Below are 57671 nucleotides of genomic sequence, written 5' to 3'. Positions count from 1 at the left end.
TGATGACCACCGAGGTGCTGCGCAATATGATTTACGCGAACTCGCCGACGCTGAAGAAGCTCACGCATGTGGTGATGGATGAGATTCACTACCTCGCTGACCGCGAGCGCGGCGCTGTGTGGGAAGAGGTTATTTTGAACCTCGACCAATCCGTGGCCGTCATCGGTTTGTCGGCGACGGTGTCCAACTCCGAGGAGTTCGGTCGCTGGCTTTCCACGGTGCGCGGGCACACGGACGTTATTGTCACGGATCTGCGCCCGGTTCCGCTGCATCAGCACATGCTGGTGGGAAACCGGCTCTATCCACTCTTCGAGGCGAAGTCGGTCAAGGTCAATCAGGACCTGTTGGAGGCGTGCCGTCGTGCCGAGTTCGGCTACGGCGACGCTGGGGCCAGGGAGCGCTACCAGTACAAAAAGCACAAGGGCGGTGGGCGCTCGTATAGCTGGGGCGATAAGGGGCAGCGCAAGTTCCGTCCGCCGAAGCGCGGCGATGTTATCCGCATGCTCGGCTCCATGAACATGCTGCCCGCGATCGTTTTCATCTTCTCCCGCGCGGGCTGCGAAGGCGCGCTGGCGCAGGTCGGTGCTACGCGCGCAGAGCTCACTGACCGGGATGAGCAGGAGCGCATCGCCAAGATTATCGATGACGGTGTTGCACACATTCCGAAGGAAGATCTGCAGGTTCTCGGTTTCCTGCGCTGGCGCCGCATTCTCATCCGTGGTTTTGCGGCGCACCATGCGGGCATGCTGCCTGCGTTCCGGCACATTGTGGAAGAGCTCTTTAACGAAGGCCTGGTCAAGGTTGTCTTCGCCACCGAGACGCTTGCGCTGGGCATCAACATGCCTGCCCGCACGGTCGTGCTGGAGAAGCTGGTCAAGTTCAACGGCGAAGCACATGTGGATCTCACGCCGGGTCAGTACACGCAGATGACCGGTCGCGCTGGCCGCCGCGGTATCGACACTGTCGGCAATGCAGTGGTGCAGTGGGCCCCGGCAATGGATCCGAAGGCTGTCGCAGGGCTGGCATCTACGCGCACATACCCGCTGATTTCCACCTTCGCGCCGAGCTACAACATGAGCGTCAACCTCCTGCAGACGCTCGGTTACGAAGGCTCGAAGCGCGTCATGGAGCGCTCATTCGCCCAGTTCCAGGCGGATGGCGACATTGTCGGAGTCGCCGCCGAACTGTCCAAGGCCAAGCAGGAAGCCGCGGCCCTGCGTGCGGAATTGCTCGGCAGGGGAGCCGATGCGCACGCTGAAGGGGCGGAGGCTGAGGGGTCGTCGTCAAGCGAGGAAGGCAGTTCGCGTGACGACGAGCGCCTAACCCAGATGCTTGAATACCTGGATCTGCGCGCGAAGCTGACCCAGGAGGAGAAGAACGCCAAGCGCCGCAATATTGAAGACCGCCATACGGAAACAGTGACCGCGCTGCGCAGACTCCGTCGAGGCGAGGTTATTCCGCTGCCGAAGGGTAAGAAGGTGCAGTTGGCGGTGGTGTACCGAGAGGACCATTCGAAGTCGAATCCATGTCCCGGTGTCATCAGTGTCGGCGGGTTCGTGGGGCGTGTGGAGCCGCATATCTTCCCAGCGGCGCCGCAGACGGTCGGCGCGATTAAGCTGCCTCGGGATGCGGACCGGCATCCGCGACGTGCGCTCGGAATTGTGCGCGCAGAGATTGGCCGCAAGGGGCTAAAGGGACCAAAGAGGCTGAAGCGTCGCACTGGTGGCAACTCGCCGGCGGTGAGGAAGTTCCGCCAGGAGCTGCGCGAGCATCCGCTACATGGCGATCCTGCGGTGGAGACGATGGCTCGTCACGCCGATACGCTGCGGCAGGCCGAGGCGCATGTGGCCAAGCTGCAAAAGCGCGTCGATTCCGCCTCGGATACATTGGCGCGCACATTCGACCGCATGCTGCAGTTGCTAACACAAATGGACTACGTGGAATGGCGGGAGGGCGCGGAGCCGACAATTACCGAGGAAGGCCTGCGGCTGGCACAGATTCACAACGGCTCGGATTTGCTGGTGGCCACGTGTCTGCGCCGCGGTATTTGGGATGACCTGGACCCCGCGGAACTGGCCGGTGCGGTGTCGAGCTTGGTCTTTGAAAACCGCAAGGCCAGTCAAGGCAGTGACGAGGTGCCTACCGAGCCGCTGGCCAAGGCGCTGGGGAACACCTACCGCATCTGGGAGGAACTGTCGGAGGATGAGCGCCGTTACCGGCTGCCGGTAACGGACTTGCCGGACATGGCCTTTGCCACTGCAATTCATCAGTGGACTGCGGGCGCACCGCTGGGGTACTGCCTGCAGGCAGCGGCCGAAAGTGGCGCGGAGCTGACTCCGGGTGACTTTGTCCGCTGGTGCCGTCAGGTCATTGATCTATTGCAGCAGATTAAGAAGACCGGCTACTCCACAGACATTCGCGATAAGTCTGCCGAGGCTATTCAGGCGATTCGCAGAGGAGTAGTGGCGCTGAATAATTAGTTATCTCGGACACATCTCTTCTCCTGAACACCTGGTTCCTGAGGTGAAGATGATAAATTACTAAAAGTAGAATAGTTATGGCACTATTCTTATCTCGCAGTGACTAACGAAACTGCAGATTATATTTTTCATATCTGACTTCATTTCTCAGGAAGGCCCCGAATGCGCAAGCTTCATAAGACTCTGTCCGCTGTAGGAATCGCAGCACTGAGCTTCGGCATTGCCCCAATCGCAAACGCTGCACCCGCTGGAAACGTTGTTACCTTCGGCGATTCGTATTTCGCCAATCCGACCGTTGAGGACTACTGGATTGCCAAGGCTCCAGAGCAGATTCCTGGGCTCCCAGAGGTTCAGCAGAAGAATGGTTGCGCGCATGACCCTGATGGAATTCCGGCCAAGATCGGTAAAAAGACTGGCCGCCAGCTGGATGACTACTCCTGCGCAGGAGCCGTCCTCTACACGCCGAACGCAAACAACCTCGATCGACAAATCGAGGGCGCTATTCGCGATGGAGCACTGACCCCGCAGACTGCGTTCATTGCAATTCAGATTGGTTTCAACGACACCTACAACAACGCAGTCAATCTTCCTTCCGTGCGTGAGGGCTGGTGGAAGGATGCTTCCGATGCCGCAGTAAACAAAATTCGCGCACATGCGCCGAATGCCCGCATTGCATTTGTCAATTACCCAACCATTTCGCATCCCGGTGATTCCAAGCAGTGCCTCATCCATGTGAACGTTGCTGGACAAAACATCGACGCAGGGGTTCCCGCATTCTGGATTGAGCAGGGTGAGATTGAAACCTCTAAGTACGCACAGCAGGCCGCTGACCGCCATAACGCCGAGTTTATTGATGTCCGCTCGATGACCACGGATCGCCATGAGTGCGCACCGGATGATAAGCGAATCATCGCAGGCGCAGTCGACAACCGCACTCAGGACTACAACCTTCCGGTCCACCTCAATGGTGAAGGCAAAGAGATTATCGCCGACGCAATCGTCGCTCGCATCTAGTCCTTGCCTCCAAGCCCTGCGCCTTATGGCCCAGGGCTTTTATCTTCAACTCACTACTTTTAGGGAAAAATGACACCTCGCACTCAACGCGCAACTCATGTGTCGCCTTGGACCCAGGTTAAGCAGTTTGCTACTGCTCTCGGCCCTCTCAAGCGTGCCGGCATCCTCAGAAATGATGGTCCTAAAGCACTGAAGAATATGTCCCAATGGGGCATTTCCATGGCAGCTCTCGTCGAAAACGACTGCCTTAATTGGCCTGACCGACTTGCCATTGTGGATGATTTCGGCGAACTTACATATAGCGAGCTTCGGACCCAGGCTAGAACACTCACGGCACACCTAATGGAAATGGGGATTACCGAAGGATCCACCATCGCAATACTTGCGCGAAACTCTCGTGCCATCGTGCTGCCATTGTTGGCCTGCAGCTACCTCGGGGCCCGCCCGATGATTATGAATCCTGCCTCATCGTCAAAGCAGGTTAGCGCGATTATGTCTGACTATGGCGCGGATATTTTGGTCGTAGACGCCGAGTACAACCAAGACGCAGAATTTCCAATCAAATCACTCACTGTTGGTGGTGACCATGATGAGTTTCTTTCCCTCGTTTCCGGCCAAACCGATAGCTCCAAGCTTCCTCGAAAGCCGCGGCAGCAAGAAACGATCATCATGTCGTCTGGAACTTACGGAATCCCCAAAGGCGTTCGCCTCCCAGTTCCACGCACGCCAAAGGTGCTCGGCGGTATTGTAAAGGCAATCCCGTGGAAGAAGAACATGGTAGTTCAACTGACCGCTTCGGTCTTCCATGCGTGGGGTTGGCTCAACCTTCAGATTGGCTTGGCCACTGGCTCAACACTCATTTTGCGTCGAAATTTTGATGCAGATCAGGCTGCTGCGGACTGCCTTCAGTATGGAGTAACCGGAATTGTCTCCGCTGCAGTCTTCCTGAAGGATCTAGTCACTGCCGCGGACCGAGCAGAAACAAAGATTGGCCCATTTGGGTTCATCGTTTCTTCGGGTAACGCCATGCCGCCATATTTGGTTCGTGAGCTCAATAAGCGATTTGGGCCTGTTGTGTGCAATTTCTATGGCTCCACTGAGCATGGCCAAATCGCCATTGCAACTGGCCCTGAATTCGCCGCTGACCCGCACACCACTGGGCATATTCCATCTGGCGTCGAGCTCCGCATTTTCCGTGAAGATGGCACTGAGGCCAATCCAGGAGAGCTAGGTAACGTCTACGCAGCAAACTCTATGACGATGGTCGGGTTACTGGCTGCACGTGACAAATATGATGTCATGAATGGGCTGCTCGGAACAGGGGATAAGGGCCTCATTGATCAAAACGGTATGCTTCAGCTAGCCGGTCGCGCAGACGACATGCTGATCAAGGGAGGCGAAAATGTCTACCCTCGTGAAGTTGAGGAATTCCTCGGAACCGTCGATGGAATCGACGATGTGTTTGTCCACGGTAGTCAGGATGACATCGTCGCGACTCTTCGAGCCTACGTTGTACGTGAAGACAGCGTTGCTGGTGCTAACCTTTCCGACGACATGATTCGCGAACACGTTCGCCAGAATCTCGCGGAGCACAATGTGCCTGACGAGATTGTGTGGATGAAATCGTTGCCTCGTAATGACGGTGGCAAGGTCGTCCCACGCCGTCTACCCGACACCAGCATCTAGTTCCGCGCCTCTGTCTTATTCAAGGCCGACGGGTACAGTTGGCAACTATGAGCAACGGTATCTTTAGCTTTGACATCTATCAGCAGCGTCTGGATCGCACTGCGGAGCTACTCCGCAGCCGCGATGCGGACGCTGCAGTCTTTGGAACCGGCGCTGACCTGCAGTATCTCATTGGTTCTGCGGTCACTTCGCATGAACGCCTGACCGCGCTGGTGGTCACTGCATCCGGCACCACCACGTTGGTACTGCCCGCCGTGGAGCGCGGGGATCTGCCGCTGTGCGCTATCGGTGATCTCAACGCCGATGTGGTGTTGTGGGAAGACGGAGAGAATCCGCACCGCATTGTCGCCGACTTGGTGGGCCACGTGGGCACCCTCGCAGTGGGAGCCTCTTTGACCGCTGACCACTTGATTCCCATTCAGGATCTCACCAGAGCTAAAACTGTGTTGGCCGGAGACCTTCTGAAGGAACTGTTCATGCGCAAGGACGCCGCTGAGATTGAACAGCTGCGCGAGGCCGGCGCCGCTATTGACCGCGTTCACGCTCGTGTGCCGGGCATGCTGCGCGCAGGTCGCACTGAGCGCGAGGTCGCCGACGAGATCTCGGCTGCCATCCTGGAGGAGGGGCACGTCGCCATTGACTTCGTCATTGTCGGCTCCGCTGAAAATGGCGCGAATCCGCACCACGATTTCTCCGACCGCGTCATCGAGGAAGGCGACGTGGTGGTCGTCGATATCGGAGGCACCTTGCCGCTTGGCTACCACTCCGATTGCACGCGCACCTATGTCGTCGGCAAGCCGGGGGAGAAGGAAGCTGCAGCGTGGGCGGCTCTGCGCAAGGCGCAGGAAGCTGCCGTGGCGGCGGTGCGCCCCGGTGTGACGGCTGCAGAGATCGATGCGATTGCGCGTAATAGCCTCACCGCTGCGGGCTACGGCGAGTACTTCATTCACCGCACTGGTCATGGCATTGGCCTGTCCACGCATGAGGAGCCGTTCATTATGGCTGGCAATGAGCTCAAGCTCGAGCCTGGCATGGCGTTTTCGGTGGAGCCGGGTGTGTACCTGCCGGGTGAGTTCGGTATGCGGCTGGAAGACATCATCGTTGTCACCGAAGACGGCGGAGAATCGGTCAATAATGGTCCGCACGATTTAATTACCGTCTAATCGAGGTTTAGAGGAAAGGTATTTTCTAGCGCATGGGACACGTACTCGTTCTTGGTGCCACCAGCGAGATCGGCGGGGAAGTTGCCGCGCGACTGGCCAACCACAACACCTTCACGCTCGCTGCGCGCCGCACTGGGGCACTCGACGGCATTGCCGGTCGGCTCATCGACTCCGGTGCCGTCGCGGTGCACCGCATCCACTTTGATGCCGATGACATCGCGGCACACCGCCAGTTCGTCGAGCACGCCTGGCAGCACGGTCCCATTGACACGGTGATTGTCGCGTTCGGTATCCTCGGTGATCAGCGGAAGTGCGAGGAGTCCGGCGAGGCTGCTGCGGCAGTCATACATACCGACTTCACGGCACAGGCGTCGATTCTCACCGAGATTGTCGCGCGCATGGAGTCCGACATCGCCGCCGGCACTCTGCCTGTGCGCGATAAGGTCGCGGGCCGCATCATGGCCTTTTCCTCTATCGCAGGTGCCCGCGTGCGCCGCGCCAACTACGTCTACGGTTCGGCGAAGGCCGGCCTCGACGGTTTCCTCCAGGGCATGCAGGACCGCCTGCACGGCAGCCATATTCAGCTGACGATTGTCCGGCCGGGCTTCGTCATCGGCCGCATGACCGAAGGCATGAAGCCAGCGCCGATGTCCTCGCGCCCCGCCGAGGTCGCGGAGGCCGCCGTCACTGCTTTCGACGGTCGGAAGCCCCACGTCTGGGTGCCGCGTAAATTGGCATTGCTCGCACGCGCCACACATCTGACTCCGCGCTGGATTTGGCGCAAGATGCCCCGATGAGCCCAAAGCTTCGCGTCGTCGGCATCGGCTGCGACGGGTACCCTGGCCTATCCGCCCGCGCTGTCGAGGCGTTGTCGTCCGCTCGCCGCATCATTGGCTCTCCCCGTCAGCTCCGTTTGCTTGCCGACGTTAACCTGGACGCCGAACTCTCTCCTTGGCCCAGTGGCTTCTGGAAGGACTGGCAGGCCACCCTGGCCGATATTGACCCCGCAGTCGATGTCATCCTGGCCAGTGGTGATCCCATGTTCCACGGTGTCGGCGCGTCCCTGGTCCGCGAGCTCGGCCGCGGTGGCGTGGAAGTTATTCCAGCACCGTCGTCGGCCTCATTGGCCTGTGCCTACCTCGGCTGGCCTTTGCATGACACTCCGGTGATCTCTCTAGTAACAGGGGAGCCGGGGATACCTGGTGCTGCACGTGTTGTGCCGGTAGCAGATGCACTGCGCCCCTTCCTCGTGCTGTGTCGAAACGCGGACTCAGTGAAGGAGGTCGCTACGGTTTTAGCCGACCGCCCAGACACCAAGCTCACCGCGCTGACCAATCTCGGTGGCTCGGAGGCGACGGGGCTGCCGGAGTCTGTGGCCGAAGGAACGGTGGCGAGCCCGCCGGTTCCAGCTGGCAACCTCACGGTGCTGGCGGTGGAGCCGTCGGGAAGCGCGCGCGGCTGGCTGCGCGACGGTGACTTTGACTCGGATGGCCAGCTGACGAAGGCACCGATTCGCCAAATGACGGTAGCGGCGTTGGATCCGCGGCCGGGAGCACTGCTGTGGGATGTCGGCGGTGGCACGGGGTCGATTGGCATTGAGTGGGCTCGGCACGGCGGGCGCGCGGAAATTTTTGAGCGCGATGCTGTTCGTGCAGAGCGAATTGCTGAGAATGTGGCGAACCTGTCGGGCAATGTGACTGTCCACCACGGCGCAGCGCCGGGAGCTTTGGCTGACTCGAATCTTCGCCCCGATGCCATTTTCATCGGCGGAGGTCTCACTGCTGACGGCATGCTTGAGGCCTGTTGGCAACGCCTTGCCCCGGGTGGCACCATCGTCGCGAACACCGTCACGCTGGAGTCGGAGGCTCTGCTATGGCAGGCACGTCGCGACTATGGCGGGGATGTCACCCGGCTTTCCGTGGAGCGCGCAGGTGCAGTCGGCACTTTCACTGCGTGGCGGCCGGCGTTGCCGGTGGTGCAGTGGGTGGCGGTGAAGCCAGTAGAGCCTGCGCTACCATAGACGTAATTTCTCTGTCTAAAAATATTGAGGACTCTGTAACCCACAATGACTGTGTATTTCATCGGTGCAGGCCCGGGCGCAGCAGATTTGCTGACGCTGCGCGCGGACCGGCTTATTCGCTCCTGTCCAGTGTGCCTTTACGCGGGATCAATTGTCCCGCCTGAGGTGCTGGAGAGCTGCCCCGAGGGCGCAGAGATTATCAATACCGCGCGTATGCCGCTGGATACCATCATCGAGACCATTCAAGCGGCACATAAGGCGGGCAAGGATGTCGCACGCCTGCAGTCCGGCGACCCGTCGGTGTGGTCGGCGCTGGCAGAGCAGGTCCGTCGTCTCAGCGAGCTAGGTATTGACTACGAAATCGTTCCGGGTGTGCCAGCTTTTTCCGCGGCTGCGGCAGCTCTCGGCCACGAGCTCACGGTGCCAACTGTCGGCCAGTCAGTGGTGCTGACTCGTATCTCCGGGCGCGCTTCCAAGATGCCAGAGGGCGAAACCCTGGAAAACTTCGGCCGCACGGGTGCGACTCTGTGCATTCACCTGGCCGCCCATGACATCGACCGCGTGGTAAAGGAACTCACCCCGCACTATGGGAAGCACGGTCCGGTGGCAGTCGTGGCTTTCGCATCCCGCCCGGAACAGGTTATTCTCCGTGGCACGCTGGCTGATATTGCGCAGCAGGTCAAGGATGCAGGTGTGACTCGCACGGCTGTCATCATTGTTGGCAAGGTGCTTACTGCCGAGGCGTTCCCGGATAGCTATCTCTACAGCGATGATCGCCCACGCGATGAACACGGACGGACCATTCCATGCGTGCACTAATTCTGGGTGGAACTGCTGAGGCTCGTGCCCTGGCCAAGCGGCTAGTGGGCGAGGGCTGGTTTGTCACCTCTTCACTGGCCGGTCGCGTATCCAACCCCAAGCTGCCCGCCGGCAATGTCCGCATCGGCGGTTTCGGCGGCCCTGCGGGGCTCACGCGATGGCTGATCGCCGATGCCACCGAAGTCATCATCGACGCCACGCATCCTTATGCGGAGCGAATCAGCGAATCTGCCGCTGAAGCTGCCCGCGCCACCGGTCTTCCGCTCGTGGCGCTGCATCGCCCTGCGTGGGAGAAGCAGCCCGGCGACAACTGGATTGAGGTGTCCTCTATGCAGGAGGCCGCGGACATTGTTGCCGACCACTTCTACAGCCCGTTTCTCACTATTGGCCGTCAGCAGCTAGCTCCATTTGCCGGCGACTCCAACGGCCGTTACCTCATTCGCTGCGTGGAACAGCCCGCGCCGCCGCTGCCCAAGAATCGGAAGATTATTCTCAGCCGTGGGCCTTACGATGTCGCAGCGGAGCGCAAGCTCATGCGGGATTACGCCGTGGACTGCGTGGTGACCAAGAACTCCGGTGGTGCTGCTACCTACGCCAAAATTGAAGCAGCCCGCGACCTTAAGAAGCCGGTCGTCATCGTGCAGCGCCCGCGCCTGCCGGGCGCGGATATCGCCATTGTTGCCACAACGGTGGATGAGGCGTACAACGCCGTCATCCGCCGGGCGTAGCAGCTAACGCAGCAACTCACCAGTTCCACTCGTGCCACCCTCACCGTAGTGACGTGCGGTGTAGACCCGAGTGGTCTTGCCAGCCCGATACGCTTTTGTCGACGACGAACCGATAATCACCATGGTTCGCATATCGACGACATCCGGGTCGAATTCCGCCAACGTGGTCACGGTGACGTTTTCCTGCTCCGAGCCGACTGCCCGCGCCACAATCACAGGCGTTGTTGGTTCGCGGTACTCCATGGCCAATGCACGCAGCTCTCGGATCTGCCATCTCCGCGACTTGGATGCTGGGTTGTAGACGGCAAACGCCATGTCTGCTCCGGCTACGGCACGCACTCGCTTAACGACGACCTCCCAGGGCTTCAACCTGTCGGAGAGACTGAGCATCGCAAAGTCATGGCCAAGGGGAGCACCGACTCGACTTGCGACGGCCTGAGCCGCAGTCATGCCCGGCACGACTCGCACGGGGATGCCTCGCCACATATCGTCGTCAGCGACTTCCAACACTGCGGCCGCCATCGCGAAGACTCCAGGGTCACCGGAGCTGACCACCGCAACTCGACCGCCGCGCTTGGCAATATCCAGCGCCATAGTGGCTCGCTCTGCCTCAACGCGGTTATCTGAGAGATGACGGCGTTGCCCGGCGCGCTCAGGAACTCGGTTGATGTAGGTGGAGTAGCCCACCAGATCCGTGGCCCGGGCCAATTCCTCGGTGACTTCTGGGGTAGTCCAGCGTTCAGCACCCGGGCCAAGGCCGACAACTACGACTTCACCGACCGCTGGGGGAGCCGACTCAGTTGCTGTATCGGTGGCTGCACCGGTCGCTGCATCATCGGCTGGCGAAGGCACCCCAGAAACACTCCGTTTAGTGCCGTAGACAGCGGAAGGCACGACGGCCACTGCGAAGTAGGGAACCTTCTCCGGGTCGGCATCGGCCAGCGGGTAGCTGGTGTGCTCATTCATGGTTGCTCGCTCGACAACATAGGCGCGCTCGAGCATGCCCGCGGCCTGCAACGCTGTACGAACCTTCTCAACGTTATTCCCCAGCTTCATAATGACTACACAGTCTGAAGCGTCAAGAACCGCAGCGATGCGCTCGGAATCTGCGGTGGCTGGGACAACGCTGACGATTTCGGTAGCCTCGCCGAGTGGCTGGCCAATCTCTGCTGCCGCCGCAGTAATGCTGGCCACGCCAGGGACAATCTCAGTGGGGAAGTCCTCGCTGAGGGCGTGATGCAGATGCTGGTACGAGCTATAGAGCATCGGGTCACCGAGCGACAGCACTGCAACACTTCGCCCCTGGGCCAAGTGCTTGTGCAGGCGAGCAGTGGCCTCTGCATAGAAACCGGCGAGCTGCTCGCGGTAGTCGGCCGGGCGCCCGGTGGTCACCGGGTATTGCAATTGCTCTTCCACGGCAGCGTCGTCACGCGCGTCAATCAGTTCGGCGGCGATTGAGCGCGCCGTGGAACGTCCGTGAGTTCCTGCATGGTAGGCGATGACATCGGCTGTGCGGATGATGTCGGCACCGCGGAGTGTAATGAGACCTGCGTCGCCGGGACCGAGTCCGACGCCGTAGAGATGACCAGGCTGAGCACTGTAGGAGCCGGACATGGTTTAGATGATCTCCTTTGCGGTCGCAATGGCATTGAGGGCAGCACAGGTGATAGCCGAGCCACCGCGACGGCCGGTGACGGTGATGTACTTCAGCTCTGGGTTTTCGGCACCGGAGTCGATAGTGGCCTGCTTTGATTCCGCGGCACCGACGAAGCCCACTGGCATGGCCAAAATGGCAGCGGGCATGGGGAAGGAGCCCTCATTAATGCGGTTGAGCAGGTGGAAGAGGGCGGTGGGAGCGTTGCCGATGGCGACAACCGCGCCCTCTAGGCGTGGCTTCCACAGCTCCACGGCGGCAGCAGTGCGCGTGGTGCCGAGTTCTTGAGCCAGCTTGGGGACGCGCTCATCACGCAGCAGGCAGATGACCTCGTTGTCAGCAGGTAAGCGCTTGCGGGTAATACCCGAGGCGATCATGTTGACATCGGTGAAGATAGGAGCGCCTTCCTCGAGAGCCTGGCGAGCTGCGCGCACAGCTCCCGTGGAAAAGACGATGTCCTTGGCCAGGTCGGTCTGACCTGCTGCGTGAATCATTCTGACAGCGACGGTTTCCTCATCGGCATCGAAGCGGGAAAGATCGCTTTCTTCGCGAATGATGGCAAACGAGTTACGGTAAATATCCGCACCGTCGGTGTTGTACTCAAAGCGCTTCATAGGCTTAAAGCCTAGTCCACAGCAGTGACTTCGTATTCTCCGTCCCCGGTGGCGAGATAGTCGAAGTAACCGCCCTTGGGCTTGCCGCAGCGACGCTCACAACCGGAGAAGTGCACGCGCCCCTCGGGCAGTCGGCCATCGGCAATTGCGTGAGAAGCATCGCCGCGGGTGTCAGCCAGAGACTTTTTGCAGCCGGGGCGTCCGGTGCAGGCGCTGACGCGCAGCCAGGTGGACTTCCGATCGAAGATCAGACCATTGGGCGCCAATACCTTGACGACCTGTTCGGCAACTTCCTCTTCCAAATCATGCAGGATCAGCGAGTACCACGGAGTGATATGCACCGGCACCTGAGTGTGCGAGATCGCTCGGGCCAGACGCGCCGGGAGGACACCAAAGCGCAGGCCAGCGGCCAGGCTAACCAGGCCATCCGGCTGGTCAATCCAACCGATCTGGCGGGACAGCCCGGCGGTGGCATCGAAGCTCTCAGCCGGAGTCGGCTCCTGGCGACGAACTCGCGCGCCCAATTCCTCGACTACGGCATCAGCAACGCGCTCGGCCGCATTGGCTTCGGCGATGCGCCAGGCTGAACCACGGCTGTCATTCCACACCTTCGCTGTGGTGATGAGAGCCTCCACGACGTCGTCACGCGAGACGACAAGCCCCGAGGTCGCGCCACCAATGATGAGTTCGAACGTGTTCTCATCGTGGGCGACAACACCGAAGTCGGGGCGCTCACCGAGCACGTCACCGCGGCCATCGTCGAAAGCCATGAGTGTGCGACCTGGCAGTGTTGCCAGCGACGGCTCCGCGATGAGGGCCTTGTCGAACTCTTGAACCAGGTCGCGCACATCAGCTTTACCGCCGACGCGACCGGACAGCGGCGACTGAAGAACGTTGCGTACGCGGTCGTGGCTGGTGGAGGGAACCAGCTTCTCTTCTTCCGCGGCATCGGCGAATGCGCCGGTGTTGGTGATGCCACGGATCTGAACATTGCCGCGGGAGGTGAAGTGAATATCACCGTCGCCGAAATTCTCGGCCAAATCGGCGAGTACGGCGAAGCCCGGCGCGGGGAGAAAGCCTCCGGGGAAGCGCAGACGACCAATTGCGCCATCAGCTGCGATATGAACCTTGCGGCTGCCGGGGCAACCGTCCTGACGAGTGCGGGTTCCTTGATCAGATGCAGTCATACTCTCAAGAATACGCAAACACACACAGAGCTGAGCCCCCGAAAACAGGGGCACATTATCCAGCCCCTTTCCAGCCCAACGAAACCATCCTGAAGTGGAGTTTTCATACCCCTCCGCAAAAACATACAAATTCTTCACTGAAAATCCACCGATCTACCTTTTTAAAACCTTATTGTTTTCATAACCTAACTTCCTCTGAATTAAGGGAAGTTTTCATTGGGTTTTCAATCTGGGGTTATTCAGGAGATTTCATGCCACATCACGACGCTGAAGCACTCACGCACGAGGCACACGACACCGTCGGCACCGGCCGTGCCTCGACACAGACACGCTCTGCTTCACGACGAAACCGTCGCACAATCCGAACGGGAATCGGGGTAGCGCTAGCAGGTCTTATGACCATCGGCCTGGCTACACCTGCAAACGCACAGCCACTAAACATCCCGGGCCTATCGGATAGTGGGCTGGCGGATAAGGTGTCGTCGTCAAGCGCAAACCGCGAACTGCCTGGTTTCGGCCATGTACCGAACCCGAATATGGAGAGGCTACTCGGCATCGAGAAAGACGATGAGGAGTCTGGTAGCGAGGGCGCAGGCAGGCAGCTGACCCCGGAACAGGCTCGCGTGGCCGCAGCCTCTCCGCTGAATTCTCTGCCGCTGACCCCGTCGCGCGCGGCGAATGCCGGCACGCTAGTCAACAGCGAGGATGCCGAGATGATGGTGAACGACAAGCTGTGGAATGTGGATGCCAAGCGTATTCACTACAACTCCACGGATTCCCTCGGCAATCCCAGTGTGGACACTGCCATTGTGGTAACTCCGAAAACGGAGTGGAAGGGCAGCGGTCCGCGTCCGGTCGTGGCGATCGCGCCGGGCACGCAAGGTGGCGCGGAAAAGTGCGACCCGTCGATCTCCTCGCAGACCGGGTTGAAGATTGAGTTCGGTCCGATGGACATTATTGCTCCATACGAGACGATTCCGATGGTTGCGAACTTGAAGCGAGGTGCGACTGTGGTGATGATTGACCACCACCGCAATGACCAGGGCAACCAGGACTACGTCGACAATATCGCCTCGGCACAGTCACTGTTTGATGCCGTGTCTGCCTCCCACGAGCTAGGCGTGGATCAAAAGGCGCCCGTGGGAATCTATGGCTACTCCCAGGGTGGCTCCGCAGCCGCTGCAGCTGCTGAGCGTGCAGGTGTCTACGCCCCGGAGCTCAACGTCGCCGCTTCTGCCGCCGGCGGCCCGCCGTCCGACCTCGCAAACGTTCTCGACCAGATTGATGGTACGACCCTGACCGCTGCGATTGCATTGGCAATCAACTCTGTCCTGGATAAAGATCCGGAGCTGCGCCGTGTCCTCAAAGAAGAAATCAGCCCTGAAGGCAAAGAACTGCTGGACAACGTTGGCAACTACTGCGCGGGCGGCTTGGGTTTCCATCACTCGTTTGAGACCACTGACCAGTACACCACCAGCGGTGAGTCGCTCAGTGAGATGATTAAGCGCTACGAGCCGGTGCAGAAGGAACTCGCACGCCAGCGCGTCGGCAATTTCGTACCGAATGCCCCGGTGTACCTCTACTCAGGTGAGCACGATGACATCATCCCCATCAACCAGGTCCGCAAGCTACGTGATGCTTGGCTGAATCTCGGGTTCACCGACCTGGAGTACGTCGAAAACACGACTTCGCCTCTGCTGCCGAAGACAGGCCTAAACCATATCGTTCCCATGCTCGCGGAACTGACTAATGCCACCGACTTCCTCTGGTCCCACTTCCCAGATCAGCCTGCGGAGCAGTCGCTGGAACTCTAGCAATAGACGCTGCAGTAGAGTGATGGAGAAATCCACTGCCATGCCACTGACGAGAAGCTCGGTGAAAATCCGCACGGTCGCGCCACTGTCACAGTCAGACCTCGTCATCGGTTAGAAGGCAGACTCCCGCCGACCGGGGACGCGTTGCTCCCCAGGAAGTGAATGACTACACCGTGATTCTGCTGCTGTCGACCTCGGATACCGACCTTCTGTCCGCCCGCGCGGCCACTCAGGCCAACCCGGAGGTGTCCTACCGTTGGGCAAACCCGGCGCGTCTGCTCGACGATGATTTGCCCACGCTTGCCGACGGCGCCGATGTCGTCATCATCCGACTTCTCGGTGGCCGCCGCGCCTGGGAATCCGGCATCGACTACTTTGTGAACTCCGGTATTCCCACCGTCCTCGTCTCGGGTGAGCAGGCGCCCGATGCCGAACTCACCGAGTACTCGACGGTTCCCGCAAACGTCACCACGCAAACGCACATCTACCTGGCGGAAGGCGGCGCGAAAAACCTCGCACAGCTGCACAATTTCCTGTCGGACACGCTGCTTCTGACCGGTCTTGGCTTTGAAGAGCCCACTCGCATGCCGGCCTGGGGTTTCCTGGAGCGCGACTCCAAGGTGGCCACGGAAGATTCGCGTGGCACCGTCGGCATTATCTATTACCGCGCCCAACACCTGGCTGGAAATACGCACTACATTGAGGCGCTCGCTGACGCAGTCGAGGCTCGCGGCTACGTCGCCAAGCCCATCTTCGCCGCGTCCCTGCGCACCGCCAGCGATGAACTGTTAGCAGAGATGGCATCCTGCGACGCGCTTATCACCACGGTGCTCGCCGCTGGTGGCAACCGCCCGGCACTCGCACAGGCCGGTCAGGACGACGACGGCTGGGATGTCGCCGCACTCGCAGACCTCAACATCCCCATCATCCAGGGGTTGGCTCTGACATCCTCCAAGGCGGCATGGGAAGACAACGACGAGGGTCTGTCACCGCTGGACGTCGCAACACAGGTCGCCGTCCCCGAATTCGACGGCCGCATCATCTCGGTCGCGTTCTCGTTTAAGGAAATCGACTCCGACGAGCTCATTTCCTACGTCCCCGACCTTGAGCGCTGCGACCGCCTCGCCGGCATCGCTACCCGCTACGCCGCACTTCGCCACATCGGCAACGCTGACAAGCGCATCGCCGTCATGCTCTCTGCGTACCCGACCAAGCACGCCCGCATCGGCAACGCCGTCGGCCTGGACACACCAGCATCCACGTTAGAGGTGCTGCACGCGCTTGCCGACGCCGGATACAATCTCGGCGACACCACCAAAATCCCCGGATACGCCACCGCCGAGGATGGCGCCGATGAACCAGATGCGTTCATGCACGCCATCATCGATGCCGGCGGCCAGGACCCGGATTGGCTGACCGAGGAAGTTATGGAGGCAGCCGAGCTCCGCCTGCCCGCTGCCACCTACGAGAAGTTCTTCGCTACCTTGCCGGAGGAACTCCGCTCCGACATGCAGGACAAGTGGGGTGCCGCGCCGGGCACCCTGTACGTTCACCCGGATACCCAGGACATCTACATTGCGGGCCTGGCCTTCGGCAATGTCGTGGTCATGGTGCAGCCACCGCGCGGTTTCGGTGACAACCCGGTGGGTATCTACCACGACCCGGACCTGCCGCCGACACATCACTACCTGGCTTGCTACCGCTTCCTGTCGCTGCCGCAGTCGGAGGGCGGTTTCGGCGCCGATGCCGTGGTTCACATGGGCAAGCACGGCAACCTGGAGTGGCTGCCGGGCAAGACCGTCGGTCTTTCCGCCTCCTGTGGCCCGGATGCTGCCATCGGCGAGCTGCCGATGATTTACCCCTTCCTGGTCAACGACCCGGGTGAGGGCACACAGGCCAAGCGTCGTGCTCACGCCACGCTTGTCGACCACCTCATTCCGCCGATGGCCCGCGCCGAATCTTACGGTGACATCACCCGTCTGGAGCAGCTTCTCGACGAGCACCAGAACATCTCCGCCATGGACCCAGCCAAGCTGCCGGCTATCCGTCAGGAGATTTGGACGCTGCTGACCGCCGCGAAGATGGACCGCGACCTCGGATGGGACGAGCGTCCGGACGAGGAGGTCTTCGATGACATGCTTATGCATGTCGACGGCTGGCTCTGCGAGATTAAGGACGTCGCCATCCGAGGTGGCCTCCACGTACTCAGCCAGGCACCGGAAGACGAATCCCTGATCGGCACTGTGACCACCATGCTGCGCGCCCGCCAGCTGTGGGGAGGCAAGCAGACGCTGCCGGGCCTGCGCGAAGCTCTCGGCCTGGCCGAGGACGGCACCGACGAGCGCCACACTGTGGACTCCATCGATGCACTGGCTACGGCGTTGGTAACCGCCGTGGTGAAGAATCCTGACCAACCAGTGGCACAGATCGCGGCTGATGTTCTCGGCTCCGAGGAATTTGCCGATATCGCGGCACCGAACGGCCTCGATCAGGTTGTCGAGCTGCTGCAGTTCACCCGCGACGAAATTCTCCCGCGCCTGGCCGCTACCAGCGAGGAGATTCCGCGCATTCTTGCGGCCTTGGACGGCGAGTTCGTTCCGGCTGGCCCCTCCGGCTCGCCGTTGCGCGGTCTGGTCAACGTACTGCCGACTGCCCGCAACTTCTACTCGGTCGACCCCAAGGCGGTGCCGTCGCGCCTGGCTTGGGAAACCGGTGTCAACCTCGCCGATGGCCTGATCGAGCGCTACCGCGCCGACCACGGCGAGTATCCCAAGTCGGTTGGCCTGTCGGTGTGGGGCACTTCCGCCATGCGTACTTCTGGCGATGACATCGCCGAGGTGCTCGCGCTGATTGGTGTGCATCCGGTGTGGGATGACGCATCTCGCCGTATCGTCGGCCTTGAGCCAATTCCGCTGGAGGAACTGGGGCGTCCGCGCATTGACGTGACCGTCCGCATTTCCGGTTTCTTCCGTGATGCGTTTCCGCATGTTATTGACCTTTTGGATGATGCGTTTCAGCTCGTCGTCAAGCTTGATGAATCCGATGAGGACAACTACGTGCGCGCACATGCGAAGGCCGACCAGCAGGAGCGTCCGCGCCGTATCTTCGGTTCCAAGCCGGGCACCTATGGAGCTGGTTTGCTGCAGCTAATCGATTCCGGTTCCTGGCGCGATGACGCGGATCTGGCGAAGGTTTACACGACCTGGGGCGGCTACGCCTATGGTCGCGGCGTCGATGGGGAAGAGGCTGCTGACGATATGAAGACGGCCTACCGCCGTATTCAGGTTGCCGCGAAGAATGCCGATACCCGTGAGCACGACATCGCCGACTCCGATGACTACTTCCAGTTCCACGGTGGCATGATCGCCACGGTCCGTGCGCTGACGGGTTCCGCTCCAGAGGCGTATGTGGGCGATTCCACGCGCCCGGACGCCGTGCGCACCCGCACCCTGCACGAGGAAACGCGACGTGTCTTCCGAGCCCGCGTAGTCAACCCACGCTGGATGCAAGCCATGCGTAACCACGGCTACAAGGGTGCCTTCGAAATGGCTGCAACGGTCGATTACCTCTTCGGTTACGACGCGACGGCACAGGTCATGGATGACTGGATGTACGAAACGCTTACCGACGAGTACGTTGCGAACCCGGAAAACCGCGAGTTCTTTGAACAGTCGAATCCGTGGGCTCTGCACGATATTTCCGAGCGCCTGATGGAGGCCGCCGAGCGCGGTATGTGGGAAAACCCTGACCAGGAACGCATGGATCTGTTGCGCCAGACCTACCTGGATACAGAGGGCGACTTGGAGGAGCGAGCTGACCGGTAGGCGAGCGCTAGGCGTCATCTAACTTGCCGCTACAGCCGGCTAGATGACGACAAGAGAACCGGCCGATAGCCCTAACCACTTGCTCATCTAGTGGCGGTTACACTGGGGAACTATGAGCAAGTGGTTCACAATTATTTACCTCATTGTCGAGATTGCGGCCTTTATCGCACTCGGTGAATGGATTGGCTACGGCTGGACCGTCCTATTGGTTTTGGGCCTGTTCATTGTGGGGTTGGTCTTCGCCGCTATCGAGTTCAAGCGCATCTACCAGAAGTTGCTGCTGGATACTTCTCGTACTCTTACCGAGTACGGACAGAAGCATCCGGAGGAGGCAATCAAGCGCTCGGCAAAGGGCGCGGGACACTTTGTGGCTGACTCGGCAATTCTATTGGTTGGCTCGTGGCTGATTGCCCTGCCGGGCGTCGTCACCACCGTTGTTGGTTTCCTCATGGTGCTACCGCCGACTCGCTGGCTGATTCGTAAGAGCGGATCGGTGGCGCTGCTCAACGGACTCCGCAACTTCAGTGACCGCAGCATGATGGTGGTCTCTCAGTACGGCATGAACCCAGGTACTCCAGGAGCTGGCGCTGGTGCTGGCGGCTTTTCGGGGTTCCCTGGATTCTCTGGTGGTTTCCCGGGCGCGGATGGCAAGAGCTTCCCACAGGATAAAATCGTGCCACCGGCGCCGGACAACGCCTGGGATCATGACCAGGACGACAGCGACAAGCGCTAACTCGAATACTCGCGGACGTAGAGAGTTCTTTTATACAAGTGCACACTAACCGTCAAGCGCGCTCCAGCGAGCACGGGGACTTTGCTCCGAAAGACGCTTCGAAAGACACTCCGGAGAATCCGAGTCGCTGGCAGGCGCGCTTTCGCGCGCTTACCCCACTAAAGCAGCGCCTCCTTCTCGCCTTCATTGCAATCCTCGCTGGTGGATTGCAATTCTTAAGCTACGCACCCCTGAGCTGGTGGTGGACCGCCTGGGTCGGCCTCGCCCTGCTCATTTTTGCCTTCTTCTGCGCAGCCGATTGGAAATCCAGCGTAGTGGGGGGCTTCAGCTGGGCAACAGCGACGGCGCTTTTCTCACTGCCGTGGATCGGCTCCTTCGTCGGTATTGGCCCCTACGTGGCGCTCTCAATTGTGCTGGGTCTCCTCACAATTCCGGCGGCGCTTGCGATGTGGCTGATTGCCCAATCCAGTTTCCCCCTCGCGCTGAAGCTCCCTGGCATGGCCGCTGCGCTCGTAGCCGGGGAGGCGCTGCTGGCCCGCTGGCCTTTCGGAGGCTTCCCCTGGCTCCGCGTTGCCTGGGGGCAAGTCGACGGCCCGCTGGCCCCAGCAGTGGCAATCGGCAGTACCGCATTGGTCACTTTCCTCGCTGCTTGCGTTGGTGCGGGACTGGTCGCGCTCACGCTACGTTCCTACGCAACCTCCGCCGCGCTTTTGGTGGGAGCGTTATTCGTCGGCTGGGCTCTTCCTGCGTGGACCCAACCACTGCCTGAACCTACGGCCGCTGACAACGCCCGTGTCGCGGTTATCCAGGGCAATGTTCCTCGCCTCGGTTTAGAGTTCAATGCCCAGCGCCGCGCAGTACTGCAAAACCACGCCGATGCCACCAATGAACTGGCACGACGTGTCCACCAAGGTAAGGAACAGCAGCCGGACATCGTCATCTGGCCTGAAAACTCCTCCGATGTCAGCCCGTTTACGGATGGGGAAGCGGCACGCATTATCGAAAATGCCGCGATGAATATTGGCGCCCCCATCGTGGTCGGCACCTTTACCTACACCAATGGGGTGCAAAACACCATGGTGGTCTGGGATCCACAGACCGGCCCCGGCGACCAGCACGAGAAAATCTATCTCCAGCCCTTCGGCGAGACCATGCCATTCCGCGAACTACTCCGTCACTTTTCCGACATGGTCGCTCACGCCGGAGACATGACCCCGGGCAACGGCGATGCTGTGGTCACAACACCTGGCACCGATGGTTTAAAAAAGGTCCACCTGGGCCTGGCGACCTGCTACGAAGTGGTCTTCGACGGGGCCTTCCGCAACGCGGTCAACCACGGCGCAACTATGCTTGCCACACCCACGAATAACGCCACCTTCGGTTTCACCGATATGACTTACCAACAGCTGGCCATGAGCCGCATGCGAGCCATGGAGTTCCAACGCTCCACGGCTGTCGCCGCAACCAGCGGTGTGAGCGCTATTGTGGATGCGCACGGAGACGTCGTAAAGCAGAGCAAAATCTTCGAGCAGAAGGTACTCACCGAGACTTTGCCGCAGTACTCCCACCTGACTTTTGCAGCCCGCTTCGGGACGTGGATTGAAGGTCTACTGACTGCATTCGGTATTCTTTGTGTGGTTGGTGCCGTCCTGCGTCGCCGTGGCGGAGATGCCAGGGCAGGCGCAGATGAAGTTGATGGCCGGGATACTGAGCAGAACATGCACTAAGGAGAATCACGAGTGACTGCCCTAAATGAGTCGACGCTGGTTGTCATTCCCACTTTCAACGAGCGGGAAAACCTGCCGGGCGTGATCGCACGCTTGCGCGCAGCGGAGCCGAGCGTCGACATTTTGGTTGTCGATGACTCTTCACCAGACGGCACCGGTGAGCTCGCCGATGAAATCGCTGCCGCTGACAAGGCGGACAACAACGGGAAAGAGCACATCTACGTCCTGCACCGCGAGGGCAAGGGCGGTCTCTGGGGTGCGTACCGCGCGGGTTTCGCTTGGGGTCTCGAGCGCGACTACGAGGTTCTCTGCGAGATGGATGCCGATGGCTCCCACGCACCAGAGCAGTTCCATCTGCTGCTGGAGAAGCTCGAGGACGGTGCCGATGTCGTCATCGGCTCCCGCTACATTCCGGGAGGCAAGACCGTCAACTGGCCAATGAGCCGTCAGGTTCTCTCCCGCGGCGGCAACCTCTACATCTCGATGGCGCTCGGCGCGGGCATCTCGGATATCACCGCTGGCTACCGTGCTTATCGACGGGAAGTTCTCGAGACCCTCGACCTCGAGAACATTGGCAAGGCTGCGTACCTGTTCCAGACCGAGCTCGCCTTTGAGGCTGTGCAGGCGGGCTTCCTGGTGGAAGAGGTTCCGATCACCTTTACTGAGCGCGAGTACGGCGAGTCCAAGATGGATGGCAGCTTTGTGAAGCAGTCTCTGCTGCAGGTCACCAAGTGGGGATTCAAGCACCGCTCACAGCAGGTAAAAAACCTGGGGTCGGAGATTGGTCGCCTGGCTGGTCACGAGTTTAAGCAGCGATTCCGCAAGTAGGGCAACCCTAAAAATTGCAACCACAAAAATTGCGGGCTGCACGTATGAATACGGGCTGCATGTACGAATGCAGGCTGCATGTATGACTACAGGCTGCAAATGTGAAACTGACTTAGTTTATGACAGTTTCAGGCCATTTTTCAGGCCATTTTTGTCATAAACGCAGTCAGTAACTCGGCTCGGCCCGCCGCAGCCAGCCACCAACGAAAAACGGGCCCGAATAAGGAGAAAAACCTTATCCGGACCCGAATTTCAGTGTTTGATTGACGGCTACAAAGCTCTAAAGCTCGAACCTAACCAGCTCAAACCTTACGCGTTCTTCTCTGCCTCTTCGGCTTCCTTCTGAGCCTTCAGCAGGCGAGCGGCGTTACGACGACGCTTGCGCAGCAAGTCAACGCGCTCATCCAGCAGCACGTCGAGCTCCTCAATGGAGCGGCGCTCACGGAGCATGTCCCAGTGAGTCCTCGGCGGCTTCACCGGCTTAGCTTCAGTGCCTTCGCCTTCAACCAGCTCACCAATCTGGCCATTCTTGCACAGCCATTCACCTGGAATTTCCGCGTCATCCGCGAATGGGACCTCGAAGATCTCACCGGATTCAGTGCGGTAGCGGACCATCATTCGCGGCGCGAGGTCATGATCGCGATCGGTCTCATACGAAACGGCGCCCATGCGACTGCCACGAAGAACTCGATCTGCCATGTGGAACGTGCCCCCTTTGGTAGAAATACTAGACCACACATTATAACGCCTTAGTCAGCATTCATGCCATAATTGACTTCTGTGTCAGATCAAAAGCCGAGCACAACTATCGCCAATTGCCAGTGGTGTGGCCGCGAAATGGAGGTCGCGATCCGCGGTCGCCGGCGCAAATTCTGCAGCCAAGCCTGCCGGCAGCGCGCGTATGAAAAACGCACCGGCGTAGCAAAAGGCGCCTCCAGGCCGATTGCCGAACGAATCAATTCGGATCTCAAGCTGAAGACCGCCGATGCCACGAGCAGGTCGGCGGGCGATGACGTCGTAAAGCGAATAGGGGACGGGCTCTTCGAAGTACGTTGTCTCGCCGAAGACTTGCGCACCGCGCTTGACGACGGCATGGAGACTTCCGTCCTACAGGAGATTACGCAGGAATTGATTATGAAAACGCGTGAGGTGGAACGGTTTATCCCATAGCGGATTAAAAGGATAGGATGAGCACTATGAATTCTGGTGTCCGTAAATCAATTATTACTTTGATAGCCGTTGCAGTTGTTGCGCTCGCAATTGTTATTGTGGGACCAGTTTTGTATCGCGTTTTCACGCATGAAGGGGTGCGTACTGGGGATTTCGAGGCTAACGAGCTGCCTGCAGCAACGACTGACGCGAATGGCACCTGGAAGATTGTCGGTGGCGATAACTCACAGAACACCTCCGTTGGCTTTACTTTTAACGAGGTGCTGCCAGGCAGTAGGCGGACGACGTCCGGTTCCACCCACGAAGTCACTGGCGAGCTGAAGGTTGCTAACAACAATCTTGAGGACGCATCCATTGTTGTTGACATGGCAACTCTGACTAGCGATATTGAACGTCGTGACATCAATGTCCGCAACAATATTTTTAGCGTTGAGCAGTACCCAGAAGCTAAGTTTGAGCTTGCAGAGCCGCTCGATATTTCAAGCATTCCAGATAACGGCCAATGGGCAAATATCGAGATTCCGGGACGCCTGACTATTCGCGGTGTCACCAATGATGTCACCGTGCCAATGAAGGTCGCTCGCACCGAAAACCTGGTTTTGCTGTCGGGCACCTTGCCAATCAACCGCCTGGATTACAACGTGCGCCTGCCACAGTTTGTAGCTGCATCCATCGAGGAGAACGGCGAACTCAATCTACGCATTGTCGCGGAGAAGCAGGACACGTAGGTTTCGGCTAGCAGGCACGGCCATCTAAAGATTGATCGCACGAGAACGAATCTAAAAGAGGCTTCTAGCCAGCGAAAATATGCCCCGTTTCGTCACTGTGACGCAATAAAGCCATTTAGTCACACACCACAGAAGTCCCGCCAAAAACAATTTTGATAGGCCAGTTGGGAGCCGCAACAATATGACCACCTACGAAGCAATGTTGCTCGCACGAAAGGTGCGAATGGTGCTACTGATTATCTTCATTGCATTCGTAGCCTACAAAGGCGTGTGGTGGCTCGTGGCTGTTGGCATATTTCTGATTGGCATGACGCTGTGGCAGAACAAGCGACTACGGGAAGAGATTGCCGTCCGCAACGCGGATGAGCTTGCAGCAGACACCAAGACCAATGAACAATAAGCCCGACAGCATGGAACAAGCGCCAAGGAAGAACGCGGCGGCGGAAAACGTGGCAGCCTAGAAATTCAGACCCCCAGGACTGACCACTGTCAATATTTGTCCGATAATATACATTATGACATTTTGACCATAACGTCCCATCCTCCCCATTTGCCCGTCGTCATGCCAGTTTCGCTCAGTAAATCTGCCAAGTAGGACCGCTCAGTGGATCAACTCAGCAAACAACTATTTTTCGCTACACGGCTATTCAGGAATTTTTTGTAAAATTCCCTCATGCCTGATTTCTCAGACACATCCAGTAGCTCCGACAGACCCGATACGTCAGACACGTCAGATAGAGCTGACTCGTCCGACGACCCTGAGCCTCGAACCAAGGTAAACGGGCTCTCTGTAGCCGCAGTAAGCGCAATAACCGTAGCAACCGCAACATCCTCAGCGAACGCAGCAAACACTCCAGGTGATGCCGCGTGATTGTATCCGCGCTCATTGTATTCGCAGCTTTTCTTTTTCTCGTTTTCGCCAACGCAGTTTTCGTTGCTGTCGAGTTTTCCTACCTCACGGTTAATAGGAATGACGTCAAGAAGGCCGCAAACGCCGGCTCAAAGTCCGCATATTTAGTAGACCGCGCCCTATCACGCACCTCTACTAACCTCTCCGGCGCACAGCTGGGAATTACGGTCACCAGCCTCGTCGCTGGTTTTCTTACCGGTCCTTCCCTCGGCGTGCTCCTCGAAGCCGCTTTTGGTGGCACTAGCGTCTCTCCCGCCACCGTCACTGCAATCAGCACTACGGGCGCTTTCATTATCGCAACCTTCACTCAAATGGTCTTTGGTGAACTCGTTCCCAAAAACTGGGCCATCGCCGAGCCCATCAAAGTCGCAAACCTCGTGGTCAGGCCGCAAAATGCCTTCATGTTTGCATTCGGCTGGCTGGTCTGGCTGCTCAACAGCGCGGCTAATTGGGTACTAAAACGGCTCGGCTTCTCCCCTGAGGAAGAGGTTGCCAGTGCCAGAACCGCGGAGGAACTCCGTGCCGTCGTCACGCGCTCTAGCGATGAAGGAAAGATTAACCCGCAGACCGCCGAGTTGGTGGCGCGATCAATTGAGTTCGGCGAGCGCACTGCGGCTGATGTGATGACGCCACGCACGCAGATTATCTTTATCGAAGATCAGAGTGTCGCAGAGATGCTGACGGTCGTCGCAGATTCTGGACATGCACGCTTCCCCGTCGTTGGCAATAGCGTCGACGACATCCGGGGCGTGGTGCACTACACCGACCTGCTCAGCGTGCCACACGCACAACGCTTGACGACGTCAGCTGCGAGCCTGGCCAAAGATGTGCTCGTGGTGAACGATTCGACCACGCTTGATCCGCTGATGCGTCAATTGCGGGAGGATGCATACCAGTTCGCAGTGGTCGTCGATGAGTACGGCGGTACGGACGGCATTGTGACGCTGGAGGATCTCGTCGAGGAAATCGTCGGTGAAATTGACGACGAGCAGGACGATCGTTCGTTGCTCTACAGCCGGATTAGCCCCAATACGGTAATTGTTTCCGGTCTCATGCGCCCTGACGAGTTGGGAGAGATCCTGAACCTGGTTCTACCGGAGGGCGAAGAATCCGACACGATTGGCGGCTTCATTACCGAGCGCTTAGATCGCATGCCACGCTTCGGCGACACTGTCACGGTCGAAGCCACCGACCACGAAAACCTCGATGAGGAGAACTTGCCTACCACCGCTGAAGTCGCCTTCCGAGTAGAGCGCATGGCGCGTCACCGCGTTGGCCGTATTCGTGTCCAGGTGGACCGCGTCGGCAACAAGGTCGCGCACAGGGATGAAGGCGCTCATCAGGACGGCACCAGTCACGACCACGTCGAGCACAACAGCGAACAGGAGGGCTAAAACATGCCACTACTTACTCTTATTTTGCTGTTAGCCCTCAACGCCTGGTTTGTCGCCGCTGAATTTGCGATGGTCTCGGCTCGCCGCGACCAAATTGAGCCGGATGCCGTCAGCGGCTCTACCAGCGCAAAGTACGCGCTGCGCGGTATCGAAAACGTGTCGGTCTCCCTGGCGGCAACACAGCTTGGCATTACCGCCTGTTCCCTGCTCATCGGTGCCGTCGGTGAGCCTGCGATTGCACACTTCTTCGAGCCCTACATGACAGCACTTGGACTCCCCGCGCGCACCGCCCACGTGGTTGCGCTGGTGTTGGCGCTGCTGATTGTCACTTTCTTACACATGGTTGTCGGCGAAATGGTGCCGAAGAACATCGCTATTGCGGCCCCCAGCCCGACAGCGAAGTTCGTGGCTATTCCGCTGTATGTGATTGCGCGGCTACTCAATCCGGTTATCTGGGCGATGAATACGACCTCGAACATCGTGGTTCGTAAGGTTCTTCGCGCCACGCCAAAGGACGAGGTCGATTCCTCTTTCACCGCTAGTCAGGTGCAGGATTTCGTCGCCGAGTCCGGGCGTCAGGGGCTTCTCGACAATGACGAGCTCGCGCTCCTTCACAAGGCCCTCGGCTTCGAGCAACTCACGGCCGCCGACGTCACGATGCAACCTGACACGCTCGTCACCGTTGCGCCAGACGCCACCGTCGCTGACATCGAAGCGCTCAGTGCCCGCACGCGATTTTCCCGCTTCCCCATCACTGATACCGACGGCAGTTTCATCGGCTACATTCACGTCAAGGATTTGCTTTCGCTTGACGACGGTCACCGCGGCCAGACCTTCCCGCAGAATCTGATTCGCACCTTTGCAACCGTCAGCCCGAACGCCAAGCTCCAATCGGTCATGCGGCTTATGCAGCGCGAACAGGCTCACTTCGCGTTGGTGACGGAGGAGAATAGTACTTCGGAGAGCTCAGCAAAATCGGAGAGCTCAGCAGCCTCGGCAGGCATGGCGAATTCCGTGAACGGGATCGTCGCACTGGAGGACGTACTAGAAGAGCTCGTCGGCGAAGTCCGCCAGGCAACTGCCTAGCGAGTGCGCCGACGAGCTCCGTCGATTCCAGCTGGTTACTTGCTGCTGCGAGCTAGTTAGCTAATTACTTCAGCGCAGCCAGTGCGGAGTCGTAGTCCGGTTCCGTGGTGATCTCATCGACCAGCTGGTTGTAAATAACCTTGCCCTCTTCGTCAGTGATGACTACGGCACGAGCAAGCAGACCAGCGAGCGGGCCATCCTGCTGGACAACACCGAATGCTTCGCCGAAACCGTGGCGGAAATCCGAGGCAACCTCAACGTTGTCCAGGCCTTCTGCAGCGCAGAAGCGGCCGAGAGCGAACGGCAGGTCACGCGAAACATTAACCACGACGGTGTTGTCCAGCCCAGCAGCGTCCTCGTTGAAGTGACGCACCGAAGCTGCACAAACACCAGTGTCTACCGACGGGAAGATGTTGTAGACGACCTTCTTACCAGCGAAGGTCTCATTGGTGACCTCACCGAGGTCGCCACCGGTGAGGGTAAACTCCGGAGCCTTGTTGCCCACCTGGGGCAGGTCGCCGGAAAGCTGGACTGGGTTGGACTGAAATGCGGTTTGTGTCATAGCGCCCTTTTTACCGCCTTTCGTCAGGATCCTCCAGGCTGTTTCCTGGAAATCAGTAGAATCGTGACAGAAATGAAATTCCGGGCCGCAGTATCTTGAGTAATCTTGCGTATCTTGCGGTCCGGGCCACGCTATTCAGCGGGCCCCACGTTTAAACTCCGAGGAAAGGCAACCATGAGTTTGATTACCGCAATTGTGTCCATCGATGTCGAAGCTGACAAGATTCCGGAGGCCGCCGAGACCATCGTCGAGATCGACGGCGTGACTGAGGTCTACTCCGTTACTGGCGACTGGGACCTGGTCGTCGTGGTGCGCGCAACTAACCACGATGATTTGGCGGAAATCATTCCAAACCTCATCAGCAAGGTCGACGGCGTCATTCGCACTCAGACTCAGCTGGCTTTCCGCACCTACTCTCAGCACGATCTGGAAAGTGCATTCTCCATCGGGCTGGAGTAGTCGCGGATTCTTCCACCGAACCGTGCCGGTATGCGGTAGCTACTTAACCACTTCCGCCATCGCGCGGCCTGCCTGGCGGCCACTGAAAATACAGCCGCCCAGGAATGTACCTTCCAGTGCGTTGTTGCCGTGGACGCCGCCGCCACCGAAGCCAGAGGCCTCGCCTGCGGCGTAGAGCCCCTCAAAGGGAGTTCCGTCGGGGTGCAAGCACTGACCGTCGAGGGTCGTCTCAATGCCGCCGAGCGTTTTGCGGGTCAGCATGCGCAGACGAATAGCAATCAGCGGGCCGTTTTTCGGATCCAAAATCGGTGATGGCGGCACAGAGCGGATGATTTTGTCCCCGAGGAAGTTCCGGGCCACGTTGACGTAATTGACCTGGTAGTCCTTGGAGAAGGGATTGCCGGTCTGCATGTCGCGCTGACGGATCTGCTCCTCAAGCTTCTCCAGGTCAATCTTCGGCGCTGCAGCTCCGAACTCGCTGCCCGAACCAGACTCTCCGCCCGAGCTCGCTTCCACGATCTCGTTCATCCCCTCGACCAGCTTCGGCAGATTGTCGGCAACCACCCAGTCTTCGCCGTTATCCATAAACGCCTGAATGGGCGCGGCGACACCAGAGGTCACCTTGCCAATCAGCTTCTTAATCTCCTTGTCGGTTAGGTCCGGATTTTGTTCTGAGCCAGAGAAGATAAACTCCTTGGCCACGATGTTCTTATTCAGCACAAACCAGGAGTAGGAATGTCCGGTAGCCAGAATGTGCTTCATCGTGCCAACCGTATCCGCGCCCGGAATATATGGTGCAGGCAGGCGGTTTCCTTCCGCGTCGAACCACATGGCCGACGGCCCCGGGATGATTCGAATACCGTGATTCGGCCATACCGGATCCCAGTTCTTCATGCCCTCGGTGTAATGCCACATGCGGTCACGGTTAACGAGATTTGCTCCGGCTTGCTCTGCAATCTCAATGCCACGGCCGTCAACATGCTCTGGCACACCGCAAACCATGTCCTTCGGCATCTCGCCCAGGCGCTCGGTCGGCCAGCACTTACGCACGGCTTCCAGGTTGCCGCCGACACCGCCCGTCGCAATGCACACGGCCGACCCGCGGATCTCAAAGTCCTCCCCTGTTTCCTCGCGTGACGACGCCACTCCTCGCTCTAAAGATTCACAGGGAACCAGAATCTTGCCACGCACGCCGACGGCGCGGCCGTCTTCTACAATCACCTCGTCAACGCGGTGGCGATGGCAGTATTCCACCAGCCCCTTCTTCGCAGCCGCGGCGACCGGCTCTGCGAAAACGCGGACAATTTCAGGACCTGTGCCCCAGGTCAAGTGGAATCGGGGTACCGAGTTGCCGTGACCGTCGGCACGCCCTTCACCGCGTTCCGCCCACCCAACGACAGGCAGGAACTTCACGCCGAGATTGCGGAGGTAGTCGCGCTTCTCCCCCGCCGCGAAGTTCAGGTAGGCCTTGGCCCACTTGCGTCCCCAGTTGTCTTCCTCGCGGTCGAACTGCGCGGAGTTGAACCAGTCAGCTTCAGCGAGCTCGCGGTTGTCCTTGACTCCTAGGCGGCGCTGCTCTGGCGAGTCGACGAGAAAGATTCCTCCCAACGACCAGAAAGCCTGTCCGCCGAGGTTGTTGGCGTTCTCCTGATCGACAAGGATGACCTTCTTACCTGCCTGCGTGGCCTCATACGTCGCGACCAATCCGGCAAGTCCGGCGCCGACGACAACAATGTCTGCAGTACGTGTGGTGCTCTGTGCATTCATAGTTTCGTTTTTAGACCCTAAACACCGCCCTTGAGGTGGTTTTGCCTAAAAACGTGATTTATTTTTGCAGGCGTTATTTATCTGGCGAATTTCCAACGCGTTCGGAACTGCCCGCTGCTAGTGAGGCCTGCGTGGCGCATGCACGAGTTCGACCTGCACGAGCGTGACTTTCTCTGCACGCACGAGCGCTTCAAACAGTGACAGGTAGTAATTCCACATCCTCCGGAACACTCTGTCGTAGCCGATACCAGCGGCTTCGCGCGCATGAGCCGCAAAGAAATCGCGCTGGAGCTGCAAGGTCGTCGCAAAGTGCGCCGGAATGTACTCTTCCGCCGCGATGCGCAGGCCGGTTTCCCGGTCTACCATCTTGCGCAGCTCTTCCATCGTGAAAAGTTGCAGCTGGGGCCACACGTAAGCGCGTACGAGGTCCAAGCTACGCTCGGCGAGCGCGTCGAATTTGTCCGTAGCTACCACCATTTGGACGACGATGGTGCCGCGATCGACAAGCAGACGCTCGGCGCTCTTCAGCCAGCGCAGCGCACCTGCACGGCCGAAGGTCTCCAGACGCCCGACGTTGATAACCGCCTCGAAGTCGGACTCGAATTCGCGTGGCGACGGAATGTTGCGATCCATCTGGATTACATCGACCGCGCCGCGCAATCCGGCCTTTTCCACCCGTTCCAGCACCGTGTCGGTGTGGTCATCTGAGACGGTAATAACCTCCGCACCCGCTCCCCTTTCTGCAGCCCGAAGAGCAATTTCTCCGCCTGCCGACGGCCATTCGGCCACACGGTCGCCAGCCCGCACTCGAGCGAGATCGAGCATGTGCTCAATATTGCGCACCTGGGCATGCAGAAAATCAGCACGCGCGACGGATTTCGGGGCATCGACATAAGTCACGTCAACTGACCAGTGCGAGGGAACCCCACCCTTGCCCGCACCACGGGCATAGTTGGGAATCTGTTCACGCGACGAGGTTCGCACTCCGGAGGCGAACAGGCCAGAACCACCCATTAGCAATTCGCCGGAATAAAGCTCCAGCAATGAGGTCGGCAACTCTCCCGCCATATCGGGCCCATCGAGACGCGGGCGTGAACGCGCGACTTTCATCAGACCACGTGCCAACGGCCCCAACGAGGCAATATCAAACTCGGCGCTGAGCAGTCGACTGAGAAGCTCTGGCAAGTCATCACTGGACCACTCGCCCGCGAGAAAGGCCTCCCCCAATCCGAGCCATTCTGAATCAGCTAGTCGAGAATAGAAAACAGGATCAATGACGCTGAAAACGACTGGACGCAATGTGACGGAATCATCGGGAGATTCACTGTTACTGCGGGAACTGGCGCCACCGACACCGTCGATAGCCAAATCGGCGTCACCCGTCGACCGAGTGATGAAGGACTCTCCGACAAACTCACCGGATTCAACCAGTTCAATGCCGTTGTCCTGGCAGAGCCGCTCAAAAGAGCGTTCCATCATTTCAGCACGTTTCGCTAAGAAACGCCCCTCTGGAATACGCGCAACCCGAGGCCATCGCTCTGCGTCAATTGCCTGCCGGCTTGCCGAATTCACCCTGCCCGAACCTCCTAACAATCGCGCCGCATAAAGGTACGAATAACGAACTGAGTTTGCTCTCGAAGCCTACCGCGCAGGGGCCCAGAATAGGCGGTGGCGCACCGAGAGGATTACTATTGTGGCTTGCCGGCTAAAAGCCGAATCTAAAACTTCGAGAACTTTAAAGTCTGTGAGGAGAAAATACATGACCGAGACTCCGTACCGCCCGCACTCCGGACGCCCGCACGTGGTCGTCATCGGTTCGGGTTTCGGCGGCTTGTTCGCGGCGAAGAAGTTGCAGGGCGCCGAGGTCGACGTCACTCTCATCGACCGCACTAACCACCACCTGTTCCAGCCACTGCTCTACCAGGTAGCAACGGGCATCCTGTCCTCGGGCGAAATCGCTCCGTCCACTCGTACAATCTTCGACGGTGTTCAGAACGTTCGTGTTGTCAAGGGCGATGTCACCGACATCGACGTCGAAAAGCAGGTTGTGACTTCGGAACTGGGTCACCAGACTTCCAAGTGGGAATACGACCACCTCCTGGTTGCCGCTGGTGCTGGCCAGTCCTACTTCGGCAATGATCACTTTGCCGAGTTTGCTCCGGGTATGAAGAACATCGACGATGCACTCGAGATTCGCGCTCGTATCATTGGCGCATTCGAGCGCGCCGAGCTGACCGACGATCCGGCTGAGCGCGAGCGTCTGCTGACCTTCGTGGTCGTCGGTGCTGGCCCGACCGGCGTTGAGCTTGCTGGTCAGCTGGCCGAGCTGGCTAACCGCACTCTCGCATCGTCTTACCGCAGCTACAACCCGCACGCTGCTCGTGTCGTGTTGCTCGACGGCGCACCGCAGGTTCTGCCGCCGTTCGGCAAGCGTCTGGGCCGCAAGGCTCAGAAGTCCCTGGAGAAGATGGGTGTCATCGTCAAGCTGGGCGCGATGGTGACCGACGTCAATGAAGAGGGCGTCACCTACAAGAACATGAAGGATGAAACCGAGGAGTTCATCCCGTCGTTCTGCAAGATTTGGTCCGCCGGCGTGTCCGCTTCCCCGCTGGGTAAGATGATTGCCGAGCAGACCGGCGCCGAGACCGACCGCGCTGGCCGCGTCGTTGTCAACGAGGACATGACAGCTGGTGACTGCAAGAACGTTTACGTCGTGGGCGACATGTCCAACCGCGAGAACCTGCCGGGTGTTGCTCAGGTTGCTATTCAGGGTGGCGAGTATGTCGCTGAGAACATTGCTGCCGAGGCAGACGGCCGCGATGTCGCGGAGCGCCAGCCGTTCGAGTACTTCGACAAGGGCTCCATGGCAACCGTCTCCCGCTTCTCTGCAGTGGCGAAGATGGGCAAGGTTGAGGTCTCCGGCTTCATCGGCTGGGTCCTGTGGCTGGCTGTCCACCTGATGTTCTTGGTGGGCTTCCGCAACCGTCTCGTCTCCTGCGTCAGCTGGGGTCTGAATGTTCTGGACCGCAACCGTTGGCAGATGGTTTCCACCCGCCAGCAGATGTACGCACGCAATGCAATCAATCGCCTGGCCGAGCTCAACAAGGACAAGGCTGAGCAGGATCTGCCTCTGGAAGTTCGCGACACCCGCCGCGAGCACCGCGCAAATAAGAACAAGTAGTTAACTTGCAGGTGGCTAGGTTAGAAAACAGCTAACCAAGGTTAACCACCTGCGAGTTCCCTATCTGGCCCGTTACCACCTATGACAATTTGCTACAGCGGCTTGTCAAGTACCGCAATTCGTAGGTTGGTGCGGGCCAGCAGTTTTTCATCTGCCTTGCGGGTGTGCTCAATGCGCCACAGTTGCATGGTGCGCCCCAGGTACTCCGGCTCCGCAGTAGTGACAATTACCTCGCCGGCCCGGGCGGAGCGGTAAAAATCGGTGTTGTTGTTCACACCGACGACCGGCTTCTTCGCACCGCAGGCAACGAAACCAGCAATAGAGCCAGCAGTCTCACCTAGCGAGCAGTAAACACCGCCATTGGCCAGGCCCCACGGTTGCAGGTGGTCGGGCCCGACTGCGAGCTCCATCTGAATTCGCTCCGGCCCGACATGGACAAACTTCGTGCCCAGCAGGGTATCTAGACCGCCGATTCCGTTATCGCCCAAGGTGCTGTTAAAAACAGTCAGCTCCTCATCGCTCAAGACTTCCTGGCTAGCCTTCGTCGCCAGTGTCATATACTTGCGCAGCGCCTTCCTCTTCGCCTGCTCGGCGGCGGAAGCTGAAAAGTTAGAGTCCTGTGAACTGCCATTATTCGCAATAGTCTCGTCAGTCATGCCAAACATTGTGCCAGCGCACACCATCGCTCGTGGCAGTTTTAACGTTAAAAGCAGTAACAATTTCTGAGTCCCAGATACAACGAACCCGGGCCAGGCTTTAAGATGGTGGGCATGACCGATAACAATGAACTCGCACAAATTGGTGTCGTCGGGCTCGCCGTCATGGGCTCGAATATCGCACGCAACTTCGCCCACAAGGGACACACCGTTGCCGTGTACAACCGCAGCCCGGAGAAAACTCGCACCCTCATCGCTGAACACGGTGATGAAGGCTCATTCATCCCGTCCGAGACCATTGAAGAGTTCGTCGCTTCGCTGGAGCGCCCGCGTCGCGCTCTGATTATGGTTCAGGCAGGTGCCGCTACTGATGCGGTCATCGATCAGCTTGCCGACGTGATGGAGCCCGGCGACATCATCATTGATGGCGGTAACTCTCTCTACACGGACACCATCCGTCGCGAGAAGGCTATTCGCGCCCGTGGCCTGCACTACGTTGGTACTGGTATTTCCGGTGGTGAGGAAGGCGCTCTGACCGGCCCATCCATTATGCCGGGTGGCACGAAGGAGTCCTACGAGTCCCTCGGCCCGCTGCTGGAGTCCATCTCCGCTCACGTTGATGGCGTTCCGTGCTGTACACACATTTCCTCCGATGGCGCTGGCCACTTCGTGAAGATGGTCCACAACGGCATCGAGTACGCGGATATGCAGGTCATCGGCGAGGCTTACCACCTGCTGCGCGAGGCCGCTGGCCTCACCCCTGCGGAGATTGCAGATATCTTCCGCGAGTGGAACAAGGGCGACCTGGACTCCTACTTGGTTGAGATCACCGCTGAGGTTCTCTCCCAGGTCGATGAGAAGACAGGCAAGCCGCTGGTGGATGTCATCGTGGATGCCGCTGGTCAGAAGGGCACCGGGCGTTGGACGGTCAAGGCCGCTTTGGACTTGGGCATTCCGGTAACTGGTATTGGCGAGGCCGTGTTCGCTCGCGCCCTGTCGTCTTCCCTTGCTCAGCGTGAGGCTGCACGCAACCTGCCGTCAGGAAGCCTGGCTAAGGCGCCCGAGGATCGCGATGCTTTTGTGGAACGCGTCCGTAAGGCTCTCTACGCTTCCAAGATCATTGCCTACTCGCAGGGCTTTGATGAGATTAACGCTGGCGCCAAGGAGTACGGCTGGGAAATTGACCGCGGTGCGCTGGCAACCATCTGGCGTGGTGGCTGCATCATTCGCGCTCAGTTCCTGAACCGCATCAAGGAAGCGTACGACCGAGATCCGGAGCTGCCGGCGCTGGTACTCGACGAGTACTTCCGTGACCAGGTCACCGAGTGCCTCGACGCGTGGCGCGACGTTGTCGTCGCTGCCGCACAGATGGGTATCCCGGCTCCGGTGTTCTCCTCTTCGCTGGCTTACTACGACGGCCTGCGTGCGGAGCGTCTGCCGGCAGCGCTGGTTCAGGGGCAGCGTGACTACTTCGGTGCGCACACTTACCAGCGTGTTGACCGCGAGGGGGCTTTCCACACCCTCTGGTCTGGCGACCGCTCCGAGGTTGAAGCGTAGTCTTGAAGTCTGTCGCTTCACGCTCTTGAAGTTAAAAGGGGTCTGAGATGCCATTTCCCAAGAAGGCAAAGCCTGATTTTGTGCCACGAGTTCTTTCCATCGCCGGCACAGACCCAACAGGTGGTGCTGGGCTCCATGCCGATTTGAAATCAATTGCCGCCGCTGGCGGTTATGGCATGGGCGTGGTCACCGCACTGGTATCTCAGAACACTGTGGGTGTCCGCGCTGTCCACACCCCACCTGTTGACTTCCTCGTCGAGCAGTTGGCTGCTGTCACTGAGGATGTCACCATCGACGCGGTGAAGATTGGCATGTTGGGTTCACGCGAACTCACACAGGCCGTCACCAACTGGGTTCGGGAGACCAAACCAGCCGTGGTTGTTCTCGATCCGGTTATGGTCGCCACCTCCGGCGACCGTCTGCTTGACGAAGATGCCATGGACGCAATGCGTGACCTGGTCGCCGAAGCCACCGTTATCACGCCGAACGTTCCCGAACTGGCGTTGCTTGCCGACGCCCCGGAGGCCAATGACTTCACTGAGCTGATTGAGCAGGCGCTGGAGTTCGCGAGCAAGAACGACGTCATCGTAATTGCAAAGACCGGCCACCTAAGTAGTGATGAAGCCGGAAATGCCGTGGCATCCCCCGATGGCCAGATTTTCTTCAGCTCTTCTCCCCGCATTCACACTGAGAACACCCATGGCACGGGTTGTTCGCTGTCCGCTGCTCTCGCCACACGGATTGGTGGGGGCTCCGCGATTAATGATGCCCTGCGCTGGACTACGCGCTGGCTCAGCGAGTCCATTCGTTTCGCGGATAACCTCAACGTCGGCCAGGGGCACGGTCCCATTGACCACGGCCACAGGGCTCGTCGCCTAGAAAAGGTCGCGCTTCGCCGAATGCAACCAGTGCATCTGAACTCCAGTCTTTACCCAGAGGCCATCGAAGGCACTGGCACTGAGCAGACGCCGAAGGAGCTGGAATCTTTCTTTGGCCACTCACTCCAGATTGCTCCGGCGGGCCCCTTTACTTCCCAGCTGTGGCGGGACATCGAGGACATCGTTGCCGAGATTGGCGGAATGTTCAGCGTCCCCACGATGCTCCGCGGCGACCTTTCCTCGGAAGAAACCAACTTCTTCGTAGCGCAAGAGGCCTGGTACTTGCACCAAGTTTTCCCAGTCCTGTCGCATCTGGCAACGAAAGCACCCTGCGCTAAGGAACAGGTTCTGTGGTCATCGGTCGCGCAGGAAGCCCTGGTGCGTGCGTTGGAATTGAACAATAACACGCTGGAAGAGGCTTCTTCGGCACTCGAGGACATCGAGCCGACAACAATCACACAGCTTTTGCTGGACGTGCATTCTTCCTGTAGCGCCTTCAATCCATATCGGGTCGCCGTAACCAGTATCGTCGCCGAAATGTGGATCGCAACCGAGCTGACTCTGCAAGGAAAATCGCTGGTTGATGGGGATTCCGCGATCGCGAACTGGGTGGAGGCCTATTCCGACCCCGAGTATGTTGACAGTGTTCAGCAGGCTCTCGAGGTCCTTGAAAAGAATATGTCCACGGCCAGCGATGCAGAGCTCAAATCTATCCGCAACATCTTCCGTCGAGCCGCTGTTCTTGAGCGCGAGGCCTATGCGCAACCGGGTCGCGGTTGGTGAATCTCATGGGACCGTAGTTTCCAGTTCACCGGACGTGCCTATTGCATGGCAATCCGGGGATAGCGGTATTCTAACAAGCATGCCCCCTCCTGCTGAGTCCAGTGATTTCAGACAGTTGGGCACGCCGGAAGCAATTGTGAGTATTCTGCGTGCCCAACACATAACTTCGCCCACCGCCGTGCAGGTGGCGACTTTGCCAGATGCTTTCGCCGGCAAGGACGTTCTCGCACAGGCCCCCACAGGCTCGGGCAAAACGCTCGCATTCGGCATTCCGCTGGTCACGTTACTCAATAACGCCTCTCCAGCGCTTCCCCGTTACCCGCGCGCGCTTATTATTTCGCCGACGCGCGAACTTGCAGATCAAATTGCTGATGTCCTCGCTGACATCGGCGCCGCTGCAGGTCTGCGTGTCTTGAGCTTGGTCGGCGGTGACCCCGTGGCCAAGCAGCAGACTCTGCTCGCGGCACCAGTCGATATCGCTGTGGTCACACCGGGTCGCGCACACGATTTGCGTCGCCGCGGTCTACTCAATCTTGAGCAGGTTCTTACCGTTGTCGTAGACGAAGCGGATATGCTCGCTGACATGGGTTTTCTGCCCGATGTTCTGGGCCTAGTCCGTGCGTGTCCGAAGTCGGCACAGCGCATGGTCTTTTCCGCCACGATTAACGACGACGCCGCGGGACTTATCCGCGATCGTCGCGCAAGTAGCACCGAAGTTGCGAAACACAAGGTCACTGCATCCCGGCTGACCATGCGCAATATGCGGCATCTACTGCTGCGTGTGGAGGACAACACTGAGGCAGACGAAGTGGTCGCCTGGATTGCCTCCCGCAAGGATCAGTGCGTCATCTTCGCCAACTCTAAGGCGCGTGTCGTGCAGCTGGCTAAGTTTTTACAGTTCTACGACATCAAGTTAGGTTTCCTCCACGGCGATCGCGGCCAGGCGACTCGTCGCGCAGTCCTCAAGGCCTTTGCCGACGGTGAAATCAATGTCCTCGTCACCACGGATGTGGCCGCTCGTGGCATTGATATCGATGCTCTCGACTTGGTTGTGCACGCGGATCCGCCAAGGGATTCCGCGACGTACATTCACCGCTCGGGTCGCACGGCGCGTGCAGGTGCTTCCGGCACGGTCGCGATGATTGTGCGTGACCGCCAGGTCGATCAGGCCCGTGAGCTGCTGGCAGGAGCCGGCGTTGAAGCTGAAGAGCTGCGCGCCGCTCCGGGACTGCCGCGATTTGTCAAGGAACTGGGCGCACGCCGTCCGCGCCGGGCTCGTCAAGATCAGAGCCAATCGGCAGGCGGTGCTAGTGGTTCCGGTTACCGCGGGCGCGGCGGCCCGTCGGCAAGCGGAAAGAATCGTGCTGGCGGTCGCGTACACCGCCCCAAGCGAGGGAAAAAGAAGAAGAGATAATCAGTGGATATTGTTCTCAATGTTGTCGCGGTTGTCGGCTTTATCGCGCTAACCGCTGGCACCGGCCTCTTTGTGGCGTTTGAATTCGCGCTGACGGGACTGGAGCGTTCTACGATTGACGCCGACCGCGCCCGTTCAGCGGATGCACCTGCTGAGGCCGTTCACAAGGCACATAATCGACTGTCCTTCCACCTCTCCGGTGCACAACTGGGCATTACGTTGACGACGCTGGCAACTGGTTTCCTCGCGGAACCGGTGCTGGCACAGTACTTCACGCCGATGCTGCATTGGATGGGGCTCAGCGAGTCTGCAGCGGGACCGACCGCACTGATTCTTGCGCTTATTGTGGCCACGATGTTGTCGATGGTCTACGGCGAGTTGGTGCCGAAGAATGTCGCGATTACAGAGCCGCTGGCAGCGGCGCGCGTTACGGCTCGTCCGGTGATGGCGTTTAACTGGGTGTTCCACTACTTCATTCAGTCGCTGAATGCCTCGGCGAACTGGCTGGTGCGCAAGCTCGGCATTGAACCGGCGGATGAGCTGGCTTCGGCGCGTTCCCCGCAGGAGCTGGAAGCGCTGGTGCGCAATTCTGCGGAGCAGGGTGCATTGGATGAGTCGAAGGCTGTTGTGCTCGAGTCGTCGTTACGCTTTGGCGAAACTACGGCAGAGGACCTAATGACGCCGCGGTCGACGATTACCTCCCTCGATGTCGATGACACGGCGCTGGATTTGCTGGCTGTCGCCATCGAATCGGGACATTCCCGCTTCCCCATTACTGACGGGGACCTCGATGCCACTGTCGGTGTTGTCCACGTCAAGGACGCATTCGCGGTGCCTGCGGCGAAGCGCTCAACTACCACCATGCGGGAGGTTGCACGGCCAGTGCCCACGCTGCCGCAGTCGCTGGACGGCGATGCCGTACTGGAGGCCGTGCGTTCGGCTGGTTCGCAGATTGCGCTGGTCGCGGACGAGTATGGCGGCATCGCCGGCATTGTCACCATCGAGGACGTCGTCGAGGAAATTCTTGGCGAGGTCTGGGATGAGTACGACGACAAGGAGTCCGAGCAGGAAGTCAAGCGCGCAATTGAAGGCTGGAATTGCTCCGGCCTTGTGCGTACCGACGAGCTGCCGACCAAGGTCGGATACTTCGCCCCGGAGGGCAGCTTCGAAACCCTCGGTGGCCTGATTATGTTTGCGCTCGGTCGCATCCCGGAGGTCGGTGACGTCGTCCTGCTGCCAGAGACCGAACGCGATTTCATGGACGAGTTCGAATCGGGTATCGCCGGACGCTGGTACGCCCGCATTCTGGCGATGGATGACCGTCGCGTGGATCGTGCCATTTTGATTCCTGTGACCAACGAGCGCGCTAAGGAGATGTTCAACCTATGAGTGACTGGTTTGGAATCCTCCTGACCTTCTTCTTGTTGTTGGTCAACGCATTTTTCGTGGGCGCGGAGTTCTCGCTTATTGCTGCTCGCCGTGACCGTTTGGAGGCGCTGCTGGCTCAGGGAAAGAAGCGCGCTCGCACAGTTATCAATGCTTCTGAACACCTGTCGATGATGCTCGCCGCCGCACAGCTGGGCATCACTATTGCTTCGCTACTGCTGGGTAAGGTCTCTGAGCCGGCGCTGGCACATCTGCTGGAAGCTCCCTTCCAGCAGATGGGTATTCCGGAGTCGCTGCTGCATCCGCTGAGCTTTGCCATCGCATTGATGCTGGTGTCAGTGCTGCACATCATGCTCGGCGAGATGGTCCCGAAGAACATCGCGCTGGCAGGCCCGGAAACGATGGCTATGCTGCTTATTCCGGTTCATATGGTCTTCTACCGCCTGACCAAGCCACTGTTGCTGCTGTTTAACTGGATGGCTCGCCATACGCTGAGGCTGTTCGGCATTGAGCAGCGCGATGAGCTCGACACCACTGTCGATTCGACTGAGTTGGCATCGATGATTGCGGAGTCTCGTCAAGAGGGGCTCCTTGACAGCGAGGAGCACGTCCGCCTTCGTCGCACGCTGGCTTCGGCCACGCGCACCATTGAGGAGGTGCTCATTCCGCACGAGCAGATTCGGCGCCTCCCCACCGCACCGACTGTGGGCGACCTAGAGACGGCGGTCACCGAAACTGGCTTCTCCCGGTTCCCCGTCGCTGCCGCCAACAATGAACCCAACGAGTACCGTGGCTATGTTCACGTCAAGGATGTCCTCGACCGCGTCATGGACCCTGCCTCCGGACCGGAGACAGCCATCCCCGATGACGAGATTCGGCCGATGATCGAGATTCCGATCGATGCCACGCTGGATGAGGGATTGCGCATCATGCGCCGCTACAGCGCCCACATGGCAGTGGCTGTACGCGCTCGCATGCCAAAGCCGCACCTGCGCGCAAGCGCCCCGGCAAGTATCGCCTCGAAGACCGGTGCTTTCTCCGGCGCGGAGCAGATCGGCATCGTGGCTCTGGAGGACCTCATCGAGGAGCAGGTCGGTGTCGTGCGTGACTGGACCCACGAGGTCTCCCCGCGCCGCAGCGGTGCACCAAAGCAGTACCCAATCGTGAACCAGCCCCGCATCCGGCCGGGCACTACGCAGGGACGCCAGCAGTGACATCTACGCCCGATTCGTCTTTCGACTGGCGTGAAGCCAAAGCAAGGCATATCGCCCGCGTCGATGCTCTGACCCGCGATCACCTGTCCCGTCGCAGTCGTGGCCAGCGCCACCCGGTCTGGGACTTCATCTTCGAGTACTATCCCGTCAAACCCGGTCAGCTCCGCCGATGGTCACCGGGTATCGGCGTGGACCTGCCCGGTGCGACAGCCAAGGACATCAGTCACCTGAAGTTTTTTACCCTCGACAGGGATGACGCTACCGACAGTCCTGCTAGCAAGGAGCCCACCGATACCGCCTCGGGGACGGCACGCATGGATGTTTCGGCGTACGTCGATAAGCGCGGTAAGACAGTGGCGTACATCGGCAATTTGTTGCGTTCGACGCGCGCGAACCCAGCACACTTCGACTGCTTTGGCCTGCATGAATGGGCGATGGTGTATCGCCAGCCAGAGCATCGTCACCCGGAGCCCCTGCGGCTTGGTCAGGCGGGTACGGACGAGGTCGTCGAGGCCCACACGGTTCGGTGTACGCACTTCGACGCCTACCGCTTCTTCACGCCCGACGCCGTGCCGCTCAACGAGTTTGCGCCGACGCGCGAGACACAGCCGCACTGTGAGCAGATGGGCTGTCTGCACGCCAACATGGACTTGTATAAATGGGCGACCAAGCTCGGCGAGGCGGTCCCCGGCGACCTGTGGCTGGATACTTTCGAGCTCGCGTGCAGTGCCCGTGAGTTGGATATGCGCGCCGCTCCCTACGATCTGCAGGATTGGGGCTTTGCTCCCATTCGCATCGAGACTCCCGAGGGCAAGGCCGAGTACGTCCGCCGGCAGCGCGAGATTTCTGCTCGCGCCGACGTCCTGCGCGGGCGTTTGCTGCAAGTAGTAGATGTCGCATTGTCCACGCAGTAGAGTTGGCAGGAGTTACGTGCGCGTTTGTGCTTTACGACGAGGTCTGCTGCGAGTCGACAGTGCCGAGCACACTCAGCATAGAAAGGGCTAAAACGACATGGGACGACACGCCTCGGGTGAGAACAACTATCGAGTGGCTAAGGGGCCTTTTATTGCCGTCTTGGTCGTCATTGTTCTGGTGGCTGCGGTTTTTGCCTGGGTTAATCTGCGCAAGAGCAACGATTCGTCGATTGATGCTGACCGTGCACGGTGTACGAAAGGTGACCTGACACTGGTGGTGACCGCTGATCCTGCTGCGGTGGGCTCGGCACAGAAACTCGTGCAGGACTATGGCGAGTCAAATCCCGTGGTGAGGGACTTCTGTGTGCGGCCACAGATTACGGTGGCGGGCTCGCAGGAGGTTGTGAACGCCCTGACTGAGGCTGGCGGTGCTGAACCTGGTGAGGGAGCTCCGGAGGACCCCGCTGCGGATGATTCTGCAACTGACGAGGCCGGTACCGGAATTATGACTCCAGGAGTCTGGATTCCCGCCGATATCTCTTTCGTGGACCAGGCGAAGAACTCAGACAAGGTCAAGGTCAACAACCCCAAAACGTGGTTGCCACCGATTGCCAGTGGCGTGGCCTTCACAACCAATCGTGCTGACCAGCTGAACAACGCCACCTGGGAAGAGCTTGCGGGATTGCGCGTGGCCGCCCCCGGTGGCTCCGACGCGGCACTGTCTGCCGTGATCAGTGCTCGACTTGGCGGTGGCCCGGATGTCGCTCGCGAACGCGCGGACTTGGGTGAGGTCTACACCTCCAACACTCTGCTGACCATGCTCAGCCAGAATGTCGCCGAATTCGACGGTGTGGCCGCAACCCAGCCCATGCTGCAGATGGCCGGCGAGGGGCTGAAGCTGGTCTCCCCTGCGGATGCACCCCAGTTGCACGCGCCAGTTGTCACCTTTGGCTCCGGCGGCAAGATCGACGAGAACACGGCTCGCGCGGCCGAAGACTTCCGGAACTTCGCAGCAAATCACGGCGCCGACGGCGAAGCCGCGGAGAGCACTTTCGGCCCTGAAGTAGCGGAGAGCTTTGGAGTGCTCTCCCAGATTCAGACAGATTCCTTTGCGCTGCCGCCAGCACTGGAGCAGCCGGACGCGCAACAGCCCGCAACTGCGGTGGGTTCGGCACTCCTGCTTGCTGACACCTCCGAAGGCGTCGATGTCGGGGCGCTGTCTGCGGCACTGACCGGCGCTATCGATGCGGCACCTGGTGGCCGTTACGGCCTATGGACATTCGCACCCGAGGTGAACCGTCTCGCGGAACTTCCCGCGCCCGATGACGAGGCCAACAATGGCGCAGACTCCGTAAAGGGTTCGCTGGCCGAACTTCCGGCAGGTGGTGAGGCACAGTTCTGGCCAGCGCTTATCGATGCCTACCAGGCCGCCCGCGACACCTACTCCCCTGACAAACCGAACCGTCTCGTCGTGCTCACCACCGGCCGCGATGCTTCGGGCGCCGATGCCGCCGAGTCTGTCGAGAGAATCAAAGAACTCATTAGCCCGGACCGCCCGGTAACAATCGAGGTCATCGTACTTCCCGACGGGGACAGCTCCATCCCCGAGCTGCAGGAAGTGGCAAATATGACCACTGGCTCTCTGCGCATTGCGGCTGACTACGGCGATGGCCTGGCCTCTCAGTTGGCTGCAGCTATCGGTACGGAGTAAGTAGCAAAAAAACCGCCTCCATCTGGTCCAACCTCGGGAGAGGAAAACGGAACCAGTTGTGGAAGGCGGTTTTCGTTTAGTTTGTTTCGCTTCTTTGAGCGGCGGCCGTAGCAGCAACGCCACTATCTAGCCGTATCGCTGGCTGTTAGGAGATGCGGCGGCGACGGCGCTCAGCCAGCTCGTCGATGCCAGTACCTGGGTTCTCCTGAGTACCGTCGATACGCTCGGATGGGAAGGAGGCGATGGTGCCAGTCAGTTCCTTCATAATGCCCGGGACAGCAATGCCGAACACTCCCTGGCCACCGTTGAGCAGGTCGATGACTTCTTCATTGGAGCGACACTGGTAGACGGTGCGACCGTCGGAAACCAGCGTGATGGTAGCCAGGTCATCGACACCGAGGTCACGCAGGCGGTCGACAGCCAGACGGATGTTCTGCAGGGAAATACCGGTGTCCAGCAGACCTCGAACAATCTTCAAAACGAGGATGTCGCGGAAGGAGTACAGACGCTGGGTGCCCGAGCCCTTGGCGGTACGAATCGAAGGCTCCACCAGCTTGGTGCGCGCCCAGTAGTCCAGCTGACGGTAAGAAATGCCCGCTACCTGACATGCGATGGGAACGCGGTAGCCAACCTGCTCGTCCGGCCCCATGTCGAACAGGGATTCCTGGACCGCGCGTGGCTCTTGCGAGTCCGACGCACGGAGCTCATTGTCACCAAAGAGCGAACCGCTGTTGTCGTCGACCATATAAATTCTCCCGAGGTAGTTTCACTGCCGTTATTTATCTTTCGCCAAGGTTAATCGGCTGTCAATACATCACAGGACGACACGCCGAATCTCTAAACCTAAAGTTAAGGTTTAGAGTTTGGAGTCGCAGTTTCCCCAGCTCAAGCACAACCCGGGAGAAAAACCCCAGGAAGGGGTGAAACTATAACTTAAGAAAAGTTACCCCTTTTATGGGGTCATTCAGCGATGCGTCAGAGGAAATAAGCGCCACAACTACATCAAAAGTTGTCAGCTATTCACTCCAGTCACACCACTAACGGTCGCTATCGAAAGCCGAGTCGGCACCACCGTCGGCTTCATCGTCAGACTTCTTGTCCTCCGCATCACCATGCGGCTCGGCGAAGTAGCCAGCATCAATACTGTCGAGGAATTCAGCAAACTCCGACACCGATGCCTCGACAGAGTCGGTCTCCGTGTCGTCGGTAAGCGAACCACCATTGGTAGCGACAAGACGCGCCGACACCGACGTGGCGTCGAGCACATCGCGTGCAACATACAGCGGGACCTCAAGCTCGCCGGCGATAAGGATTAGGTCGGAGGGGCGCATATCAATCTCTGCGCCACCTTCGAGCACCAGGCTGGCGATGAAAACGCCCTCATGCACGCCCGTAATCTGGCCACGTAGGGCGCTCTGCCCCACCATGTCCAGCGTGTCGACAAAGACCTCATGCATGCCCGGGCGACGCTGCGTAGCGCCGGTCTCGCGGGCGGAGTACTCCGTCGCCGTCGCCAAATCAATCCAAATCGGGATAATCCGGTTAGTCTCTTCGGCATGCAGGAGCAGCACCGGATCATCCTCAGGAGGATGCGCCATCCAGTCTAGAAACTTGACTTCTACGAGTTTTTCGTCCATAACAGCGATAATTGTAGCGAGCCGCTATTTACGCGGGACTACTGACTACTTCCCCAGATCTTTGTTGACCTGGCGCTTGACCAAAGTGCCGTGCAGCGTGACCATCAGTGCGGTCATCTCACGGCCCATTTCCACAGCCTTCTGCTTGCCACTAGCCGCACGCGACTTACTCAGCGGACTAGCTGCCAGCGACACCAAATCGGCCTCACGGGTCGCAGCGGTACGCACAGTTTTGAGGTGGCGGGCATCCAGGCCGAACTCAGCCAGCTTGACTGCCGTCTCAGTGATGAGCAGGTCATCGCCGTCGAACATGTTCAGCGTGTCCGGAGTAATCAGGCCGACGCGGACCAGCTCAGTGATGAACTTCTCGCTAGCGCCGGTGCGCTCTGCTAGCTCCGCCTGGGTCAGTGAGATCACTGCAGCTTCGCGGAACTGATCCGCCGTCACCAGTGGAGTAACCGAAGCCAGACCGTCGCCGCCAGCGTTGCCCGCATCAATTTCGTCGAGCTGCTCTTTAATAACCTTCAGCGGCAAGTAGTTATCGCGCTGAACGGTCAGAATGTAGCGCAGGCGGTCAATGTCCGCCTGGCTGTAGCGACGATAACCCGAGGAGCTACGCGACGGGCACAGCAGCCCTTCCGACTCTAGAAAACGAATTTTGGACAGCGTTACATCAGGGAACTCAACCTTGACTTCCTTCAGCACAGCACCGATGGTCTTCTTCTTGCCCACCGAGCGTGCTTGCTTCGCAGTGCTTTCTGATGGAGCCGGCTGCGAAACCGCTGATTTGTGTACTGCTGCCACTGGTCTTTTCCGAGCCTTTACAAAAATAAGGGGGTTAATGCCGACAGACGTCGACACTAACCGATGTCGAATTAGTTACCGATAAGGAATACGAGGCGGAACTTACCGACCTGGACCTCGTCACCATTAGCCAGAACCGCAGAGTTCTTCGGCTCGCGGTTAACGTAGGTGCCGTTCAGCGATCCCACGTCGACAACCTCGTAGGAGTCACCGTTCTTGCGGAACTCTGCGTGGCGACGGGAAACAGTCACGTCATCGAGGAAAATGTCGCTTTCCGGGTGACGACCAGCGGTGGTGACTGCCTGATCGAGCAGGAAACGCGAACCCGCGTTTGGCCCCCGCTTGACGACCAAGAGTGCCGAGCCTGCCGGAAGTCCTTCAACACCGGAGACCGTGGAGTCCGTGTTAGAGCTGGACTCCATCTCCTTCAGCAAATCTGCACGGAAGACCGAGGTGGTCTCGACCGATGCCTCTGGCTGGCCGCTATTGCTAGTCATATCTTTCCCTCCGGGATAACCTTGGGCGATTTACTCGTTACTTTTTAGATAATAGCGCCCCAACCGATTTCGTGTTGTTATCTAATCCCAACCATGTTGTGACGCAGCTCACCGACAGGGTATGTACAACATGATTGATATGCGTAAATACCGACATCGGAGAGCTTTCTCCGTGGGTGTACCTAGGCCGGTCACTTGAGAAATATTTTCAAATTGTTACCAAACCTGTGGTTACGACTTACCTAAACATCGCTGCAATTGAACCGACGACCGAGCCACCACCATTGCTCAATGGGTTGTCGTTGACCATGTACGTCCACGTCGAGCTCGGGCGGGCAAGTCCCGTGTCCTCCAGATGCGCGCCATCGCTATCGATTTCGACCTCCTGGAAGGTCTGCACTGAGTCGGTCACAGCATTGTTGACCAGGTTTTTAAAGGCTCCGATGGCGGCGCGGTGGAACTCATCAATGGGGCTTTCCTTAGCCAGCGCGCGCAGGTGAATCGACTCCCGCAGGTCGTCCAGATCCGCCAGGTGGTCCGACCACCCGCGATCCAGGTGGCTCAGCATAATTTCCCGGGCAGCGTCCTCGGCGACGTCGCGCCCAACTGCGGCTTCGACTTCCTTCGCTCGCGCCGATGCCAGCTTGGACAGTTCTTCCCAGGCAGCATTCGTAGTCAGCAGTTTCTCCCGGCGCTCATCCAGAATCTCGCGCTGGTCGCCGATGAGCTTGTTGTACTTCCATGTCGTCGCATGAATCGACAGCATGGTCGCCTCTGTCACTCGCTGTGCGCGGTCGATGAACTGGTATGCCCGCTTATCGCGGACGCGTCCATCGTCCTCAGGCAGCACGCTCAGCGTCTCGCCAGCAGCGCCTTCGGAAATCACCGGGTCATCCAGGGAGACAAAGAACACCGACGAGCCTGGATCGCCCTGGCGCCCGGCACGGCCACGCAACTGGTTGTCCAGTCGGTCAGTGCGGTGCTTGCCCAGACCAATGACGCATAGGCCACCGCGCTCGACCACCGCATCGCGGTTGGATTCGTCTGCCCCTCCGAGGCGGATGTCGGTACCGCGGCCGGCCATCTGGGTGGACACCGTGACGCGGCCAATATCGCCAGCACCCGCGATGACTTGGGCCTCCAGCTCGTCATTTTTCGCGTTCAGTACCGAGGATTCGATGCCGCGCAGGACTAGCGCATCGGCCAGTCGTTCCGATTCGGCCACGTCACGGGTGCCTACGAGTATTGGTCGACCAGTGCCGTTGAGTTCCACGACCTCGTCGACAAGCGCGGCGAACGCGTCGTCGGTGGTGGCGTAGATGCGATCGGGCTCGTCGTCGCGGACGCATGGGACGTTGGGTTCGATGACGGAGACGTGGAGTCCGTAGAACTCGCGGAACTGGTCGCCCGCGGAGGTGGCGGTACCGGTCATGCCGCAGGTGATGTCATAGCGGCCGACGAGTTGCTGGATGGTCATGGAGTCCAAGATGCGGCCTCCCTCAGAGACTTGCAGGCCCTCCTTGGCCTCTACCGCCGCTTGCAGACCGTCCGGCCAACGCTGAAGTTCCGCCACGCGTCCCTTCGAGGCGTCGATGAGCTGTACCTTGCCGTCGCGCACGATGTAGTCGACATCGCGCTGCAGCAACTCGTGGGCGTGCAGTGCGACGTTGACCTGAACCAGGGTGGTGCCGACGTGTTCGGCGTCGTACAGCGAGCTGATGCCAAGCAGACGTTCGACGCGTGCGGCGCCGGTGTCGGTGAGGAAGACGTTGCGGCGACCTTCGTCGACGGTGTAGTCGTCGCCGAGCTGCAGGCGACGCACCACGTCGGTAATCTGCCCGGTCGGTGCGGTGCCCGGCTCATTGCCGGCGAGCACAAGCGGGACTAGCGCTTCATCCACCAGCACGGAGTCGGCCTCGTCGATGATGGCGACATCAGCGGGCGACTGCACGCGGTCTGCAATGGTCGGCGCGCAACGGTCGCGCAGGACGTCGAAGCCGAGTTCGTTGACGGCGGCGTAGACGATGTCTGCCGCATATGCTTTACGACGCTCCCCCGGACCATCCTGCGGCGAAATAGCCACCACCGAGAGCCCAAGGAACCCGAACAGCGGTTGCATCCATTGCGCATCGCGGCCTGCGAGGTAGTCGTTGACGGTCACCGAATGCACGCGGTGGCCACGCAGCGCGAACCCGGCTGCAGCCAAGGCGCCGGAAAGAGTCTTACCCTCACCGGTGGCCATCTGGATAACGTCTCCCTCCATGAGCGCCAATGCGCCTTGCAGCTGCACATCGAAGGGGCGCATGGACAGGGTGCGCTGGGAGACTTCGCGGAGTGCGGCTAAAAGCTCCGGTGCGTCGGTGGCGTGTTGGCGGGCGAAGTCGGCGAGGTCGGCGTCGGAAAGCGCCTGTACCTGTGGCTCGAGCTCAGCGGCGCGCGCCACCAGCCCTACGCTGCGTTTTTGGTTGCGCCCTTGCTTGCCGCCAAGAGCCTTCCAAAACCAATTAAACCCAGCCATCTTCTACCCTTCCTGCGCACGTGTGGTTGTCGGCGCGTTCTGACTCACCAGAGTAATCAATCTGGACCGGCCTTCGGAGTGTCAATCGCTGCCAGCGAATTTGCACCATATGTCTTTGGTCACATCTTGAGTTTGAAACAATGGAGTTAACACTTGATGCGAGCAATTTCGGAAGGACTTGAATCCCCTATGGCAATTGAATTCATCCCCACCGCTGACCTGGTTGATGAGATCGGCCCGGACGTGCGTTCCTGCGATACCCAGATGCGCAACCTCGGCGGTCGCGTGGAGTTCTGCGGCAAGATCTCCACGGTCAAGTGCTTCCAGGACAACGCGCTACTGAAGAAGGTCCTCTCCGAGCCGTCTGAGGGCGGCGTGCTTGTCATCGACGGTGATGCTTCGGTCCACACGGCGCTGGTCGGTGACGTTATTGCGGGGCTCGGCAAGGACAATGGCTGGGCTGGTGTGGTCGTCAACGGCGCGATCCGCGACTCCAAGCTGATTGGTGAGATGGACTTCGGGTGCAAGGCGCTTGGCACCAACCCGCGCAAGTCCACCAAGACCGGCGAGGGCGAGCGCGACGTCGTTGTCTCCTTCGGCGGCATTGACTTCGTTCCGGGCGAGACGCTCTACGCTGACTCCGACGGTATTGTCGTGCGCTAGTAGCATCGTGCGCTAGACGGCAAACGAAACCGTAAAGCAATAACCGCAAACAAAAACCGCCGCCTCCCGGAATCTTCCAGAAGACGGCGGTTATTTTGTCGGGCTGACCGGATTTGAACCGACGACCCCCTCACCCCCAGTGAGGTGCGCTACCAAACTGCGCTACAGCCCGTGTGCACGAAAGTGCAACGAGCTATAGGTTACATCATTGGTGTTTGCTGGCGGAAATCGCCCCTGGCCCCTGCCCTGCCTGCCGCGTTACTGCAGGTAGATGGTCACAGGCGTGGATGTCTCCGCCATCTGCCCCTCCGGCGGATCGATTGAGGCAACCTTGCCCATAATCGCGGCCACAGAATTCGTCTGATTTCCCTCTGCGTCGACGACGGTCACGTTCTGGTAGCCGTTGGTACGCAGCTCCACCTCGACCGAGGCCGGGCTCTTGCCCACCACACCCTGCGGGATAGTACCCCAGCCGCTACTGCGCTCACCGGGTCCAGGGATAGCTGGCGGCGACTCGCGAAGTTGATCCAGCTCCTGCTCAAGGCGCTCACGGGTGTCATTAATCGTGCCCGACGGGTCCAAGCGATCGGTAGGGCTTGTCGTGGTTTCTTCCGGCGAGGTTGTCGTCGGCGTCGGGCTTGACGACGTCTCCTGCGTCGGCGCCGCCGTATTGTCATTTTTGTCCTCGGTTCCGGAAGTAAAGGACAAAACCAGGGCTACCAGCGCGACTACGGCCACCATCGCGGCAATGGCCACGATGGCGACAGGCTTACCCCAGCCCTTCTTGGAGTCATCGTCGCCGCTGTTGCCACGGTTATTACCGCGGTTGTTGCCGTTGTGCGGGTCGCCGTAACCGCCTGCGACACCTGCAGCGTACTGTTGGGTTGCACCTGCTTGCTGGCTCGCCTGGCCATAGCCGCGTTCTTCTTCAGAAAGCGGGGCCCAGTACTGGCCGCTACCCTGAGCGCCACTGCCCTGTGCGCCAGCACCTTGCGCCCCGGCCCCGGCACCTCGCGGGTTATCAAATCGTGTTTCATCGCCACGCTGCAGGAATCGTGTCTCAGAGGAGCCGCCACTGAAATACTCGGTCGGCTGCTCACCCGCGAAGTCGGCATCTGGGTTGTATCCGCGGTATCCCTCGTCCCGCGGAATGTAGCGAGTCGCGGAGTCATCGCCGTATGAGCTTGAGGAATCGCGTCCGTAGCTGTTACCTCGGCCATCGTGCTGAGAGCCGTCACGGTTGTTGCCGCGCCTGACCATTGTCAGTTCTCCTTATCGCTAATTTACTGAAACTCTAAAATGCCAACGAAAAGCCCAAAATGCAATTGCCTAAATCACATTTTGGGCTTTTCTCAGCTCAGTTCGAGCGACTAGCAGGGCTTAAAAGCACGTCCCAGCCGCGCTTCCTAACAGCTTCCTACCGGCGCTTCTTCTTCTCGCGGACACGGACCGCGATGCGCACCGGCGAGCCCTCGAAGCCGAACTCTTCACGCAGCTTGCGCTCCAGGAAGCGACGGTAGCCGTGCTCCAGGAAGCCGGTCGTGAACAGCACAATCACCGGCGGACGCGAGGATGCCTGGGTGGCAAACAGCACGCGCGGCTGGCGGCCACCACGCAGCGGTGGCGGGTTCTGCTGCATGATCGCGCGCAACCAGGTGTTCAGGCGACCAGTGGAGATACGCTTATCCCACGACTCCACGGCCTCCAGCATTGCCGGCTCCAGCTTCTGCACAGCACGCCCGGTCTTGGCGGAGATGTTCACCCGCCGAGCCCACGGGACGTGCGAAAGCTGCTCTTCAATCTCGCGCTCGAGCAGGTCGCGGCGGTCCTCATCCATGAGGTCCCACTTGTTGTAGGCCACCACAAGTGCGCGACCGGAGTCGAGAATCATGCGCAGCACGCGCTGATCCTGCTCGGTAATCTGCTCGGAGGCATCGACCAGGAAGATCACAACCTCGGCGTTGTCAATGGTCGAGCGGGTACGCAGCGAGGCGTAGAACTCGTGGCCCTTGGCGGTCTTGGTCTTCTTGCGGATACCCGCAGTATCCACGAAACGCCACAGCGCCTCGTCCATCTGCACCAGCGAGTCCACCGGATCAACCGTGGTACCAGCCACGTCGCTGACCACTGCGCGGTCTTCACCGGAGAGCTTGTTCAGCAGCGAGGACTTGCCCACGTTCGGCTTGCCCACCAGCGCCACGCGACGCGGCCCGGTCGGCAGCGACTTCGCACGCGGCACCTCCGGGAAGGAAGCCACCACTTCGTCCATCACGTCGGCATTGCCACGGCCGTGGAGGGCCGAGGTTGGGTGCGGCTCACCGAGCCCGAGAGCCCAGAACTCCGCGACGTCGCCAAGCTGCGAATCCGACTCGAACTTGTTGGCGGCGAGAATAACCGGCTGCTCCGCGCGCTGCAGACGGCGGGCCATGACCTCTTCCGTGGCGGTGATGCCGACGGTGGTGTCGACGACCATGACAATTACATCGGCGGTCTCCATGGCGGTCTCCGCCTGACGAGCAATCGCCGCATGCATGCCCTTGGCGTCCGGATCCCAGCCGCCGGTGTCCTGCACCCAGAAGCGACGTCCGCCCCATTCACCCAGGTAGGAGATGCGGTCGCGGGTCACGCCCGGGAAGTCTTCGACAACTGCTTCACGACGGCCAATGAACCTGTTAACCATGGTGGACTTACCAACATTCGGTCGTCCCACAATGGCCACGGTCGGAAGAGCTTCTTCCTCCTCGTCGCTCACGCCAAGTGCTGCGAATGCGTTTTCCAGCTCTTCCCAGTCGGCATCGTCGTCGATCTGGCCGGTTTCGGCGCGCTCGATGGCTTCGGAGATGATCGTCTCGTGGTCAGCAATCGTGCGGTCGATGAACTCGTCTGCGCTGGTGTGGCTACCTGCGGTGCCCGGCGCGTTTTCGCTCTCCACGTTTGCGACCAGGTGTCCGGCGGTGTCGTCGTCAGCGTCATCGGAGTCCTCGGCGCCGTCAGCGTCCTCGAAGTCGCCGTCGTAGTCCTCGTAGTTCTCGGAATCCTCGGCGCCCTCGTAAGAGCCCTCGAACTCCTCGTTGTCGACATCGTCCCAGTCCATGGTGGACCCCGGGTAGCCGGCCTCAACAACATCGAGGACGTTTTCCACGACCTCTTCGATGCCCATCTCAGAGGTGTCCAGAATGAATGCGTCTTCGGCGGGCTTCAGCGGCGAGGTCGCACGGTTGCTGTCGAGTTCGTCGCGGCGGATGACGTCGGCAAGCACGGTGTCGAAGTCAGCCTCGCGACCAGCGGCGATGTCCTGGTCGTAGCGGCGGCGGGCGCGCACTTCGGCGGAGGCGGTCATGAAGATTTTCGCCGGAACGTCCGGGAGCACAACCGTGCCGATGTCGCGGCCTTCCACCACACAGCGAACCGCAGATGCGGCCAGCGAGCGCTGGAGTGCGACCAGGTTGGTGCGCACGGCCGGAATCGCGGAGACAGCCGACACGTTGCGGGTGACCTCTGAGCCGCGAATCTCGCCGGAGACATCCTCGCCGTCGAGGAGGACGGCAGTGGAGTTCGGGTCATCGGAGACTTCCAGTGGCAGGGCGGCCGTCGCCTTGGCCACGGCTTCCTCGTCGGTCGGGTCAATGCCCTGGCGCAGCACCCACAGGGTGGCCACGCGGTACATTGCGCCGGTGTCCAGGTACTTTGCACCCAGTTCGGTTGCGACCATCCGAGAGACAGTCGACTTGCCAGTGCCGGAGGGGCCATCGATGGCAACCAACAGCATGTCGTCAGTGTTCTGCTCGCTCATGTGGGCTCCTTCAGCGCCTTGTTGTTCGGCTGCGTGTTGTTCGGCTGCGCCATTTGCAGCTGCGTGGTTTTCTTCGTTCTTCTTCACTAGTGCCATTTACAGCCCCACCGCGTTGTAGAGAGAGGTCAGCTCAGCGCGGTTGAGTGCACGGAGAGCGCCCGGAGTCTGCTCGCCCAGCTGGACAGTGTGAATCTTAGTGCGCACCAGGCGCTCGACTGGGTAGCCCGCAGTCTTGAGCATCCGGCGCACAATGTGCTTGCGGCCCTCGTGCAGCTCGATGCGGACGATAGAGCGCCCCTGCCAAACATCGATAATCTGCGCCATGTCCGCCTTAGCGATGCCATCATCGAGCTCAATGCCCTTTTCCAGCTCACGCATGACCTTGGCGTCAACCTCGCCGACAACGGTGGCCATGTAGGTCTTGGTGACCTCGTAGCTCGGGTGCATCAGACGGTTGGCCAGCTCACCGTCATTGGTGAGCAGGAGCAGCCCTTCGGTGGGCGCATCCAGTCGACCCACGTGGAAGAGTCGCTGACCAGCGCTGATCTTCTCACCGATGATGTCGCCCACACACGGGCGGCCCATGTCATCATGCATGGTCGACTGCACACCACGCGGCTTGTTCAGGACGAAATACTGCATGTCCTCATTGACGATGACGCGGGAACCATCAACGCGAATCACAGACGTGTTCGGGTCCACCCGCACGCCCTGTCGCGTCACAATCTTGCCGTCGACCTCGACGCGGCCTTCGTCGATAAGCTTTTCCGCCATGCGACGCGACGCCACGCCTGCCTGCGCGAGCACCTTCTGCAGGCGCACGCCCTCACCTGCTTGGCTGTGAGCGCGCTTGCCCGAGCTACGACGGTCGGCGTCCACGTGCTGATGGCGCGCCGGGCGGGCGTTGGATACGTAGATGTCCTTCGCGTGGACGTTGGAGGTCTCCATCTTCGCGCCGCTGTCGCGACGGCTGCGATTGCGCTGGGCGTTAGTGGAGCCATGTGCGCGGTTGGAGTGATTCTTACGGTTCTTGTGTGCCGGTGTGCCTTCTCGGCGAGCGGGTTTAGCCACTTGACCTACATCCTTTTCAAGCGTTGGAGAATGTTCTGTTTGTTAGAACGTCAGCGCCAGGCGACGCTGTTCTCTCCCCCGTGGGCCCAAAATGGCCGGTGGAAGCAGGTTAATAAAGAGAATTACAGAGAAAGCCTCGCGCCTTGTCGTCTAGTCACCTTAGCACGTTTCTCGCAAAACGCCAGCTTAACGACGTCCCGCGCGGCCTCTACTTCGAGGCGCCGCCAGAGCGCCCCTTAAAGCGCTGCGGCTCCCCTACAGCACCGCAGCCCACTCTCGCACACCCGGCAGCCACTGCGTAGCTTTCGCCACAAACTCCTGCCGCGCCAACGCGCCCGCTCCCGCCTGCACCGACCCCAGCAGCGGCACCCCGGTGATGCGCGGCAGTTCTTCCAGGTTCGTTTCGATGATCGGGTCGGCTTCTGCCGGCAGCGAACCGCCCACCAGCGCCGTGACATTGACCCCACGCCCCCGCGCCACCTCGACGGTAAGCTCCGCCTCGTTCAGGCAGCCCAGCCCCAACCGCGTCACGACCACCATCTGACTACCCGGCAGCAACACCGCCAACTCCGGCAGCGCCCAATCCTCGCCGAGCCGCACCAACAAGCCGCCCGCGCCCTCCACGAGGACAACGCGGTTCGGCCCGTCGATAAGCTTGATCTTCTCCGCGATCTCCGTGGCGTTCGGCAGGCGCATTCCCGCGCGCTGCGCCGCCGCCACCGGCGCCATCGGCTCGGGGTAACGCTCGAAGCCATGTAGGTTATCGATCCCCGTCAGCTCCGCGACAGTGTCCAAATCACCGCCGTCAGGGCCCGGAAACCCGGTCTGAATTGGCTTGACGACGTGCACCTCCTTACCCTCCCCGCGTAATGCCGCCGCCAGGGCTGCCGTGCCGATGGTCTTTCCAATATCGGTACCGGTGCCGGTAACAAGGACGATGCTCATGGTGGTTAGTGCTCCTTCTGCTTGTGGTGGTCTAGGGGGGCTGTGGTGGTGTGCTGCTTCGCCGTGCGGTGCGGTTGGTCGTGGGCGCTTGCTGCGTTGTTGGCTGCGTTACTTGCTGTGTTGCTGCGCGGTTTGCTGTTTGGCTTGGCTATGCCGTTTGCTGCGCTACCTACGTTTTTCCTCGGCGGCGACAATGGCGGCGATGGCCTCGCAGATACGGTCGACCTCGTCATTGGTGCTGATGTACGGCGGCATGGTGTACACCAATTTGCCGAATGGACGCAGCCACACCCCGGCATCGACAGCTGCTGCGGTAGCCAGGCCCATGTCCACTGGGCGCTGCATCTCCACGACACCGATAGCACCGAGAACACGCACATCAGCCACGGCATCGCTGCTGGCTAGGGGCTGGAGCTGGTCGCGGAGTCGGGACTCGATGCGCGGGACATCCTCACGCCACTGCCCTTCTGCAATCAGGTCGAGCTGCGCGCAGGCCACCGCACAGGCCAAGGGGTTGCCCATGAAGGTCGGACCGTGCATGATGCCTCCGCCTGCACCACCGGAAATAGTACGAGCCACATCGGCGGTGGTGAGGGTGGCTGCGAAGCTCATGAAGCCGCCGGTCAGCGCCTTGCCGACACACATAATATCCGGCACAACCCCGGCCGCCTGCGTCGTGAACAGATCACCGGCACGGCCGAAGGCGGTGGCAATCTCATCCGCAATGAGGAGAATGCCGTGCTTGTCACACAGCTTCCGGAGCCCCACAAGCAACTCATGGTCATGGAACCGCATGCCACCAGCGCCTTGGACCACCGGTTCAACGATGAGGCCGGCGACGGAGTCGTCGATAAGCGAATCGAAGTGTGCGAGATAACGTGCGCGTTCCTCTTCGGTTACGCCGCGAGCGGGTGGTGTGTCGGCGAAGACCTGCGGAGTCCACTGTCCCTTCCACAGCGAATGCATGCCGCCCTCAGGGTCGCAGACGGTCATGGGCGCGCGAGTGTCGCCGTGATAGCCTCCGCGCCAGGTGGCCAGGCGGGTGCGCTCGGGATGGCCTTTGGCCTGCTGGTACTGCAGTGCCATTTTGATCGCCACCTCGACGGAGACCGAGCCAGAGTCTGAGTAGAAGATGGCATCGAAGCCGGGGCCCGCGAGCTTGAGGAGCTTCTCCGCCAGCTCAATGGCCGGGCGGTGTGTGAGTCCGCCGAACATGACATGCGACATTGTGGTGGCCTGCTTCTTCGCGGCTGCGACCAGCTTCGGGTGTGAGTGGCCGTGGCAGGCGGCCCACCAGCTGCTCATGCCATCGATGAGGGTGCGGCCGTCGGCGAGGTGGAGGTTGACGCCTTCGGCGGACTCGACCAGCTTGGGCGCGACCGGTGATGGGATGGGACCGTACGGGTGCCAGATGTGGTCGGCGTCGAAGGCTGCGAGGTCGGCGATGGCTGGCTGGGTGTGTGGCGGCTGCGGTGTAGGCGACTTCGCGGATGCTGGTGCAGGTGACGGTACGAGTGGTTGGGTGGTTTCCGAGGCTGTCATGATACTCAAGCATAATACCTGTACAACGCCAGACTTGAACACCGTTCGGGGTTGGTGGCAGCACCTCCGGCGATGGCTACATAGACTCTCAGCGACTTCACGACACCCAGGTCACCTCGTGGCAGCTGTGGAGGTGGCAT

The 57671-nt window shown here is 59.8% G+C and carries 46 protein-coding genes and 1 tRNA gene (1 of these 47 running past the window's edge); 28 read left to right on the top strand and 19 right to left on the bottom strand.

Going from position 1 to position 57671, the window contains the following annotated elements; all coding sequences use genetic code 11:
* The 8 genes from HMPREF3042_RS00415 to HMPREF3042_RS00380 all read left to right on the top strand — a co-directional run.
* Positions 1–2480, top strand: partial view of a DEAD/DEAH box helicase gene (locus HMPREF3042_RS00415; RefSeq protein WP_070855773.1) — the 3' portion only. 307 nt of this gene lie to the left of the window's left edge; 2480 of the gene's 2787 nt are visible here — the last part of the coding sequence; its start codon lies off the left edge, out of view; the stop codon is at positions 2478–2480.
* Between the two features lie 162 nt (positions 2481–2642).
* A complete protein-coding gene (locus tag HMPREF3042_RS00410) occupies positions 2643–3494 on the top strand; it encodes a GDSL-type esterase/lipase family protein (protein ID WP_070560272.1) in 852 nt (283 codons plus the stop codon).
* Positions 3495–3563: 69 nt separating this feature from the next.
* On the top strand, positions 3564–5180 hold the full coding sequence (locus HMPREF3042_RS00405) for an AMP-binding protein (RefSeq protein ID WP_070855772.1): 1617 nt from the start codon (positions 3564–3566) through the stop codon (positions 5178–5180).
* A gap of 47 nt (positions 5181–5227) precedes the next feature.
* Positions 5228–6343 (top strand): M24 family metallopeptidase, encoded by a 1116-nt coding sequence (locus HMPREF3042_RS00400; protein WP_070767498.1) that lies wholly within the window; start codon positions 5228–5230, stop codon positions 6341–6343.
* A 32-nt stretch (positions 6344–6375) separates the two neighbouring features.
* Positions 6376–7140, top strand: a complete 765-nt coding sequence (locus HMPREF3042_RS00395; protein WP_070854069.1) for an SDR family NAD(P)-dependent oxidoreductase — start codon at positions 6376–6378, stop codon at positions 7138–7140.
* Complete coding sequence (locus tag HMPREF3042_RS00390) at positions 7137–8363, top strand: bifunctional cobalt-precorrin-7 (C(5))-methyltransferase/cobalt-precorrin-6B (C(15))-methyltransferase (RefSeq protein WP_070855771.1); 1227 nt, start codon at positions 7137–7139, stop codon at positions 8361–8363. Before HMPREF3042_RS00395 ends, HMPREF3042_RS00390 begins: the two co-directional genes overlap by 4 nt.
* 45 nt (positions 8364–8408) lie before the next feature.
* Entirely contained in the window at positions 8409–9182 is a 774-nt protein-coding gene (cobM, locus tag HMPREF3042_RS00385; RefSeq protein WP_070855770.1) for a precorrin-4 C(11)-methyltransferase, read from the top strand.
* Positions 9170–9910 carry a cobalt-precorrin-6A reductase gene (locus HMPREF3042_RS00380; RefSeq protein WP_070855769.1) on the top strand — a complete coding sequence of 247 codons (741 nt, stop codon included), beginning with the start codon at positions 9170–9172 and terminating at the stop codon, positions 9908–9910. Before cobM ends, HMPREF3042_RS00380 begins: the two co-directional genes overlap by 13 nt.
* Positions 9911–9913: 3 nt before the next feature.
* On the opposite strand, the gene cobJ is transcribed toward HMPREF3042_RS00380, so the two are convergent.
* The 3 genes from cobJ to cobG are packed head-to-tail and all read right to left on the bottom strand — an operon-like array spanning position 9914 to position 13365.
* Positions 9914–11524, bottom strand: coding sequence for a precorrin-3B C(17)-methyltransferase (gene cobJ / locus HMPREF3042_RS00375; protein ID WP_070601421.1), 1611 nt, complete (start codon positions 11522–11524; stop codon positions 9914–9916).
* 3 nt (positions 11525–11527) lie between these two features.
* Positions 11528–12178, bottom strand: a complete 651-nt coding sequence (locus HMPREF3042_RS00370; RefSeq protein WP_048734062.1) for a precorrin-8X methylmutase — start codon at positions 12176–12178, stop codon at positions 11528–11530.
* Between the two features lie 11 nt (positions 12179–12189).
* Positions 12190–13365: a precorrin-3B synthase gene (gene cobG / locus HMPREF3042_RS00365; protein WP_065419943.1), complete on the bottom strand. Its 1176-nt coding sequence runs from the start codon at positions 13363–13365 to the stop codon at positions 12190–12192.
* A 251-nt stretch (positions 13366–13616) separates the two neighbouring features.
* Between cobG and HMPREF3042_RS00360 the strand changes: the two genes are divergently transcribed.
* The 5 genes from HMPREF3042_RS00360 (at position 13617) to HMPREF3042_RS00340 (ending at position 22291) form a co-directional block, all read left to right on the top strand.
* The gene (locus HMPREF3042_RS00360; RefSeq protein WP_070601420.1) at positions 13617–15179 is read left to right on the top strand and encodes a lipase family protein; all 1563 of its coding nucleotides are present in this window, start codon (positions 13617–13619) and stop codon (positions 15177–15179) included.
* Positions 15180–15352: 173 nt separating this feature from the next.
* On the top strand, positions 15353–19003 hold the full coding sequence (gene cobN, locus HMPREF3042_RS00355) for a cobaltochelatase subunit CobN (protein ID WP_070855768.1): 3651 nt from the start codon (positions 15353–15355) through the stop codon (positions 19001–19003).
* A gap of 112 nt (positions 19004–19115) precedes the next feature.
* Positions 19116–19736, top strand: coding sequence for an FxsA family protein (locus HMPREF3042_RS00350; protein ID WP_070601419.1), 621 nt, complete (start codon positions 19116–19118; stop codon positions 19734–19736).
* A gap of 38 nt (positions 19737–19774) precedes the next feature.
* Positions 19775–21463, top strand: a complete 1689-nt coding sequence (gene lnt, locus HMPREF3042_RS00345; RefSeq protein ID WP_070601418.1) for an apolipoprotein N-acyltransferase — start codon at positions 19775–19777, stop codon at positions 21461–21463.
* A 12-nt stretch (positions 21464–21475) separates the two neighbouring features.
* Positions 21476–22291, top strand: a complete 816-nt coding sequence (locus HMPREF3042_RS00340; RefSeq protein ID WP_070855767.1) for a polyprenol monophosphomannose synthase — start codon at positions 21476–21478, stop codon at positions 22289–22291.
* Positions 22292–22600: 309 nt separating this feature from the next.
* Here HMPREF3042_RS00340 and HMPREF3042_RS00335 read toward each other — a convergent pair whose 3' ends face one another.
* On the bottom strand, positions 22601–22990 hold the full coding sequence (locus tag HMPREF3042_RS00335; protein ID WP_005511311.1) for an RNA polymerase-binding protein RbpA: 390 nt from the start codon (positions 22988–22990) through the stop codon (positions 22601–22603).
* Between the two features lie 81 nt (positions 22991–23071).
* On the opposite strand from HMPREF3042_RS00335, the gene HMPREF3042_RS00330 reads away from it, so the two are divergent.
* The 5 genes from HMPREF3042_RS00330 to HMPREF3042_RS00310 all read left to right on the top strand — a co-directional run bounded on the left by HMPREF3042_RS00330 (position 23072) and on the right by HMPREF3042_RS00310 (position 27579).
* On the top strand, positions 23072–23461 hold the full coding sequence (locus HMPREF3042_RS00330; RefSeq protein WP_246822276.1) for a hypothetical protein: 390 nt from the start codon (positions 23072–23074) through the stop codon (positions 23459–23461).
* A 17-nt stretch (positions 23462–23478) separates the two neighbouring features.
* Positions 23479–24189, top strand: a complete 711-nt coding sequence (locus HMPREF3042_RS00325; protein WP_070855765.1) for a YceI family protein — start codon at positions 23479–23481, stop codon at positions 24187–24189.
* Between the two features lie 181 nt (positions 24190–24370).
* Entirely contained in the window at positions 24371–24589 is a 219-nt protein-coding gene (locus HMPREF3042_RS00320) for a hypothetical protein (RefSeq protein ID WP_070855764.1), read from the top strand.
* A gap of 467 nt (positions 24590–25056) precedes the next feature.
* Entirely contained in the window at positions 25057–26493 is a 1437-nt protein-coding gene (locus HMPREF3042_RS00315; RefSeq protein WP_070855763.1) for a hemolysin family protein, read from the top strand.
* 3 nt (positions 26494–26496) lie between these two features.
* Positions 26497–27579: a hemolysin family protein gene (locus HMPREF3042_RS00310; protein ID WP_070855762.1), complete on the top strand. Its 1083-nt coding sequence runs from the start codon at positions 26497–26499 to the stop codon at positions 27577–27579.
* Between the two features lie 64 nt (positions 27580–27643).
* Here HMPREF3042_RS00310 and tpx read toward each other — a convergent pair whose 3' ends face one another.
* A complete protein-coding gene (tpx, locus tag HMPREF3042_RS00305) occupies positions 27644–28141 on the bottom strand; it encodes a thiol peroxidase (protein ID WP_070851959.1) in 498 nt (165 codons plus the stop codon).
* Between the two features lie 174 nt (positions 28142–28315).
* Between tpx and HMPREF3042_RS00300 the strand changes: the two genes are divergently transcribed.
* Positions 28316–28600 (top strand): Lrp/AsnC family transcriptional regulator, encoded by a 285-nt coding sequence (locus tag HMPREF3042_RS00300; protein WP_005511316.1) that lies wholly within the window; start codon positions 28316–28318, stop codon positions 28598–28600.
* A 39-nt stretch (positions 28601–28639) separates the two neighbouring features.
* Here the strand turns inward: HMPREF3042_RS00300 and HMPREF3042_RS00295 are convergent, their stop codons facing one another.
* Both HMPREF3042_RS00295 and HMPREF3042_RS00290 read right to left on the bottom strand, forming a co-directional pair.
* Complete coding sequence (locus HMPREF3042_RS00295) at positions 28640–30367, bottom strand: FAD-binding dehydrogenase (protein ID WP_070855761.1); 1728 nt, start codon at positions 30365–30367, stop codon at positions 28640–28642.
* A gap of 117 nt (positions 30368–30484) precedes the next feature.
* Positions 30485–31939 (bottom strand): class I SAM-dependent methyltransferase, encoded by a 1455-nt coding sequence (locus tag HMPREF3042_RS00290; protein WP_070855760.1) that lies wholly within the window; start codon positions 31937–31939, stop codon positions 30485–30487.
* Positions 31940–32126: 187 nt separating this feature from the next.
* Here HMPREF3042_RS00290 and HMPREF3042_RS00285 point away from each other — a divergent pair, with 187 nt between their 5' ends.
* Positions 32127–33548, top strand: a complete 1422-nt coding sequence (locus tag HMPREF3042_RS00285) for an NAD(P)/FAD-dependent oxidoreductase (protein ID WP_070855759.1) — start codon at positions 32127–32129, stop codon at positions 33546–33548.
* Positions 33549–33640: 92 nt separating this feature from the next.
* On the opposite strand, the gene HMPREF3042_RS00280 is transcribed toward HMPREF3042_RS00285, so the two are convergent.
* On the bottom strand, positions 33641–34204 hold the full coding sequence (locus tag HMPREF3042_RS00280; RefSeq protein ID WP_246821978.1) for a PaaI family thioesterase: 564 nt from the start codon (positions 34202–34204) through the stop codon (positions 33641–33643).
* Positions 34205–34318: 114 nt separating this feature from the next.
* Between HMPREF3042_RS00280 and gndA the strand changes: the two genes are divergently transcribed.
* The 7 genes from gndA (at position 34319) to HMPREF3042_RS00245 (ending at position 44061) form a co-directional block, all read left to right on the top strand.
* Positions 34319–35761 (top strand): NADP-dependent phosphogluconate dehydrogenase, encoded by a 1443-nt coding sequence (gene gndA, locus HMPREF3042_RS00275; protein ID WP_210403419.1) that lies wholly within the window; start codon positions 34319–34321, stop codon positions 35759–35761.
* A gap of 47 nt (positions 35762–35808) precedes the next feature.
* A complete protein-coding gene (locus HMPREF3042_RS00270; protein WP_070855757.1) occupies positions 35809–37422 on the top strand; it encodes a bifunctional hydroxymethylpyrimidine kinase/phosphomethylpyrimidine kinase in 1614 nt (537 codons plus the stop codon).
* 184 nt (positions 37423–37606) lie between these two features.
* On the top strand, positions 37607–38836 hold the full coding sequence (locus tag HMPREF3042_RS00265) for a DEAD/DEAH box helicase (RefSeq protein WP_246822275.1): 1230 nt from the start codon (positions 37607–37609) through the stop codon (positions 38834–38836).
* 3 nt (positions 38837–38839) lie between these two features.
* The gene (locus HMPREF3042_RS00260) at positions 38840–40225 is read left to right on the top strand and encodes a hemolysin family protein (RefSeq protein ID WP_070855756.1); all 1386 of its coding nucleotides are present in this window, start codon (positions 38840–38842) and stop codon (positions 40223–40225) included.
* Positions 40222–41436, top strand: a complete 1215-nt coding sequence (locus HMPREF3042_RS00255) for a hemolysin family protein (protein WP_070855755.1) — start codon at positions 40222–40224, stop codon at positions 41434–41436. Before HMPREF3042_RS00260 ends, HMPREF3042_RS00255 begins: the two co-directional genes overlap by 4 nt.
* Positions 41433–42350 (top strand): 3-methyladenine DNA glycosylase, encoded by a 918-nt coding sequence (locus tag HMPREF3042_RS00250; RefSeq protein ID WP_070855754.1) that lies wholly within the window; start codon positions 41433–41435, stop codon positions 42348–42350. Before HMPREF3042_RS00255 ends, HMPREF3042_RS00250 begins: the two co-directional genes overlap by 4 nt.
* A 97-nt stretch (positions 42351–42447) precedes the next feature.
* Positions 42448–44061, top strand: a complete 1614-nt coding sequence (locus HMPREF3042_RS00245) for a vWA domain-containing protein (protein ID WP_070855753.1) — start codon at positions 42448–42450, stop codon at positions 44059–44061.
* A 145-nt stretch (positions 44062–44206) separates the two neighbouring features.
* Here HMPREF3042_RS00245 and HMPREF3042_RS00240 read toward each other — a convergent pair whose 3' ends face one another.
* The 5 genes from HMPREF3042_RS00240 to secA2 all read right to left on the bottom strand — a co-directional run bounded on the left by HMPREF3042_RS00240 (position 44207) and on the right by secA2 (position 49517).
* On the bottom strand, positions 44207–44710 hold the full coding sequence (locus HMPREF3042_RS00240; protein ID WP_172620271.1) for a MerR family transcriptional regulator: 504 nt from the start codon (positions 44708–44710) through the stop codon (positions 44207–44209).
* Positions 44711–45098: 388 nt separating this feature from the next.
* Complete coding sequence (locus HMPREF3042_RS00235) at positions 45099–45698, bottom strand: bifunctional nuclease family protein (protein ID WP_070855752.1); 600 nt, start codon at positions 45696–45698, stop codon at positions 45099–45101.
* Between the two features lie 45 nt (positions 45699–45743).
* Positions 45744–46502 carry a transcriptional regulator FtsR gene (locus HMPREF3042_RS00230; RefSeq protein WP_070601412.1) on the bottom strand — a complete coding sequence of 253 codons (759 nt, stop codon included), beginning with the start codon at positions 46500–46502 and terminating at the stop codon, positions 45744–45746.
* Positions 46503–46573: 71 nt separating this feature from the next.
* On the bottom strand, positions 46574–46999 hold the full coding sequence (gene odhI / locus HMPREF3042_RS00225) for an oxoglutarate dehydrogenase inhibitor Odhl (RefSeq protein ID WP_038625554.1): 426 nt from the start codon (positions 46997–46999) through the stop codon (positions 46574–46576).
* A 238-nt stretch (positions 47000–47237) separates the two neighbouring features.
* Positions 47238–49517, bottom strand: a complete 2280-nt coding sequence (gene secA2, locus HMPREF3042_RS00220; protein WP_070855751.1) for an accessory Sec system translocase SecA2 — start codon at positions 49515–49517, stop codon at positions 47238–47240.
* 189 nt (positions 49518–49706) lie between these two features.
* Between secA2 and rraA the strand changes: the two genes are divergently transcribed.
* The gene (gene rraA / locus HMPREF3042_RS00215) at positions 49707–50180 is read left to right on the top strand and encodes a ribonuclease E activity regulator RraA (protein ID WP_016422839.1); all 474 of its coding nucleotides are present in this window, start codon (positions 49707–49709) and stop codon (positions 50178–50180) included.
* Positions 50181–50278: 98 nt separating this feature from the next.
* On the opposite strand, the gene HMPREF3042_RS00210 is transcribed toward rraA, so the two are convergent.
* The 6 genes from HMPREF3042_RS00210 to HMPREF3042_RS00185 form a co-directional block, all read right to left on the bottom strand.
* Positions 50279–50352: transfer RNA gene (locus tag HMPREF3042_RS00210), tRNA-Pro, on the bottom strand.
* An 86-nt stretch (positions 50353–50438) separates the two neighbouring features.
* Positions 50439–51440 (bottom strand): PASTA domain-containing protein, encoded by a 1002-nt coding sequence (locus HMPREF3042_RS00205; RefSeq protein WP_070855749.1) that lies wholly within the window; start codon positions 51438–51440, stop codon positions 50439–50441.
* A gap of 157 nt (positions 51441–51597) precedes the next feature.
* Positions 51598–53973, bottom strand: coding sequence for a bifunctional cytidylate kinase/GTPase Der (gene der, locus HMPREF3042_RS00200; RefSeq protein WP_070855793.1), 2376 nt, complete (start codon positions 53971–53973; stop codon positions 51598–51600).
* A gap of 96 nt (positions 53974–54069) precedes the next feature.
* The gene (locus HMPREF3042_RS00195; RefSeq protein ID WP_083327386.1) at positions 54070–54921 is read right to left on the bottom strand and encodes a pseudouridine synthase; all 852 of its coding nucleotides are present in this window, start codon (positions 54919–54921) and stop codon (positions 54070–54072) included.
* A 378-nt stretch (positions 54922–55299) separates the two neighbouring features.
* A complete protein-coding gene (gene bioD, locus HMPREF3042_RS00190; RefSeq protein WP_070855747.1) occupies positions 55300–55989 on the bottom strand; it encodes a dethiobiotin synthase in 690 nt (229 codons plus the stop codon).
* Between the two features lie 165 nt (positions 55990–56154).
* On the bottom strand, positions 56155–57531 hold the full coding sequence (locus HMPREF3042_RS00185; RefSeq protein WP_246822274.1) for an adenosylmethionine--8-amino-7-oxononanoate transaminase: 1377 nt from the start codon (positions 57529–57531) through the stop codon (positions 56155–56157).
* Between the last annotated feature and the right edge of the window lie 140 nt (positions 57532–57671).

Origin of the sequence: Corynebacterium sp. HMSC074C05 (genome assembly GCF_001838325.1) — a bacterium.
Lineage (GTDB): Bacteria > Actinomycetota > Actinomycetes > Mycobacteriales > Mycobacteriaceae > Corynebacterium > Corynebacterium amycolatum.
The sequence above is the reverse complement of the archived record's forward strand: the minus strand, read 5'-3'. Positions and strand labels throughout refer to the sequence as shown.

What these genes read in the sequence shown, in the direction of transcription:
- secA2 (WP_070855751.1), bottom strand. Translation starts at nt 49,517, where the DNA reads ATGGCTGGGTTTAATTGGTTTTGGAAGGCTCTTGGCGGCAAGCAAGGG.
- cobG (WP_065419943.1), bottom strand. Translation starts at nt 13,365, where the DNA reads ATGACTGCATCTGATCAAGGAACCCGCACTCGTCAGGACGGTTGCCCC.
- bioD (WP_070855747.1), bottom strand. Translation starts at nt 55,989, where the DNA reads ATGAGCATCGTCCTTGTTACCGGCACCGGTACCGATATTGGAAAGACC.
- HMPREF3042_RS00255 (WP_070855755.1), top strand. Translation starts at nt 40,222, where the DNA reads ATGAGTGACTGGTTTGGAATCCTCCTGACCTTCTTCTTGTTGTTGGTC.
- der (WP_070855793.1), bottom strand. Translation starts at nt 53,973, where the DNA reads ATGAGCGAGCAGAACACTGACGACATGCTGTTGGTTGCCATCGATGGC.
- HMPREF3042_RS00235 (WP_070855752.1), bottom strand. Translation starts at nt 45,698, where the DNA reads ATGGACGAAAAACTCGTAGAAGTCAAGTTTCTAGACTGGATGGCGCAT.
- HMPREF3042_RS00185 (WP_246822274.1), bottom strand. Translation starts at nt 57,531, where the DNA reads ATGACAGCCTCGGAAACCACCCAACCACTCGTACCGTCACCTGCACCA.
- HMPREF3042_RS00310 (WP_070855762.1), top strand. Translation starts at nt 26,497, where the DNA reads ATGCCACTACTTACTCTTATTTTGCTGTTAGCCCTCAACGCCTGGTTT.
- HMPREF3042_RS00205 (WP_070855749.1), bottom strand. Translation starts at nt 51,440, where the DNA reads ATGGTCAGGCGCGGCAACAACCGTGACGGCTCTCAGCACGATGGCCGA.
- HMPREF3042_RS00325 (WP_070855765.1), top strand. Translation starts at nt 23,479, where the DNA reads ATGAGCACTATGAATTCTGGTGTCCGTAAATCAATTATTACTTTGATA.
- HMPREF3042_RS00370 (WP_048734062.1), bottom strand. Translation starts at nt 12,178, where the DNA reads ATGAAGCGCTTTGAGTACAACACCGACGGTGCGGATATTTACCGTAAC.
- HMPREF3042_RS00410 (WP_070560272.1), top strand. Translation starts at nt 2,643, where the DNA reads ATGCGCAAGCTTCATAAGACTCTGTCCGCTGTAGGAATCGCAGCACTG.
- HMPREF3042_RS00195 (WP_083327386.1), bottom strand. Translation starts at nt 54,921, where the DNA reads ATGGAGACCTCCAACGTCCACGCGAAGGACATCTACGTATCCAACGCC.
- gndA (WP_210403419.1), top strand. Translation starts at nt 34,319, where the DNA reads ATGACCGATAACAATGAACTCGCACAAATTGGTGTCGTCGGGCTCGCC.
- HMPREF3042_RS00380 (WP_070855769.1), top strand. Translation starts at nt 9,170, where the DNA reads ATGCGTGCACTAATTCTGGGTGGAACTGCTGAGGCTCGTGCCCTGGCC.
- cobJ (WP_070601421.1), bottom strand. Translation starts at nt 11,524, where the DNA reads ATGTCCGGCTCCTACAGTGCTCAGCCTGGTCATCTCTACGGCGTCGGA.
- HMPREF3042_RS00280 (WP_246821978.1), bottom strand. Translation starts at nt 34,204, where the DNA reads ATGACTGACGAGACTATTGCGAATAATGGCAGTTCACAGGACTCTAAC.
- HMPREF3042_RS00245 (WP_070855753.1), top strand. Translation starts at nt 42,448, where the DNA reads ATGGGACGACACGCCTCGGGTGAGAACAACTATCGAGTGGCTAAGGGG.
- rraA (WP_016422839.1), top strand. Translation starts at nt 49,707, where the DNA reads ATGGCAATTGAATTCATCCCCACCGCTGACCTGGTTGATGAGATCGGC.
- HMPREF3042_RS00405 (WP_070855772.1), top strand. Translation starts at nt 3,564, where the DNA reads ATGACACCTCGCACTCAACGCGCAACTCATGTGTCGCCTTGGACCCAG.
- HMPREF3042_RS00295 (WP_070855761.1), bottom strand. Translation starts at nt 30,367, where the DNA reads ATGAATGCACAGAGCACCACACGTACTGCAGACATTGTTGTCGTCGGC.
- HMPREF3042_RS00360 (WP_070601420.1), top strand. Translation starts at nt 13,617, where the DNA reads ATGCCACATCACGACGCTGAAGCACTCACGCACGAGGCACACGACACC.
- HMPREF3042_RS00390 (WP_070855771.1), top strand. Translation starts at nt 7,137, where the DNA reads ATGAGCCCAAAGCTTCGCGTCGTCGGCATCGGCTGCGACGGGTACCCT.
- HMPREF3042_RS00285 (WP_070855759.1), top strand. Translation starts at nt 32,127, where the DNA reads ATGACCGAGACTCCGTACCGCCCGCACTCCGGACGCCCGCACGTGGTC.
- HMPREF3042_RS00270 (WP_070855757.1), top strand. Translation starts at nt 35,809, where the DNA reads ATGCCATTTCCCAAGAAGGCAAAGCCTGATTTTGTGCCACGAGTTCTT.
- HMPREF3042_RS00320 (WP_070855764.1), top strand. Translation starts at nt 24,371, where the DNA reads ATGACCACCTACGAAGCAATGTTGCTCGCACGAAAGGTGCGAATGGTG.
- tpx (WP_070851959.1), bottom strand. Translation starts at nt 28,141, where the DNA reads ATGACACAAACCGCATTTCAGTCCAACCCAGTCCAGCTTTCCGGCGAC.
- HMPREF3042_RS00350 (WP_070601419.1), top strand. Translation starts at nt 19,116, where the DNA reads ATGAGCAAGTGGTTCACAATTATTTACCTCATTGTCGAGATTGCGGCC.
- HMPREF3042_RS00400 (WP_070767498.1), top strand. Translation starts at nt 5,228, where the DNA reads ATGAGCAACGGTATCTTTAGCTTTGACATCTATCAGCAGCGTCTGGAT.
- odhI (WP_038625554.1), bottom strand. Translation starts at nt 46,999, where the DNA reads ATGACTAGCAATAGCGGCCAGCCAGAGGCATCGGTCGAGACCACCTCG.
- cobM (WP_070855770.1), top strand. Translation starts at nt 8,409, where the DNA reads ATGACTGTGTATTTCATCGGTGCAGGCCCGGGCGCAGCAGATTTGCTG.
- HMPREF3042_RS00240 (WP_172620271.1), bottom strand. Translation starts at nt 44,710, where the DNA reads ATGGGGCCGGACGAGCAGGTTGGCTACCGCGTTCCCATCGCATGTCAG.
- HMPREF3042_RS00395 (WP_070854069.1), top strand. Translation starts at nt 6,376, where the DNA reads ATGGGACACGTACTCGTTCTTGGTGCCACCAGCGAGATCGGCGGGGAA.
- HMPREF3042_RS00300 (WP_005511316.1), top strand. Translation starts at nt 28,316, where the DNA reads ATGAGTTTGATTACCGCAATTGTGTCCATCGATGTCGAAGCTGACAAG.
- HMPREF3042_RS00335 (WP_005511311.1), bottom strand. Translation starts at nt 22,990, where the DNA reads ATGGCAGATCGAGTTCTTCGTGGCAGTCGCATGGGCGCCGTTTCGTAT.